The sequence below is a fragment of the Mesorhizobium sp. WSM4829 genome (genome assembly GCF_055811475.1).
In genome coordinates this window covers 1-54,867 of record NZ_JBVVQJ010000011.1, presented here as the reverse complement: position 1 = coordinate 54,867, position 54,867 = coordinate 1, and the positions used below count along the sequence as shown (strand labels likewise).

Below are 54,867 nucleotides of genomic sequence, written 5' to 3'. Positions count from 1 at the left end.
CGCCACGACCGGCGATGCAAAGACGGCCGCATGGTGGCGCAATCCGGGTGACGGCTCGCCAGACTGGGAGCTTCGGCATGTTGGAAAAGTTCCTGAAATGGTCTATCCCGACCGCGTCGCGGCCGCCGATCTTGATGGCGACGGACGTGCGGACATCGTCGTGACCGAGGAAAATGGCAAAGCCGACAGCGCTAAGGCGTATTGGTGGCACAACCCCGGCGACAGCTCCTCCGACTGGGAGCAACACGAAATCACCTCGCGCGGTTCCCTTAATAGCCTTTCAGTGTCCGATATGACTGGCGACGGCAGGCCGGATCTTATCATGGGCGAGCATCGCGGCGCACTTCGTCTCTCGAGCTGGCATAATCTGGGTGGGGGACGGTTCATCGAGCAGCTGGTCGGCGAAGGGATGGAAAGCCATCTGGGAGCAAGGACGGTCGACCTCGACGGTGACGGGGATCTCGACATTGTGTCGATCGCATGGGACGCATTCGAAGCGATCCATGTCTGGCGGAATGACGCGGTCGGCAAGAATGCTGATGGCGACCAAAAGGCCCGCTGACGAGTAGGGGTGAGCACCGGCCGGCGCCGCATGAACCGTAGCGAGCTCGGCCGGCTCCACCTGTTTGCACGGCTGCGCAGGCGCTCATGCCTCGACGCTCAAGTCCGGGAAAATACGATGCGCTGAATGAATTCAACCGCTCGACGTGCTAAACTAAACCATTCGACGTTGTCGCTAGCAGGTTCACCAAGCCAGTACGCAAGTCGGGCCGCTCATGCCTTTACGACGTTGTCGGTGCGTGACTGACTACGCGCACAAGCATTTCGGGTATCGAGCACCAGCTTTGCGTGCTTGGTGATGTTCTGCCAATCGATCGCATCGTGATCTGTCGAGATGACAACGGCATCATACGATGCCAAACTGCTAGCGCAGATATCCACAGAGGGGCGACCTGCCAGGTTGGCGTACTCTCTTGTTCCGGGTATTTCCGGTACGTAGGGGTCGTGGTAATCAACGACCGCCCCGCGTCGCTCCATGATCTCGATCAGCTTCAACGATGGGCTTTCTCGTGTGTCACCCACGTTTTTCTTGTAGGACATCCCGATCACCAAGATCCGCGAACCGCTCAGGCCGCGGCTCGCTCGCCGGTCCAAGGCCTCCACAAGGCGGTCCACCACATAATGCGGCATGTTCGTGTTGATTTCACCGGCAAGCTCAATGAAGCGTGTTGTTACTTCGTACTCTCTTGCCTTCCAGGTCAGGTAAAATGGGTCGATCGGGATGCAGTGCCCGCCGAGGCCGGGGCCTGGATAAAACGCCATATATCCGAACGGCTTGGTCTTGGCGGCTTCGATCACCTCCCAGACGTCGATGCCCATCCTGTCAAAAATCACCTTTAGCTCATTGACCAACGCAATGTTCACAGAGCGGAATATGTTCTCGGTCAACTTCACAGCCTCTGCCGTTGCGGTGGAGGCCACGGGAACGGTTTGCACAATGATCTGATCATACAGCTCCTTGGCAACTTGTAGGGACGATGGGTCGTCGGCGCCTATCACCTTTGCAACTTTGGCGGTGGTGTGTACGTCGTTGCCTGGGTCCACCCGTTCGGGCGAATAGGCGAGAAAAAAGTCCTTTCCTAGAGAAAGATTCGTCGCCTCGAGCAGCGGCTGCACGATCTCTCGCGTCGTTCCTGGCCAGGTCGTCGACTCCAGAACGACAAGTTGACCAGGGCGCAGCCGCTCCGCGATCGCACGTGCGCTGTTTTCGACGAACGAGAGGTTCGGCTCCCGGTTTTTAGTAAGCGGCGTTGGCACCGCTATCAAGATCGCGTCGGGTTCGCCTAGGTCGGCGAAATCGCTGGTGGCGCGAAACCGCTTGCTGTCGACAGCCGCTTTGATGGCAGCACCAGGCAAATGATCTATGCCTGTTTCTCCGCGGTTAAGAAGTGCAACCCGAGACGCGTCAATGTCGAACCCGATGACTTTGAACCCCGCGTCCAGCGAGATCATGGCGAGCGGCAGACCAACGTAGCCGAGGCCCATGATGCCAATGGTGTAGTCCCGCGTTCGGATGCGGTTAACCAGTTCCTGAAGGTCTGGAGCAGTCTGCATGAGATGCTGGCAACTTTCGCTTCAATGTCGACAATAAAGGATCGCCTCAATTACCGCGGGGAAGCAGTTCACAGCAATCAGCAAAATGTATGCGCTTAGCCAACCCCAGAGCTGAAAACAGCACGGATTGCACCATTGGGAGAACAGCCGAAATGCTTACCCCAAGCCACGTTGTCAAATAAACCTGGCGCTGCCACATTTAACTTTCAAGCGACGTCCGAAAGGATCTGGGAGCCACCTTCGCTCGCGAGATCGAAGATGTCGCGTTGGCGAAGGGACGCACCCTGCGTCAGTCGATTAAACTGTTCGGTTGAGGTGGGGAATATGACGCAATCGATCCTGGTTACTGGTGGAGCGGGCAATATCGGCAGCGCCCTCACTCGCGCGTTGGTCAAGCTACCTCAGACCCAGGTGGTCGTAGCTGACAACCTGTCGACCGGAAGTCGAGACAAGGTACAAATAGACGCGGGCAATCTGACCGTAGTAAAGGCGGATGCGAACGATTTCGACGACATCTCGTCGTTGTTCTACCGCTTCCATTTCACCCACGTCTTCCACTTCGCAGCCGTGGTCGGTGTGCAGCGGACTTTGGCAAATCCGTTGCTCGTGCTGCGCGACATCACCGGTATCGAGAACGTGCTGAGGCTATGCAAGAACACCGGCGCCGAGCGTGTCTACTTCGCTTCGTCATCGGAGGTATATGGCGAGCCTTTCGAGATTCCTCAAAACGAGAGCACCACGCCGCTTAACTCTCGTCTGCCGTATGCAGTGGTGAAGAATCTTGGAGAGGTCTATCTGCGCACTTTTCAGCGTGAGTTTGGACTGCCATTTACCATTTTTCGCTTCTTCAACACCTACGGACCACGTCAGAGCGAGGATTTCGTCCTGCCGCGATTTGTGCGTGCCGCCCAGCGCGGTGAGCCCCTGACGATTTACGGGGACGGTTCGCAGACCCGCACCTTCTGCTATGTCGACGACACGGTTGACGCTTGCATCGCGGTTCATCGAACGCGCGCGCACGAGAACGAAGTGATCAACGTGGGCAGCGACGTGGAAATGAGCATTCGACAGCTGGCCGAGTTTGTCATCGAAGTGCTGGGCTCGTCATCGAAGTTGGAATTCCGACCGCCCCTTGCGGAGGGCGACATGACGCGCCGCTGTCCTGACACGAACAAGATGAAAGCTATATTGAACCGTCCCCTGGTGCCGCTCGAAGAGGGCATTCGCCGCCTCGCCGACCACCTCTCCCGACCGGAAGACCGCCCTGCACTTAGAAGAGTCGCCTGAACGAGCTGACGGTGGGGAGTGACATGAAGCTCGTATACGTCGGTCAGCCGTACGATAGACTTTTTCCGCCTGTTCAAAACTCAATCGGTCTGATCGTCTACAATACGGCGCTGCGGCTCGGCGAGGGCCTGCAGATTACGCTCTATGGCAAGCATTATCGAGACGACACGGTGCCCGCGGACCTGCCGTTCGCGGTGCGGCGGGCTGCGGCGCGGCGTGACCGCGCGCTGCAGCGGATCATCCGCCAGTTTCCGCGCCTGGCGCGCTGGCTGCGGCTGGATCGGAAGGCCGATGACCACTCGCAATATCGTAACAAGGTTCGTCGCTACCTCGCCGTCGATCGACCAGATATCGTCCATTTGATGAATTACTGGGCATGGTGCCGGGAACTGAAGGCAGCCAGCTCATCCCATCGGCTCGTGCTTGAGATGCAGTGTGAGTGGCTGTCACAGCGTGACCGCCATCAGGTGGCCCGTCAGCTCAAGGTGGTGGATGCGGTGGTCGCCGTCAGCGACCACATCGCAAGCACCTTTCGTTCTGCATTCCCGGACTATCCTGGCGTCGTTGCCACCGTCGGCAATGGCGTGGACGTTTCTTACTTTCGGCCGAGCGAGCAGCGGGCTTCCGCATCCACCAGAACCCGACGTGCCATCTTGTTCGTTGGGCGGGTATCGCCAGAGAAGGGGCTTCACACACTGATCGAGGCCTTCAGTGAGGTTGCGGCCAGGTTTGCGGACGTCGACCTTCGGATCGCAGGGCCGCAATCGCCGCTTTCGGTAGACTTCCTGACCAGCCTCTCGTCGGATCCGCGGGTTACCGCATTGAACCGTTTCTACGATCACTGGGGCAATTGCAAATATCGGGAACACTTAGAGGAACTCATCGAGCGCCACGGGTTACGTGATCGAATTCACTTCGTGGGCAACGTGCCCCACAAGGACCTCGTAGCGACGTACCATGAGGCCGACATTGTGGTGAATCCGTCACTCAGCGAGAGCTTCGGAATATCGGTCGTGGAGGGCATGGCCTGCGGGATACCGGTGGTTGGAACGCGCGTGGGCGGGATGTGTGAATCCATTCTAGCTGGCAGCACCGGGATGCTGGTCGAAGTCGATGCTCCTGGCGAGCTCGCCCAGGCATTGATCACGATGCTGGAGGATACGGTCCGGGCAAGCGAAATGGGAAGCGAAGGGCGCAAGCGTGCCGTCGAGCTGTATTCGTGGGAGGCGCGCGCAGAACGGCTCAAGTCAGTCTATCAGAAACTGCGCCCAGGCACGCCGGTCCATGTTTCCACAAAGATCGTGAGCCATTGAGCCTTAGCGGTGGGCGGCGCTCGCCAAGTGCCTCGCAGCATGCAGGCCGATGTGATGAGCATGCGGCGACCCTCAGTGTAGCGCTCAACCCGGTATCGGTTTACGGCCAACCCGTGTCGGATTGAAATGGGCCCGTCGGGCCCGCCGTTCTCTTCCCTAACGGGCGTCAGGGGCACCCAGCCCAAAGGGCGGAGAGAGGCCGAGTGAACCTGTTCTACAATTCGCAACACATTGCTGGTGGCGAGGCGGTGGCCTCGGGATCGTTGCGCGACGCGGCGACCAGATTTTGCGCGACGCGTCCAGAAAAGCCGGCGTATGGGCTGGTCGGAGTTCGAGACCCTGACGGCGCGCGGGTCGCGAAGAGCCGGGTGCGGGAAAGCCGCACGCCCGGATCTGTGAGGCGAAAGCCGAATGGCTGAGCTACTCGACCTTGAGGGAAAGCCTATCGGCTAGGGGCGTCGTGCCGAGCTTCAGGAAAGTGTCGATGTGACTTCCGCCGCAGGAGCGGCAAACCTGCTCGGTTACAGAGGCTGCACCAGCAATCATCATTGGCCATGCCTCCCGGCTGTGTTTGTTCAAACCGCTACCGCTACCGCTACCGCTACCGCTAACTGCGGCGTGCGGCGCAGATCGGTATCCAGTTCGCCATCTTGGATCAGCTTCTGCACATGGGCGATGCGCTTGAACCGCTCGCCCTCGAAATCCCCGAGTGCAAGGCCTGCCGTGCGAAATGTGTGATAGAGCTGTTCGATACCGCGCCGCGCCGTCCATTGCGGCTTGAACCCGTGCAGGCGGCGACCGATATAGGTGCAGTCGACGCGGTAGCATCGTCTGTCTGGCCCGGCGTCAGGCGCGAACTTCACCCGGCTGTCGGGAACGATCGCTTGCACCAACTCCGCGATCTCCCGTATCTGATAATTTTCCGTGGTCAAGCCGACATTGAACGCCTCGTTGTGGACCAGCTCTCGCTCGGCTTCGAGTACCGCGATATAGGCCAGCGCAATGTCTTCCACATGGACGATCGGACGCCATGGCGAGCCGTCGCTCTTGAGGTAGACCAGGCCGGTCGTGTAGGCCCAGGCGGTCAGGTTGTTGACCACCAGATCGAAGCGGATGCGAGGCGACAGGCCGTAGGCGGTGGACGCACGCAGGAATGTCGGGCTGAACGATCGATCCGCCATCGGCGCGACCGCTCGCTCCACATTCGCCTTCGAGGCGCCGTAAGGCGTCACCGGGTTGAATGGAGCATCTTCAGTTAGAAAGCTGTCGCCGGCCGCGCCGTAATTGCTGCAAGAGGAGGCATACAGGAACCGCTGGACGCCGGCGGCCTTGGCGAGCTGCGCAAGCCTTACCGAAGCGCCGCAGTTGATTTCCTCGGTAAGCAGGGGTCGGTAGTCCCCCAACGGATCGTTTGACAGTCCGGCGAGATGGATGATCGCGTCGAAGCCGGCGACGTCGTCGATGTCGATGTCGCGGATGTCTTTCTCGATCGTCGGCACTTCGGCCAACGTCCCTACGAAAGTGCATGACCGGAAGATGTCGCTGTCTAGGCCGGTGACGTCATGGCCGCGTTCAAGCAGCATCGGAGTCAGGACGGAACCGATGTAGCCGAGGTGGCCTGTAACCAGAACTTTCATCGATCGATTCCCATGTTTTCCAGGGCGCTTGCCCGCTGTCCCACAATTTTTGAAGGAGATGCTTTTCACGGATGGTGTCCATGCATTGCCAGAAGGATTCGTGGCGATATGCCATCAGTTGGCCGTCAGTCGCGAGCCGCTGCATTGGCGCGTGTTCGAACATGACATCGTCGCCGTCGATATAGTCCTTTATGCCCGGCTCGAGCACGAAGAAGGCGCCATTGATCCACCCCTCTGAGGCCTGTGGCTTTTCCGTGAAGTCGACGACGCGATGGCCATCGAATTCGATGTGCCCGTAGCGTGCTGGCGGACGCACCGCCGTCATCGTTGCAAGCTTGCCATGCGATTTGTGGAAGGCGATCAGCCTATCAAGGTTGACGTCCGAAACGCCATCGCCCCAGGTGAGCATGAACGTCTCGTCGCCCATCCAGTCGATCAGGCGTTTTATGCGGCCGCCCGTCAGCGTATTCAGTCCCGTCTCCACAAGATCGACGGACCAGTCAGGCAGCGAGTTCGAGTGGCGCTTGACGCTTCCCGATGCGGCATTGACAGTCAAGCTGCCATCGAATGCGACATAGTCGCTGAACCAGCGTTTGATGTATTCGCCCTTGTATCCCAGCGCGACGGCGAATTCGCGGTGTCCATAGGCATAATAATGCATCATGATATGCCAAAGGATCGGCTTTGCTCCGATTTCGACCATTGGTTTCGGCCGGATCTCGGTTTCTTCCGCCAGCCGTGTTCCCAGTCCGCCAGCAAGAATTCCTACCTTCATTGTTTTCTCACCCCAATCGCCTACAGTGTTTTGCTACCATGCGCAGGTCGGGTTGAACCACACCGAAGAAGGGATGATCGGAACCATCGATGCATGACGTCAGGCATACGATTGGCGCTATGCTCGATAGAGCGATGTGTAACCAGTCTCATCCATTCGACGTAGCAGACTGGCAGGCATCGGCGGTCATCATCGCACCCCATCCCGATGATGAAACGCTGGGATGTGGAGGGGTCGCCAGCAAGAAGCTTAGCTCGGGCGCCGATGTCCAGTTTATTTTCGTCACCGACGGCTCGGCGTCGCATGCACATCGGGTTGAGGGCCAGGCCCTACGGATCATCCGTGAGGGCGAAGCGATCGAGGCGGTTTGCCGGTTGGGCGGATCTGCTGATCGGGTGAGATTCCTGCGTGTTCCCGACGGCATGGCTAAGCATCATGTCGGCAAGATCGCAGACGCGATCGCTGAGTTGCTTTTCGCTTGGCAACCACAGAGCGTGTTCGTCACCCATGCAAAAGAGCCGCCGGCGGACCATGTTGCCACCAATCTTGGCGCGCGAGGCGCGCTGCAACTGTATGGCCGGCGCGTGACCGTGTTCGAATATCCCGTCTGGTACTGGTATCAGTGGCCGTGGGTTCGTCTGCACGATCGAGTGCGTGGATTCAATCGCACCGCATTGCGGCAAACGGTCCGGACCCTTGCCGGCTTGCGCGGCGTTAAGATGTTCAACTCCCACGCTTTTATCGGCGACGTGATAGATGTAAAACGTCACGCGCTGGCAGCTCACCGGTCCCAGATGGAGCGGCCGGCGGGACTCGACGACTGGCCTATCCTGGCGGACGTAGGTGGGGGCGATTTGCTGAATCGGCTGCTGAGCGAGCACGAGATGTTCACGCGATACGAGCTTAATGCGTGAAGGTAGGCGGCCTGAAGCGTCTCGGGAGGAAGTCGGCAGGTGGCCATGACCTGTTCGGGTTCGACCCAAAGCTGCGGTGCGGCTTCGATCCCTCTGCGACTTTACTGGCGGCCCGTTTTGGATGCGCCGCCGTTCCATCCAAAGACCGAGCCTCGGGTCCGTTCTGGTATCGCCGGCCGGTCGATCCCTGGCAAGGTGAATGGGAACAGATACGGCTCGGCGAGGGAGTGGATGCGATCGCGGCAATCGATGTTGACGACTGACGCGCGGAAGTGATCGCCAGCGCGGCGCAGGCGAGACGCTGAACCTGGCGTGGCTTCAGGCGCAGCAGGCGTCAGCGCGCGGCTTTGAGGAACGTGCAATCGGCGAGGCCGGCAGCCACGAGCTCGGGGCTCAAGGGCCATGCACTGGCGCAGGTCGTCGAAGGCGGCCGGCCGAGCTTGCGGTCGCAAGCGGTGTCGGGGTCTTCTACTTTGCCATCCCCGACGACGCGGCGGCGGGGCCTTGGCCGCGAACCCGCATTTGCTCCGAGGCCTCCGACGAGGGAATCGCCTTTGCCGATATCGACGCGACGGCGTGCTCGACCTTGCGGCCCGCCAAGGAGATCGCATGGTGGGGCAATCCGGGGATGGCTCTGCCGACTGGCGGCGCCGCGACGTCGCCAATGTCCCCAACATGGTCTATCCGGACCGCGTGGCGGTCGCCGATCTGGACGGCGACGGACGAACCGACATCGTCGTGAGTGAAGAAAACGGGCAGACCGACCACGCAAAGGCCTATTGGTGGCGCAATCCCGGCGACCTCAAGCAAAACTGGGAGCAGCAGGAAATCACCTCGCGCGGCTCGCTCAACAGTCTTTCGGTGGCCGATATGAATGACGACGGCCGGCCGGACCTCGTCATGGCCGAGCACCGCGGCGCCCTGCGCCTTTCGCTCTGGCGCAATTTGGGCGGCGGGCGGTTCATCGAGCAGTTGGTCGACGAGGGCGTCGAGAGCCATCTCGGCGCCCGAACGGCGACCTCGACGGCGACGGCGATCGTGAGATCGTTTCGATCGGGTGGGGATGCTCCCCACGCGATCCATGTCTTGCGCAACGATGCCACCGTTCCATCGGACCGGGAGGCCGGGCAGGTACCCCCAAGATGAGATATGGCCCGACAATCGGAGTAGCGATCAGCCGGAGGGAGTAGGAGTCGGCCACCGTTGTCGGGCTCGATCCCGGGCGCGCAATCTGTCACCTTCGCGGCGAGCGGCACGGGCTGGGCCCGTCCCGAGGCGTCGCAGAATGGGTAAGAGCGCGTGACATTGACGGCAAGGTTCCTCAGCGTGTTCGGCGACGCGCGCGTCATAGCCAAGGGTGAGGGCGCCGGCCTCAAGCTCGTGGCGAAGCGCGCCGACCCCAACTTTGTTCGCGGCACCTACGAGCCGCCCATCCAACAGGCGATCGCGGCAAACCTGGCACCTGGGGACGTCTTTTTCGACATCGGCGCGAATATCGGTTTCTTCAGCCTCATCGCCGCGCGCCGCGTCGGGCCGCGCGGCCAAGTCTATGCGTTCGAACCTGTTCCCCGCAACGGCGCCGCTGTCGCAGAAAGTGCACGGCTCAGTGGATTCGACACGATACGGGTGTTCGCCGAAGCTGCGGGCGCCACATCCGGCCGTGGCCAGCTTCTGCTCGCCCATCACATCGGCGGCGCCGCGCTTGCCTCGGCGGGAGCACCGCCGGACATCAGTGGCCGCCTGGAAGTCAGCATAGTCGCTATCGACGATGCCATCGCCCAGCGAGGCCTCAGGCCGCCCTCCCTGGTCAAGATCGACGTGGAAGGCGCCGAAATCGACGTCCTGGGCGGTATGACGGAAACGCTGCGGAGGCATCGTCCGAAGGTGATTTATGAGGTCGACGATGCAACGCGCGAGGGGCTCGACCGCAAGGCCCGAAAGATCGCTGAACTCCTGACTGCTTCCGGCTACGCATTGAAGCCGCTGCCAGCCTCCTATGGCAATGGGGAATGGCGGGTCGAACACGTCTTGGCGCAGCCGGTGGGCGCTTAAGAACTGGATTTGCGGCGTCATGGCAGGGATTCCATGCAGGGAAGCAAGCCTGATCAACGGGAAAAGCGAGGCAGTGCGCGACTTCTGTCCGGGACTGCGACACGACATCGATGCCTTGAAGAATCTCGTACGACGACGTGAGGAGGGTCTTGTTGTTGCATCGTCATGACTGGGCAGAAACTGCTGAAGAGGCTGGGTCCGGAGTTGCCCGGCCGGAGGTTCTTGTCGCAGACGATTTTCAGGATGAACGCGCCCGCGGTACGGTAATTGGCACCTTGGCAGTCAAGGGAGGCGTCAGGCGAGGACGCGACATCGAACGCCAGATCGCGATCGATCACGGCGCACTTCGTTTCCAGCCGCTCGTCAGGCCAGGTTGGGGCCGGCAAGGGATCTCCTATGGTCCCTTTCAGCGAGAGGCTGGTCTGGTGCTATTGGTCTCGATCACCAACGGCCACAACACATCGCAGGGATCGCCATTGCCTGATGACCTCGCCAGGCGAGTCTACCGTTGGCTGCGAGGACCCGGCATTGATCCATGGCCCGGCCGTCTGGTTTCCCTGATACATGCGCCGCGAAAGAGGCTCACCCTTCGCCGTTTTTGGTGGTGGACGCTTAGCACCTCCAGAACCTACCGGGGACCGAACATCGACGAGAACCTGGCTGTCGGTTGGTTCCCCAGTGAGGCGCCGATTAATCCCGTGGAAGAGGGCTGCGGCTTTGTCGTTCATGCCGCCGAAGGCGAAAACGGCGAGCTGTGGGCTCGTGTAGGAAAGCAATGCCTGAGTGCGTTTCGGCGCCTAAAGAACGTTCATGTCTATTATGTCGTGGCGTTGCGAGAGCAGGGCGCTGTCTATTATGCGGCCGCCGACCAAAAAGCCCACGGTCTTGCCGCTTTTCCGATGATGCGTCCGATCGCGATCGATCCTTTCAACAAGGACGAAAAGCTGTTTGCGGGTGTTCATCAGTCGGCACTTGGCCAGATCGGGTTTCGGGTCGACACACGCGTCCAAGCGGTTCAAGTCGGGCGGATACCTGAATTTTCGACGCTGTTTGGCACCGCCCACGCTGCCGATGCACTCGTCGAAGGCTGGCCGGGGCAAATCGCTGCAATCGGGGGGCGGTGGCATTTTTCGCAGGACGCTGGCGATAACCTATCCGTCGTCGATCCTGGTCGCCCTTCAGGATTGATCCACGGACTGCTGGCAATTGGCGCCATCTCGGATGTGTGTGGTCTCGTCTGTCGGTTTCGGGACAACGACAATTTCTGGGTGCTGAAACTGTCGACGCTCGGATGGACCTTGGTGCGCAAGCAATCGGGCAAAGAGATTACGATCGCGACCGGTACGGAACACGCTTTGCGCAAGTGTTCTATCCATTCGGTCCAGATTCTTGACTGGAACGGTCAGCTGAGCTGCTTTCTTGACGGGGTTCGCCTCTTCGAATCGTCTGTCTATGCCGATTCAGTTGAAAACGCTACAGGAGTAGGTATATGGAAAAGCTTCGATAGCGAGCCGCGCTGGCATAATTTCGAGGCTCATCCTTGCGAAGTTCCCATCCCATTGATGGCGCCTCTGGAGGCGCCTTGGAACCAACTCGGAACAAGCCTGTCCTACGCCGACGGCTTTGCCGGTATTGCCGGCGAACTGGATCGCCGCACGTCGGAGTTGGGCGACGGACAATGGGTCAGAACACTGGGCGCCGGGGTCATCGACGTCGACGGGCTGGGCAGCGCCCGTGTGCGCGCGAGCGTGGACAGACCGAACCCGGGTCGAACATTCTATTCGCTGCCATGGGATCTACCGGGATTCGCCGATCTCGAGGTCACCATCGAGCCTCCTGGGGAGCGCCGAGGACAAGATCAGCGCAGCCGGGCAGGACTGGTCTTCTGGCAAGACAGCGACAACTACGTTTGTGTCACGACCTGGCTCGACGATGTCCACCAGGGTGCTTCGATTTCGGTGTTCATCAAGCGGCTCGGCTTTGAGGAACTTTATGACGCGGTTTGGACCAATGTGGCGGACAAGGTCGTTTGGGGAAAACGCTTTTGCATGCGCGTTGCTTTCGACGGAAATCGGTTTGCGATCCTGATCGACGACGAACTGGTGATGCAGCGAAGCCTCACCGACATCTATCCCGACGATGCTGCCCTTCAAATTTTGCGGGTCGGGCTTGCCGTCAACTGGGAATGGGAAGATGACACGGGCTCGATGTTCACGTCGTTCAAGGCCCGGCGCTGAGCGAAAGAAGGTTTTCGTTTTCCAAGCCGTGAACGGTGGGTGACGATTGCCTTGTCCCGGGTCGACTGGGCTATTTTTCCCATGCAGAGATCGGCGACGCGCGGCTCCCCGGCGTCCGACTTCATTGCTTGACTCAGGATCGGCGAAAAGGCGGACGTTGCGTTCGAACGTGCGGCCGGATCATTTTTTTCGTTAATCCGATTCTCCATGCAACTGAGAAATGTTTGCAGAAGGCTGATGTGAGAACGCCGGTGTCGCCGAAGCCAGACGAGGGGCACGGTTTGGCCCACCGCGGGCGCGGCATGTTCGTTTGACATGGATCCACCTTGGCGGAGACTTTCACGTTAACACCGCCGTAGCCGGCCAAAGCTGGTGCTTTCGTTCGCCTTCGAGGTTGCGCGGACGGGTCCGACCAAGATGTCAGGGTGTCGAAGCAGCCAACGTCAAGACCGCCAGGCGGCCGCCCTTTGACGCGACCGGCATGCCGCCCCCAATCGACGGCCTCCGGTTCGAGTCGTTCGATAGGCTCAGCGGACCTTGATCAGCGCAGAGCCATTGCGTCCACCTGCAGCATCAGCTCGAGGTAGATTTCAGCGATGGAGCGCCAGGAATAGCTGAGGGATTTTTTATGGCCTGCCTCGATCAAACGTTGGCGCAAATCCGGATATCGCTGGATGTCGAGTACCGCTCTGGCCCAATGTGCCAGATCATCCGGATCGGCATAGAGCGCTGCGTCCTGGCAGACCTCGGGGAGGCAAGGCGATGTCGAGGCCACGACCGGGCATCCGATCCTCATGGCTTCGACGGCAGGCAACCCGAAACCCTCGATCCTGGACGGAAAAAGAAAGCACAATGCACCCGACAGAGCTTTCTTGAAATCATCATCGCTGATCCGTCCGAGGAGCCGGAGATTGTCTGGCTTCGGCTGCGCAAACCGGGAAATCTGCGCTTCGTCGATTTCGCCCGCCATCCACAGGTCCAAGCCCAACGCGTCAAGCAGCGGAGCAAGCCGGACCAGCAATTCGGCGTTCTTGTATTTTTGATCGCGCCCCAGGCATAGCACATAGGGGCGGTCGGGCCGGATTTGCAGCTTCGATCGATCGGCATCCCATCGTTCCGCATGGTCGCTGCCGTTATATGTGACGGTGATCTTCTCCTGCGGTGCGATGCCGTATTTGATGAGATGCTGCCGCGAAAGCTGCGAGACGGTGGTTATATGTGCGGCCCGTCGGCCAAGCAGCGGAAGAATGAAGCGGTGGGCCCATCGGAAGCCGCGCCCATAACTCTCCGGCATCAGCCTGGTATGCAGGTCGTGGATGCATGCGATTTGCCGTGTCAGCGCCACCGGCGCCAGATTGCAGAAGCTGAGCAACCCGCCCTCAACGTAGCGTGGCAGTTGCATCTGCACCCAGAACTGCGGAAGGCGCGGTTTGTTGAATTCGGGGACGACCCGAATGCCAATCGCCTGCAGCGGGATTTGCTCTTGGCGCGGGACCGCCAGATCGAGTTCAAGTCCCCGCGCCAACGGATGGCCCTCGTCCAGGAGAGCGTCGAGCGCAAGGGTTACCTCGCGCGCATAGCGGGCAACGCCGTTTGGAGGCAGCGCGACGAAATCGCCATTTATGGTCCAGCGCCTGGTGCGGCCACCGCAGGGCCCCCCGTCCTCAGCGGGAACCGCCGGAAACGAGCTCTTGCCATACCCCTCGAATGGAAACGGATCGGCGCCGATTGTCCCGGCCGCCCTGGCGGCCACGGGCGCAGATCTTCCGAAATTTCGCTGTCCCATAAAGTGCACCATGTCGCGCGATCCACATTCAACCTAGCATCCGGGAGACAGTGCGAACCTCTGCACCTTCGAAGTATGAGCTTATCCCTTGGCGTTAATCCGAGGTCCGCACTGCCTCGCGCTGCTGACGGAGCAGAGCCATGCCGGCGACATTGAAATGAAATTGGTCGTGCCACCTGTCCGGCCGCGTGAGGCGTTCACCCTGGGAAGATTCGGGCACCAATTGTGGAAGGCCGTGAACCTGCGCGGCCGCTAAGCCCAAAGGAGAGGCATGCGATCCGAAGATGGGGTTGCTACACCTATCGAGGCAGGCGGTAGCGCCGGATTAGCCCCGCAGCCCCCCTTTTTAACAGGCTGTCTGCCCCCATCCCAAGGCTTACCGTCGCAGCGAAATCGCCCTTGTCGCCTCTAGCAGGATTGCGCATGAAGCTCGTCGTGATCATTGCAACCCTTGGCCGCGGCAGCCAACTTTGCCGATTGCTGTCGCATCTGCAGCGCCAGACGCAACCGCCTGACGAAGTTGTCGTTTCCGCGCCCGATGCCACGCATGTCGAGCTTCCTGAGACAAGTTGCTTCCCGGTTTCCCTTGTCTTCGGGAAGAAAGGGTCATGCGTGCAACGCAACAGCGCGCTCGACCACGCGAGCGGGCGTTTCGATGTCGTCACCTTCTTCGACGACGATTTCGTGCCGGCCGACGACTATCTCGAGCGCGTCAAGAGAGCTTTCGAAGAGCATGACGACTGGGCTGTTGTCATGGGCAGAGTGGTCCAGGACGGCGCCGTCAACGCCGGGTTGGATTGGCACGACGCCATGCTGGCTCTCCACCAGTCGGAGCAGGAGCCGCCGCCGCAGCCCGAGGTCGTCCATCATCTCGGCGCCTATGGTTGCAACATGTCCATTCGGGCCGCCAGGATCGGCAAGTTGCGCTTCGACGAGCGCCTGGTTCTCTATGGCTGGCAGGAGGACATAGATTTTTCCAGCCAATTGAGGTCGTGCGGCCGCGTCGTCGCGGTGAATACGATCCGCGGCGTCCATCTTGGTATCAAGACCGGGCGCGTGAGCGGCGAGCGGTTCGGATATTCGCAGATCGTCAATCCGGTTTATCTGATCAAGAAGGGAACCATGCCGGCTACATTCGCACTGCCGCTCATGGCGCGCAATGTCGCCGCCAACCTTTTGCGCAGCGTGCGCCCAGAGTCTTACATCGACCGCCGCGGAAGGCTGCGCGGCAACATCCTTGCCATGATTCATGTCCTGACGGGGCGTATCGAACCCGAATTTGTTCTTGAAATGGGCAGAATCCGCCATCCCGGAGATCCGCAAGTGGAATCCTCGTTATAGGCGTTGCTCGTTCCGGCAGTCGCGAAAAAGGCTGCAGGGGCGCCGCTCGGGCCACAGGACAATGCGCAAAGATGGTGCTCATGGCGAACTGCCAGCATCATGTTTCGACCGCTGTCCAGGACACCCCAACGACAATCTTGCGGCCAGTGATGTTCATTGAACTATTGAGGCTCGTTCGGAAACAGAACCTTGTGTCTGGAGCGGAACTCAGGTGAATGGATCAATTCCGCCACGATCCGTTCTCCACTCGCCTCGCCGCTGTCCAGTTTCGACACGTAATCAGAAAGCCCATGGCCGTCTGGCTCCCGTCCCAGCAATGTCCGATAGAGAATGGCGATATATTGCGCATTTCCAAGACCAACTGGCTGATTGTCGGTCCTGAATTCGACCGAAAGCAACAGCTTTGTCAGTATCGGAAATATGGATGGATCCTTCTTCATCGCGACGACCTCGCGCCACTGCTCGGCTGGAGACGGCATGCGATGCAAGATAACGCAGTAAGCATATGCAATCTGGTTGGCCGGGAGGGCAGACTTGTCGAACGCATCAAGCGAACAGGGCTGAAATGTGTCGGTCACGGGAACGCTGGGCACCGACACCTGGCCCGCAGGCGGCGGGCTCTCCCTCGCGACCGTCGACGAACTCGAGCTTGCATTGCCGTTCGCAATGGCCTTCTTTACGGCATCATATGCCGGCTTTCGCCCGCTCGGCGCCCATAGCCCATCGCCGCGCTTCTTCAGGTGCACGAGGCCCATAAAGGCCTCGTAGCTTGGCGCCCAGTACGGCTCGTCGAGCAGTTCGTAGATATGGGCTGCTTCCAATCCATATGGAGATTGATATCGGCGCAGCATAGTCATCGTCTGCACCAGACCGTCCGCCTGTTGATTTTCTCCCCCCTGGCTGCCCCCAGGGTAGTTGAATTCGGTCAGCCAGATTGGACGACCGAAAGTGGCCAGGAACTTGAATGCTTCCTCGGGGTCGCCCCCGTAAAGATGCCAGACCGATATATCCCATCTGATGCCGTCCTGCAGCATCCGGGTGAACGCTCCGCGGTGACCCCAGCCGGCCGTTCCCATTGCTTTTCTTATGGTCGGATCCACCGCGACGGTTGCATCCGACAGACCGCGCAGCACCGCGCTCACCTTAGACCAGCGTGGGCTGAAGTAATGGGATGTCTCGGTGCCGCCGGCAGGCCCCCAGGAGCAATTGTATTGTATTCCGCCTTCCCGCATCTCGCAGGGCATCAAGATGGCATAATTCTCCATCTCGTTGCCAAGCTCCCAAACGCGGATGTCGTCCTTGAAGCGGGATACCAGTGCCGACGCGAGATGGTAGGCCTGCGCATAGAGGTCATCGACGGTCCCATTGTCCAGGTCGAGGCCGGGCGTGATCACCGGCAGGATCTCGACTCCGCGCTCCTTGCCCGCCTTGACCAGTTCGGCAAGTTTGGTGGCGCTGTCGAGGCTGGAAATGTTGACGCGATACGACTTCATGCCGAGGTCGCGGACATAATCGATTTGCTGTTCGATCGATATCCCGGGATAGGCGGTAAAGGGATGGCCATTCACCCCCCAGAGCAGATCCGCTGCGCACGAAGCTGTCATGCCCAGCAGGCATGCCAGGGTTGTCCACAGACGTCTGGTCGCGGCGACGGCCCGTCCAACGGAACCTGGTTGCGATGGATTGGTCGGCCGCTGCATCAGCGCGAACTTGCTTGTTTTGCGCCAGACATCATGCGGCATCACTCCACTCGCTGAACTCGCCTGACATCCATCCGAGCACGACGATCGAGATCTGCCGCACTGCCCAACGCAGTCTATCAAAACCGCGCCACGCAGAACCTCACACATTTGGCGTAAACGCCCATGGATTGGCCTCGCCATTCGGATGAGAGCTGCCGGGAAGCCTCTGAAGCAAACGACCGGGTACGTCCCAAAGACCAGGATGACCCTGCTGTCCTGGTCGTCCAAAGTCGTGGAACTGAGGCATGGCGCTGGTGATCAAAAGCCCTGTGATGACACGACATTGGACAATCAACGGCCGCTTTCTCGCGCAGCCGACCACCGGAGTTCAGCGCTACGCACGCGAGATCGTTTCGGCGCTGGACGCCTTGATCGTTGGCCAGGCTGCCTTGACACGGGATCTGACGGTCGAGTTGCTGGTCCCGCCGGGGGCGCTTGACAATTTGCCCTTGGCAGCGATCCGTGTCCGGACTGTCGGCAGCTTTGGCGGGCATTTATGGGAACAGGCTGTGCTTCCGGCCTGTCTTCGCGGCGGGCTGCTTAGCCTCTGCAATACGGGCCCTGTGACGGTTCGTCGACAGGTGCTGTGCATTCACGACGTCAATACACGGGCATGCCCGCAGAGCTATTCAATTCCATTTCGGCTTCTCTACCGCACCTTGGTTCCTGCCTTGGGCCGGGCCGCGCATAAGATTACGACGGTGTCGAAATACTCTGCGGGTGAACTGGCGCGCTATGGCGTGTGCCCGGCGGCAAAGGTCGAAATTGTAGGCAATGGGAATGAACATGCGTTGCGATGGGCTCCTTGCCACTCGCAACAAACAATGGCAGTGGCCGGCCCCGGTACGATCGTCGTGCTTGGCAGTTCTATCCCGCACAAAAATGTCGGCTTGATCATCGGCATGCACGAGCGTCTTGCCGCGGCGGGGCTGCAGATTGTTGTCGTGGGCGCTACAACGTCCCGCGTTTTCGCCAGCAGCGGCGACCAGAAATCGCCGAACGTCATTTGGCTGGGAAGAAGGTCGGACGCGGAACTCGGCGCGCTTCTGCGCGATTGCCTATGCCTCGCGTTCCCCTCCTTGGTCGAGGGTTTCGGGCTGCCGCCCCTCGAGGCCATGACACTGGGATGTCCGGTGGTCATGTCGGACCGTGCCAGCCTGCCCGAAATCGGCGGCGATGCGGTCTTGTACGCATCACCTTGCGATGAGAATGCATGGTTCGATTGTTTCATGCGGCTGGTCCACGAAGAAGGCCTCAGAACCAACTTGATCGCACGCGGTCGCGCCAGGGCGGCGCGATTTCAGTGGGCCGCGTCGGCTCAGCGCTATCTGGAGCTGATGGCCAGCGTGGATGGATTTCCGTCACTACCACCGCTCATGGAAGTCGAATGCGACCCGAATGAGCGACTTGCGGCGGCCAGTATCATTTGAGATCGTCTCGAGCCCAACGGAAATTTGCCATTCAGGCGCACCACTCCCGTTCAACTCGCATGAGTAGATGGGATCGGGACCAGATGTTTCCGGTCAGGGTTGCGCCTATTGTTGCACTTGCGTAGAATGCAAGCATGTCAATCATCTTGAGGGCTTGCAAGCAATGCCATCCATCACAGTCCGCAACGTGCCCGACGAAGTGCACCGCGCCTTACGGGTGCGCGCAGCCATGCACGGGCGTAGCGCAGAAGCCGAAATCCGCGACATCCTGGAGAAGGCGGCGCGGCCCGAGGGCCGTGTCAAGCTCGGCTCGCTCCTGGCCGCCATCGGCCGCGAGGCCGGACTTGCGGATGAAGACGTGCGCGCAATACAGCAACTCCGCGACAAGACCCCAGCCGAGCCGATGAAGTTTGAATGATCCTCATCGACACAAACGTGATTTCCGAGCCGTGGAAGCTCGCGCCCGACCCGAGTGTCGTGGCGTGGATCGACGCGCAGGCTATCGAAACGCTCTATCTATCGGCCATCACTGTAGCCGAGTTGCGTTTCGGTATCGCAGCGCTGCCTGCCGGCAAGCGCCGCGAAACCTTGCACGAGCGCATGGAGCGGGGCGTGTTGCCGCTGTTCAGGGGGCGCGTGTTGCCCTTCGATCTTGACGCTTCGCAAGCCTATGCCGAACTGGCGGCGAACGCCAAAGCGGCCGGCAAGGCAATCGGCAAGGCTGATGGCTATATCGCCGCCACAGCCGCTGCACGGGGCTTCATGATCGCGACACGCGACACCAGCCCTTTCGAGGCTGCGGGGCTGAATGTCGTCAATCCCTGGGTTGGCCAAGCAACGAGCGAGATTTGACCTGGCGTCAGTAGCCGGTCGCATCGACGCAGGGCAGGGCAGTCTTTCGACAAACGGAACATGTCCCGTTCAGCCTGCCTGCGATGATAGGCTGGATGGCGGAGGCATATGAGGCGATGGCGAAAAGAAGTGCAGGCGTCCTGCCTTACCGCAGATCAGCCGGTGAACTGCAAGTGCTGCTTGTCCATCCTGGCGGGCCGTTCTGGCAAAGCCGCGATCTCGGCGCATGGTCGATTGCAAAGGGCGAGTATGGTGATGACGAACAGCCGGAAGCTGCGGCGCGTCGCGAATTTGTGGAGGAAACCGGCTGGGGGCTCTCGGGAGCGCTGCTTCCGCTGGGAGCGCTGCGCCAGCCCGGCGGCAAGCTTGTTACGGCCTTCGGCGTCGAAGACGATTTCGACGCCGGCACCTTGCGCAGCAACATGTTCGAGATGGAATGGCCGCCGCGCAGCGGCCGCATGCAGACTTTTCCTGAGATCGATCGCGCAGGGTGGTTCGGCCTCGAAATGGCCCGGGAAAAGTTGCTTGTCGGCCAGCGGCCTTTTCTCGACCGGCTTGTGGTGTCTGTCTAAGGGGCGACCCAATGGCCTCAACTGGTCGTGTTGACATGCGCCATAATCAGAAGACGAATTCGACGGATGTCAGCGGCCAGCAGCCGCGGGTCCATTCGATTGGTACGCCGTGGCGGTCCTCGTTGACAGCATTGATGCGGAATACTGGCGTTCCGGGCGTCAGCCGCAGGATTTCCGCTTCATCGGGGGATGCAAAGCCGCCACTGATGCGCGTCTCGGCCCGCCGGTAGTTGTCGATGCCATGCGCGCGGAAAACATCGGTCACCGACTGACGCACATCGTATCTCTGATCGAAGTCGGGGAAGAGATGCGCCGGAAAGAACTTGGTATTGACGTAAACCGGCTGCTTGTCCGACGTTCTGATCCGGCACAGCCGGATAATGGTGGTGTCAGGTGCGAGACGCAACCGTTCCGCCACGGCCGCTTCGGCCGGTTCCCGGACGATCAGCAGCGTATTGGTGCCGATTTCCTGGCCGTGGGCTTCGAAATTGTCGAGAAAGCGCTGTCCGTCGCGAACAGTGAATGTCGAGGGCAGGTTTCGCACGAAGATACCGACGCCCTTGCGGGCGGTGAGGTGGCCCTCATGCTGTAACTGCTGCAGCGCCCGGCGAAGCGTAATGCGGGTGACCGCGAGTTTCTGTGCCAGATGCGTTTCTCCGGGAAGCTGGCTGCCCGGTGCAAGACTGCCGCTCTCGATCAGATCGAAGATGTGATCGTAGATCTGCTGCCAGATCGGCGTATCGCTGCGTGGCCGAAAGACCAGCCCGTCAAAGGCCAGAAGGCGATTGCCATTGCGCTCGTGTGGTGTTGAAATTTTCGTGTCCAAGGTCATGAAACCTTATCCACCCGCGACCGCCGTGCAGACCGTCGGTCTGTGCGGGAGAGCCCGGAGCTATAGACAATTTGTCCATGGACCATGGTGGCCACCACACGCGGATGCTCTGGATCGCCAGCATCGACCAGGATCAGATCCGCCCGGCGGCCGGCAACAAGCGAGCCGCGATCGTCGAGGTCGGCCACCCGGGCCGGGTTTGCCGAAACCAGCTTCCAGATCGAGGGGAAGTCGCCGGCGTCTGGCGAAGACAGTCTGAAGGCCGCATGCAGAGGCGAAGGGTAGTGGTAATCGCTGGTCAGCACCGTGCAAAGTCCGGCTCTGACGGCCTCGGTGGCATTTAGCGCTCCATTATGGCTGCCGCCGCGCACGACGTTGGGCGCGCCGAGGATCACATCCTCGCCCATTTGCCGCGCGGCCTTGGCCGTTTCGAGCGTTAGCGGAAATTCCGAGGCCTTTGCGCCGAGGGCGCGAAAATATATGCGTTCCTCGGGAGACGCTTCGTCATGGGCAAGAAGCACATTGCCATTGGCCCGCGCAGTTGCGGCCAGCTTCCCGATCGCGATCTCAACCTCGGCGCGGCGGGACCAAATCTGGCCGAGCAACGTCATGTATTGCTCGCGGCTCAAGCCAGACCGCTCCGCCATCTGACCGATCTTGCGGGCAATCGTGCCGTTCAGCACCGACCCCGTGGTATGATCGTTGACGGCGATGATCGGCCGTGGCGAAAGCGAGAGCCATCGTACGACCTGCGCCATCTGATCAAGCGCGAAGGTCTCCCAGCGCAGATGCAGACGCGTATCGCAGCCAAGGCTATCGCGGAGATCGCAGACCGCGCCGATCAGCTGTTTGGCAGCGTCGAGCGAGCGAAGTCCAGGCTCCCACGACACCGTGACGCCGTGAAAGGCCGTGGTTACGCCATTGGCGACAAGCTGGCGGTCCGTATCTTTCAGCGCCAGCGCGGTGTCGAAGCGGACACCGGGCCGCGGCATGATCTGGCGCTCGAAGCCGTCGCCGTGAATATCGACGATCCCCGGAAGCACGAGCAGACCATCGGCATCGATTGTGGAGGCATGGGCCGCCCGCAGCTCTGACAGGGCGCCGCCGGTGACGCTCAGGTCCGCGGTTTCAAGTCCCCGTTCGGTAAGGATGCGACCACCCTGGATGTGCCAGTTCACTGTATCCCTCAAAAAGCAAAGTCTGCCGGTGGCGCCGGCGAAATGTCACGAGCACGTCATCTGCTGCGTATACGGATTAGCGGGTAACAGTTTCCTGTCTATACAGCAAAGGAAAAAACGATGATCCGCAGCATCGCAACCGCACTCGCCCTGACGCTTGCCTCCGCTCTTCCAGTGTTTGCGGAGCCGGTGAAATTCGCGGTAACCGACATGGAGGGACTGGAGGCTCTTCAGCAGGAATTCGGGGCTTTCCAGACCGCTCTTGAGGAGGCGACCGGCCTGGATGTCGAACTGTTTCCGGTCAGTTCGCGGACCACCGCCGTCGAGGCGATGAATTCCGGGCAGGTCGATCTTGTCCTGACCGGTCCTGCAGAATACGTCGTCATGAAGGAATTAAGCCAGCCGAAGATTGTTGTCGCCTGGCAGCGCCCCGACTATTTCGCTCAGATCGCCGTGCTGGCGAATGGACCGATCCGCTCGGTCGAAGACTTGAAGGGCAAGAAGGTCGCATTCGGCTCGGTCGGCTCGACCTCCCAGCACCTCGGCCCCGCGCAGGCGCTGGCCGATTTCAACCTGAAATATGCCACCGATTACGAACCAGTAATCATATCGCGCAACATCGCGGCTGAGGCTCTCATCCGCGGCGACATCGCCGCTATCGGCTTGAATTTCGGCTATCTGAACTCGGTCCGGGAAGCATTCCCCGGCGTTGCCTTCTCGGTCATCGCACGGGGCCGCGATCTGCCGAACGACATTCTTGTCGCCCGCAAGGACATTTCAGATGACGTGTTCGTCAAGATCCGCGATGCCTTTGCGAAGAATGGCAATGAGCTGATGAAAGCGATCTTGACCGGCGAGGACAACCAGAAATTCAAGGGCGGTCTCTTCCTGACTGATGTCAGGGACTCGGACTACGACTATGTCCGCTCGATGTACCGCACGATCGGAATCGAGACCCTCACCGACTTCGTAAACTGAGGCTTGCTCCTTTTTCATCGACTTGCTCCTTTCAGCGACAAGGCCGGCGGCTAACCGCCGGTCTGTTTCGCAGTTCGGTCTGGGCCAAGAGGTCACTATGACAGCCATCATTCGGGTGCACGATCTTGCGAAGAGCTATGCGAACGGAAAGGTCATTTTCTCCAGTATCGGCCTCACCATAGCATCGCGCGAACGGGTTGCCCTGATTGGCTCGAACGGTGCTGGAAAATCCACCCTGCTCAAATGCCTCATTGGTCTTCTACCGTCGAGCGGTGGCGAGGTCGTCACCCTCGGCGAGAGCTTCCGCTCGGCGCCGTCCGTCGCCCAGCTGCGGCGCATTCGCAGGCAGATCGGATTTGTCTTCCAGCACCACGGACTGGTCAGCCGCCAATCGGTTCTTACAAACGTTTTGCAGGGCAAGCTCGGGCTGCCCGGCGGCTGGCGCGGCTGGCACCATTCCATCGCAAAGCAACACTGGCGCGAGGAAGCAATGCAGGCCCTCGCCGAAGTGCGGCTTCTCGGCAAGGCGGGCGCCCGCGCCGACGCGCTTTCTGGAGGGCAGGCGCAGCGGGTGGCGATTGCCCGTGCGTTGATCCGGCGTCCGAAGCTTTTGATAGCAGACGAACCGGCGGCAAGTCTCGACCCGGCGGCTGGACATGATGTGATGCGCGTCTTCTCCGAGCTGACCCAGGAACAGGCGATCACTTTGGTCTACACCACGCACGACATGGAACATGCTCTCGACTACTCCGACCGCTTGATAGCGCTCAAGGCGGGCAAGGTCTTCTTCGACCGACCGACGGCGCAGGTGACCCGCGCTGATCTGAAAGACGTCTTCGATGCATGACCGCCTTTCGCCGAGCCGGATTCCATCGATCTCGCCCGTCACTTTCAGCTTTGCCGTCGCTTTGGCCGCTCTCGTGATCGTTTCCGCCGGGCAGGTCGCACCTTCGCCGGAACAACTGGCAGGCGGGGTGCCCCGAATGGTCCATCTCGTCGGCCGCATGATACCCCCAAATGTCGAGCCAGGGTTCCTCCTGAGGGTTTTCTGGCGCATGGTCGAAACGTTTCAGATAGCGCTCGTGGGGACAGCAATAGGTGTCGTCCTCAGCTTGCCGTTTGCCTGGCTCTCGGCCAAGGACATAACCCCGATCGGCCCGTTCCGGCATATCTCCAGGATGCTGGTCTCGTTGTTCAGGACTGTTCCAGATTTGGTCTGGGCACTACTTTTCGTGTCAGCCGTTGGTCTCGGGGCAGTTGCCGGCACCATGACCATCGTCGTCGATACGATCGGCTTTTGCGGGCGCTTCTTCGCCGAGGCGATGGAGGATGCCGACGAAAGACCTCAGGAAGCGCTGTTTGCAATCGGCGCCGGACGATTCTCTGTTCTGTGCGGGGCAGTACTGCCTGACGCCATGCCGTCCCTGATAAACACCACGCTCTTCGCGCTTGAAAAGGCAGTGCGCTCATCAGTTGTTCTCGGCCTCGTTGGAGCCGGTGGCATCGGCCAGGAGCTGAAGGTCGCGTTCGATCTTTTCCAATACAGGAATGCCTCGACCATCATTCTCGTGATCTTCGCCATCGTGGTGTTGATGGAGTTCGTGACGGATCGCCTACGCTCGAAGGTCCAGTAATTGCAGGCTAGGCATGTGCGCCGCAAATCGACAGAACGCAGCGATGGCCGAAGACGGCGGGCGATCACCTACGGCACGAAGATAAGGAACAGATAGGCGACAAACACGACGAGATGAACGAGCCCCGTCAGCATCGTTGTTCGGCCCGTCCCAAAGCTCACGATGCTGATGGCAAGCGCGAGGATGAGAAGCACGGTATCCCCCGGACCCAGACCAAGAGTCAGGCTTCGTCCGGTGAGCAGGCTCGCCGCACCGATCGCCGGGATTGTCAGGCCGATTGTGGCGCAGGCCGAGCCGAGGGCGACATTCAGCCCTCGCTGAAGCTCGTTATTGAGTGCTGCCCGAACCGCCGATACCGCCTCCGGCATAAGCACAAGCGCAGCGACGAAGAAGCCCACGATGGCGTCCGCCTGGGTAATATGAAGAAACTCGAGCCCATTCTCGATGCTGCCGGCCACCTGCTCGGTCAGAAGAACGATCCCTGCCAGTCCGACAAATAAGAGGAGCACATTGGTGGTCACTCTCCCACCCTCAGATACTTGCTTGTCATGTTCCGCGCTGGAGGTCAGGTCTTCGATAAAATCGCCCCGATGGCGCACCATCTGGGCAAAGACGAAGGCACCATAGAGGAGGATTGAAAGAATGCTCACGAAAGCGAGCTGCGAGGCGGAGAACGTACCGGGGCTTGTTGCAAGCGTGTAGTTTGGAAGGATCAGCGTAAGAACTGTCAGCGCCATAATTACGGCAAGCGAGGCGTTGGTGCCCTGTCGTTTGATGTCCTGATATCGATGCTTCAGCCCGCCCAAGGTGAGGCAGACCCCGACGACGCCAGCGCATACGATCATGACCGTCGAAAACACGGATTCGCGTGCCAGCGTCGGGTTGTTCTCGCCGTGCAGCATCATCGAAATGATGACCGATGCTTCGATGGCCGTCACCGAAAATGTCAACAGCAGCGTGCCATATGGTTCACCGAGCCGCAGTGCGACGGCTTCCGCATGATGCAAAACCACAAACACTGTCGCGAAGATGAAGATAGCGACGACGATCAACGCCAGGATCTTGATCGAGAGCGGCGAATGCTCGATCGACGCGGCGCCGAAATGAATGAGTGCGGCCAGGCCCAAGGAGCCGATTGGGAACAGATATTGGCCGATCGGTCGCCGATGAGCAGCCAAGACGGAATTCCCTTCATCGCCATCGACGGTCGCAGATCGGGTGTTGGAGAAATTGACCGAAGCCCACTGTATCAACCTTACTTGCGGCTGCCGGCCCGTTCAATGGCCGCGTGGCTGATCGACCTGGCTTAACCAGCTTGCCGAGCGATGCCGCGTATGCGGATCACAATTAAGCCTTGAGTTTTTGCGCTTGGGGCAATAGCTAGGTGCTACCAGGCCGGGCCCCTCTGGCAGTCCTTCAGGACTGCGATGTCGGACTGGAATTCCAATCCGGGTGGCCTGGCTTTGAGTTTTCTTCAGCTGTAGCGGCATTTCTCTTGTCATACGCGGTGTCCGCGTTGCTCTACGGTTATACTCGCAAGCCGCGTCACCCCTAGCTGAACGCAAGGGTGCCGTATGACAGATTTTTTCAGTCCCGAAGCAATGACCGCTCTCATGCAGGTCATCATGATCGACCTGGTGCTGGCCGGCGACAATGCCATCGTTATCGGCCTTGCCGCGGCCGGACTACCCAAAGAGCAGCGCAGAAACGCAATCGTCGTTGGCATAATCGCAGCGGCCGTTCTGCGCATCGGCTTTGCGGCCGCGACAACCCAGCTCCTGCAGATCGTCGGGCTGCTGTTCGCCGGCGGTCTTTTGCTGTTGTGGGTCTGCTGGAAGATGTGGCGCGAACTCCGGCAAAACCATGCGCAGGAAGCACAGGCGATCGAAGCGCTTTCGGAAAGCGACGTCGACTACGATGGCGTCGTAGCTGGCAAGGCTCCGCGCAAGACCCTGGCCCAGGCAACCTGGCAGATCATCATCGCCGACGTCTCCATGTCACTCGACAATGTTCTGGCGGTAGCCGGTGCTGCGCGCGAACATCCGAACGTGCTGATCTTCGGCCTTGTCCTCTCCGTAGCGCTGATGGGCATCGCTGCAAACCTCATTGCCAATCTGCTTCAGAAGCACCGTTGGATTGCCTATGTCGGCCTGGTGGTCATCCTCTACGTCGCTGGCGACATGATCTATCGCGGTGCGCTTGAACTTCTGCCTCATGTCGGGGGCGCTTGAGGCACAGAAAAAAGGGCCGGGACGACCTTCGTTCCGGCCGATTTCTGCTTATCGCTCCGCTACGATTTAGAGCGCACTCACCCGATCCGGCAGTGAAAAGAATCCTCGTGCTCAGATCCGTGTGAATCGTGGCTTGGCCCCACGCAAACGACCAAATCGGAAGGCATCCGACACGGCCGAGCGGATCATGAGCATCTCGCCTATGGTTTCGTGTGTCATGAGCCCGACCAGCCGGTCGGAACTGTCGACGACGGCTACAGCAGGCACATCTGCCTGCTGCATCAGCCGCAGGCTTTCCTCGAGACTTTTGCGGTAATGTATTTTCGGGATATCGTGCCGCATTGCGCTCGCGACCGGTGCGGCGGGTCCCTTTTCCTTCAATGTCCGGATCATGTCGTTGCGTGTAACCAATCCTTCAAGATGGCCTGCGGAGTCGACGACAGGGAATTCGTGCTGCGTCGTCGCGAGCAGCATCTCGATTGCCTGGTCGAGCGTCGCCGACCGTTCCAGCCGGGCGAACTCGGTGATCATCACATCCGCGACAAGGACGCTTGTGGCTACCTCCCGGATCTGTGCGTTTTGCGCTTCCGCTGCCGCGGCGAGATAGACGAAGATGCCGATGAAGATCAGCAGCGGATTGTAGAACAGCCCAACGAAACCGAAGACGAAGGCCAATCCTTGCCCGATCGTGGCTGCGATCTGGGTCGCGCGCGACCACGACAGGCGGGCGGCGAGTGCGGCGCGCAGGATACGGCCACCATCCATCGGGAAGGCTGGGATCATATTGAAGATGACCAGGAAGACGTTGACCCCGGCAAGCCTGGCGAGAAAACTCATACGCGGATCCTCGATCTCAGCCATCTGTTCGACGCCCGCCGACCCGCCGAGCAGGACGAAGATCAGCGCGGCGATCGCGACATTGACCAGCGGCCCCGCGACCGCGATCACGAACTCCTGCCCCGGCTCTTCGGGCATGCGTTCGAGTCTGGCGACGCCGCCGATCGGGAAAAGCGTAATGTCCGGCGTGTTGATGCCGAAATACCGCGCAGCGGCGATGTGGCCGAACTCATGCAGGACCACGCAGGCAAAAACCGCAATGATGAAGGCAACGCCTTGCCAGGCCGCTGGCGTGCCGCCGATCTGATAGTGCGTCAGCCAAATCCAGACGAGCAGAAGCAGGAAGGTAAAGTGAACGCGCACGGTGGTGCCGGCGATCGTCCCAAGATTCAGCGACCAACCCAAATCCGTCCACTCCGAGAGGCCCCGCCTTCGCAACAGGCTTTGGCAGGACGCTTGCAATCGTTCGAGAACATCAGGTGCTCAAGCTCATCGTCTGCGACCAAGGGCTGCCCGGCCGCAAGATGCCCGGCACAAGAAGAGCTTATCACGAAATTATACTCCGGTGAGCGTCCGCGCCTTCACGATGATTTCGCCCCGCCGCGCTTTTTTCGGCGCTGAAAGGTGCTTCGGTGCGTCATCCATGGATTTGCTCCTGAACCTTGCTCCGGCGGGGCGCCAGCGTCAGTGGGCAGTCTGCGAATGCTCGCCACCCGGCTTCGAGATGTCGCTTAAAGCCTCTCCCGCTTCTGCCGCTTCGGCTTTCGTCGCGAGATCGCTGAGCGAGACGATGCCGACGAGCCTCTTGTCTCGGTTCAGGACCGGGAGCCGACGCACCTGCAGGTCGCCCATGTTCTCAAGCACATGCTCTACGTCTTCATCATCGAAGCAATATTTGACCTCCGGGCTCATGACATCACGCACTTTCGTGTCAGGCCCCTTACCCTGTGCTACGCCGCGGATCGCGATATCCCGATCGGTGATCATCCCGACCAGCCGGTCGTGGTCGCCCACGGGCATCACTCCGGCGTCAAGCCTGCCCATGGTCTCAGCTACTTCGCGAATGGACTGTTCAGGGTTAGCGATCTCGACATTCCTCGTCATGCAATTGCCGACCTTCATGGCAATCTCCCTTCATCTTTGCGAAGCCCCGCCGCGATGACCAATGAACGAAGTTTTCGGCGGTAACGTTCCCTTGAAATGTGGATTGGATAGCACGCACAGGGTTTTCACCTGGCTGGGGTGGGCCTGGCAAAGCCCGCGTCGCGGGAATTCTTGACTTGAAGTCGAGCCCAATCATCGCGCGCCCGAGGCACTTGTCGCCGTTGGAACCCTGACGGGCGATACGACGTTCCAGGAGATCAGCAGCCAACGGAGAAGTCGAATGCAGCCCTTAGCCGTAAATTCCACCAGCCGTCCCGGCGCGCTGACGATTACCCCGTTCAATGGAACCGTGACGGTCAGGTTCTCCGACGCGATCATTGCCTCGACAGAGCGGGCAAAAGTGCTCCATGAAGAGGGGCAAGATCCGGTCTTCTATATCCCGTTCGAGGATATCTATTTCGACCTTCTGGAGAAGACCAACACCACAACCCACTCCCCGCTGAAGGGCACGGCCAGTTACTGGCGGGTCCACGCGGTCGGCGGAGCGGCCGACGACTTCATGTGGGCCTACGAGACGCCCGACACGCCGGCATTGGCCATCGCCCGCCATGGCGCCTTCGATCCCAGCAAGGCGCGGATCGATGCCGATCCTGCCGAGGACAAGCGACATACGCCTCACATCCCCGAATAGAGCCTCGCATGAAGGCCGCACATCGGCCGATCACGCCACAGGCGACAATCCTTTCGTCATCAGGAGAATTCTTCGTCGAGGATCCGCAGTCGGTCTTCATATTTCGATGTCGACGCGCCAATCTGCTGTGCCTGCCATAAATTGTCGGCAAGATCGGCGCGCTTGACCGGCAGCGCCAATGGGTTGGCTGCTGCTCTGCGCACGAAAGCGAGGTCGTCCTCGTCCGGCCTGCGTGTCATCGCATCGACTGCCGATACGATGGATGTTCCGAAACCAGCCGCCTCGAGCCGCTCGCGATCCCAATCGTCGCTTTTCTCAACAACGTCGTGGAGGTAGGCAACGGCCTTCTGGTCGAGCGTTTCGACGGCATCAACGACCCGGCGGCAATGCTCGATATAGGGCCGTCCGGTCTTGTCCGTCTGCCCCGCATGAGCTTGTTCGGCGATTTTTGCCGCGCGGTAAAGGAAGCTCACTGCCTCGATCCTTGCTGGCCTGTGTGATGCTGCAACCGGCCTTGTCCGGTCCACAACATGCCTCACCGAACGCGCGACGATTGCCTGAAGTTCCACAGAATGGGCAAGGCTCCGGCGACGAAACATCTCCAGCGCCGCGAGGGCAGCCTTACAGCTTGCTGCCGCCCTGGTCGCGGGACGCTCCATCGACAATGCCGGAACTGGGCAGAATTCCAAAATCCTGCGACTTGGCACCTTGTGCCGCTGTCAAAAATCCATCCGCGTGGAGACCGCGCCGCAGCAACTCCCTCACGGCCGCAGACCGGCTTGGCATGCGCCTTTCGAAGCGCCAGTTTTCCAAAGCAGCCAATTCCTCCGACGTTAGCATGATCTGCAGTCGTTCGGGTCTTTCCAGCTCGGCCATTTCTGCCCTCCAGCCGCTCAAAGTTAGTATTTGTCTAAGAAGTAGGAAAAGCCTCAGCGGTCGTCAAGACCTGTTGATTAGCCATTGGTGTGAACGGCTGACAGCTACGGCAAGGCGTCGATTATGCAGTCTTTGTCATATGCTAAATCATTGATTGTGTGGGTAATTTTACTAGTGCAGCTTGCTATTCGGATCGATAGGGCACATGCTAATCACGAGGGACAAACCGCTCCTGAAAAGGGGTTTTCCATGCGCTTCGGTTACTCGGCTCATTTGTGTCAAGACGTCAACCTCCAGGTTTGGGCAGCCGCCCGGGATAAGGGGATACTCAATGTCACTGCGGTGGCCGAGGCTGTGCGGCTGCGAAACCTCGCAGAAAACGTTGCGCTTGAAGACGTCGAATGCCTGGTGTTGCAAGCCGCCCAGTTCTACGGGGCGGCCATGGAATTCGACAGCCTGATCGTGTTTGAACCAGGTAACGTCGATCGGCATTCGCTTGGCTGCGATGCCCTGCCTGGAACAGGCGACGTCGATGTTCTGGAGGACAGGGCTGTTTCGCCTTATTTTCGCCCGCCGGACCAAACGCAATAGGTCTGGCCGAACACAGTCGGTCGCGGGGAGGGCTCAGCTTCACGAGCGCGGCGAAATTCCTTCAATCGGCCGCGATTTCGGCCAGTGATGTCTGGACGAAATCCAGCGGCGCCTCGAGCGTCCAGGTGATGCCTCGGGCGTGGAACTCCAGCCGCCCGCTGCCGCTGAGAGCCTGCGGCGCCACTCGCTCGAGCACGACCAGTCCGAAACCGCGCCCCCTGACAGCGTACAGGATTGGCCCGTCCAACTCACGCCAGACCAGTCGAAAGGTCTCAGCGCCGTCGCCCGCAGGGATCACGTGCCAATCGATCTCGACGCGTCCGCCGTTGCACGACAGCGCTCCATGTTTTGCCGAATTGGTGGCGAGTTCGTGAAAGGCTATGCCGAGATACTGGACGGCGTTCGGCTGCAGTACCACCAGTGGCCCGGCCATCGACACGCGGGACTGCGCTGCGAAGGCCTTGAGCTGTGCCTGGATGAGCTCGCCGACCGTCGCGCCGCGCCATTCGGCATTGACCAGGAGATCATGGGATTCCGAAAGCGCCAGGATGCGCTCTCGAACTTGCCCGAGGAAAGCCTCAGGTGTGCTCGTCAGCTTGCTTGTCTCGCGGATCATCGAGATGATGACCGAATACTGGTTCTTCACCCGATGGTTGACCTCGCGCATGAGCAGTCGGATGCGCCGTTCGTTCTCCTTGTGGGAACTGATGTCGCGCGCGATCTTGGAGGCGCCGACGACCCGCCCGATCCCGTCGCGGATCGGTGAGACGGTGAGCGAGACCGAAACGAGCGTGCCGTCCTTGCGCAGGCGCATCGTCTCATAGGAGGGGACGCGTTCGCCGGCGCGGATGCGACTGATGATCGAGACTTCCTCGTCGAGACGGTCAGGCGGAATGAGCATCGTCACCGGCCGGCCGATCGCCTCGGCAGGCGTGTAGCCGAACAGGCGTTCTGCAGCGTCGTTCCAGCTGGTAATGATGCCATTCATGTCCTTCGAGACGATGGCGTCCATCGACGACTCGACAATGGCGGCAAGACGCATGCGGGCTTCATCGCCCAGCGTCTGCGTGCGCAGGTCGAGCAGCGTGTTGATGGCCCCGACTACATTGCCCGCTTCGTCGCGAAGCAGGCGTGGGTGAGCCCTGAATGGGACCAGTTCGCCATCCGGCCGCTCCGCAATCGCCTGGTCCCAGGAGACATCCCGCCCTTCGCGCAGCGCCACGGCCATCGGACACTCGCCATGCGCCATATCCCGACCGTCCAGATGACGAAGCTTCCACGAGCCGCACCATAGGTCCCGACCGATAACAGGACGATGGCCCCAGAGCTCAGCTGCGGCTTCGTTGAAGAAGGTGATGTGTCCCTGCCCGTCGACGGTGTAGATGGCGACCGGCAGTGCCTGCATCAGATCGGCAGTGGGAATGCCCGGAACTCCGAGGCCGACATCGGCTTGTTCAACGAAGTTCACTTATGGCGCCATTCTCGTGGATTTCTGAGCGGCTATAATGCCCTTGAGCGGTTTCGGTTCCGTCCGGACAATCACGTGCGGTCCCCTTTGCCCGCAGTCGCGGCGACATTCCTGGGCAAGGCATCAGGCCGACACAGGATCATCGCCAAATTGTCCGCCTAATCGTGTACTAAATGCGCCCGAGAAGGACCAGGATAATAACGATCAGCAGCACGAGACCGAGGCCACCGCCACCATAATAGCCGGTGCCGTAGAACGGTCCACCACCCAAACCGCTGAACCCGCCAAGCAGGATAAGGATCAAAATGATGATGAGTATGGTTCCGAGGCTCATGGTGGTTCTCCCATTCGTGCGCTGCCGCGCCGTACAAGGGCACGTCCATGCGCCTGTTGATTACGGTATGAACTCCCAGAGGGGGCTTCCTGTTCCACCGGAAGTAGCATCGCTGTCGCTCGTCTCGCGGGAAAAGCCGGTAGGCTGACGAGACAGCCCGCCGGCCGGGAGCCCGCGGGCGACAGGCTTTCTCAGCCTCGGACCGTCTGGAGGAACGGCGATCACAGCAAAAATGCCTGACGCAGTCGGAAGTTGCGGCGGTAGGCCAAAGTAGGCCACAGCCACTCTACCGCCCTTTGTTTGCCGGCCGGGTGCCGCCGCCCTTCTTTTCGGGCTCATGAGTATGGTGGCTGTCGCGTTCGCCTCCGCCGCCTGAGATCTTGCTGCGGCTGCGCAGATCGGAATCGGCTGGCGGCTTTTCTATCACCAGCGGCTCCTTGGCGTTTTCGTGCGATGCGCCAGGACCGCCATGGCGAATACTGGCGCGAGTCTTTTTCGACGTGGACATGAAATCACCTAGCGGTCCTGCTGATAGCCTTGATGGGTCGTATTGACCTTCGTGTTGCCCTGCTGGCCCTGTTTGTCAGGATTTGGGGCGGAATGGCTGTGCTGCGTCTGGTCGACAGGAACCGACTTCTTGTCGCCCGGACCCTTTGGGCTCTGGTTCTCTGTCGGAACGGGTGGTGGTTTTGTGCTCATGACCGTCTCCTTTCACTAGCCAAAACAAGCAGGCCCCCGGGAAGGTTCCTGATCCGAACCGGGCGAGGGGCAAACTCCTGACATTGCCAATTCCGGCCTTGTCGGCGCGTCGCAGCGCAATAATCTTCTGTTAGGGCGTGGGCACTTCCACCTGTTGAAAGGAGCCGACCATGAAACACCAAACACTCGACCAACTGCAGACAGTTGCGAAAGTTGAGCCCTCGGCGACATACCCGACCATGACTCGGGCGCAGCGGATCGAGCGTTGGGCAGAGCTTCTCGAACAAAATCCACGGCGTTGCCTCGGAGCCCTTTCAGGCACCGAATATCTCAGTCCTGAAGCTCGTGACGTAGCGCGTGGCGCGGGGTCGCCGATCACCGTTGCCTATGAGGATCCGGTGCTGCGCGCCATGGGTCTGAAAGATGATACCTACGGTGAGGCAAAGCGCTTCTTCGAGCTAAGTGACTGGCAGTTGCACAACATCGTCTGTCACTGTCACGTTGGTGCTACGATGCAAGCGCGATGGGCTGCCGCCAGAGTCCGCCGGACGATTACCGGGAACAGACTTCTGGCCTGGCTGAGGGCAAGGTTTGTGCATTGAGGCCAGCCCAGAACGGTGACGACAAGTCTTGATCGTTCGAGTTAGCGGCTGGCCGCCAAAGCTGGTGGCATCGCCGGTGCCGCAGTGTTGATCGAGCCGACGCCTTGCATTCAGGGCGGCCGGACGAAGGCTCATGGCCGGGTCCCTTGTCGGAGGCAGGAAGCTCTCGATTCATGTGAACACGGCCCGCGCCCCTGATCCATGCCACCACCGATGCATCGTTGGCGGAATCTCGTCCCTGTGACATGCCCGCAATCGCGTCTGGGAACTTTTCTGGAGGCACATGGTTGGAATGTGCGGCTGAAAGAATCCGGGCCTGTGCCAAGGAGGTTCGCCATGAAGCTTCGCGAGTTGATGGACCAAGTGAAGGATCTGCCCCCGGATACCCTCGTCTGTGCCGCCGAGATTGACGAGGCCTTTGCGGCCAACATTGCCGGCATAGAAACGGTGGAAGGTGCCCGGATCGAAAGCCGGAAACCGGACGGCACCGAAGCTGTCGAACTCGCCAACGGGAACGACAGGGTTGTCGTAATCCGCTGGTGAACCGCTGGCTCATGCTGGAGCGGTCGCATGCTTGATCACTGAACGCTGGAGGAGTCGCAGGCCATGTTACCGGTATCGAACAAAAGACTTTGCGCCGGCCTGATCGCCGGAACTCTGATGCTCTCGGCCGGCGGCTTTGCTCCGCTCGCAGCTCAGGAAATCCCAAACGACTTCACGGCGATCGTGCGCGAGAAAATTCCGGCCGTGGTCGCAATAACGACCAAACAGATCATCCAGGACCAGGCGACGCTGGGCGACTTTCTTAGTCCTTTCGGCAGTCCCGGCCTCGGACCGGCGCAACCGCAGGTGCGAGAGGCCCTTGGTTCCGGCTTTGTGATCAGCCCCGAGGGGTACATCGTCACCAACAACCATGTCGTTGCCGATGCAAGCGAAATTCATGTCGTATTCTCCGACAAGCAGACGTTGCCTGCGCAGCTCGTCGGCCGCGATCCGGCAACCGACCTCGCGGTGCTGAAGATCGACCCGCGGTCCAATATGACAACGACCGCCTGGGGTGACTCCGATGCAGTACAACCCGGCGCATGGACGATCGCTATCGGCAGTCCGTTCGGGCTCGGCGGGACCGTCACCGTCGGCGTGCTTTCGGCCCGTTCGCGCGACATCAATGCCGGTCCTTACGACGATTTTCTCCAGACCGACGCCTCAATCAATCGCGGCAATTCCGGCGGCCCGCTGTTCAATGCTCGCGGCGAAGTGATCGGGGTCAATACGGCCATCGTATCTCCCACAGGTGGCAGCATAGGGATTGGCTTTGCGGTACCATCCCGCACCGCCCGGAACGTCGTCGACCAGTTGATCCGCACTGGCCGGATCGAGCGCGGTTTCATCGGGGTGCGTCTCCAGGAGATCACCCCGTCGATTGCCGAGGCGCTTGGAATACCCGGCAGCAAGGGAGCGCTGGTCGCCTCGGTCGAACCCGGCAGTCCGGCAGAGCAGGCCGGAATACAGGCGGGAGACGTGATCACACGCTTTAACGGCAAGGACATCCAGAGCGTCCATGATCTGACGCTCGCGGCTGCGAGCCAAAAGCCGGGAACAAAAACGACGCTGACACGGAACCGCGGAGGCAGCCAACAGGAAATAGCTCTGACCATCGGACAACGCAACGATGAGGAGCAACAGACCAGCGCCGTTCCGAAGTCGGAAACGGCCGACATGCGTCTTGGATTGTCGCTCAGCCCAATCCCGGATGAGGCACGCCAGCAGCTCGGACTCCAGCCGGATACTACGGGCGTGTTCGTCCAGGAAGTGGCTCCAAACAGCCTCGCCGCCGAAAACGGCTTTCAGCCTGGTGATGTGATCGTCTCGGCCAACAACCGGGATGTGACACAGCCGTCGGACATCGAAGAGGAGTGGGCGAGATCCCGCCAGCAGAACAAGCCGATATTGTTCCGCGTCAGCAGGCAAGGGCAATCTCTTTTCGTTGCCGTGGCCACGGCCAAATCTTGACGGGCCAACTCTTGACGAGCCAACTCTTGATGGAAACGCGTTAAGCTTGGCGAGCGGAAACTTGGCCGAATAGATCACACGCTTTCGCGAGAGGCGGCCTTTAGGGACGGGAACAACAGCCGACCAAGGCCGTTTCGTCCAATGAGTCATTCAACCTGTTGAAAGGAGGCTTCCGATGAGCGCCACCGGACTCGACGTATTCGACAAGACGCTGCAGACAACAAACATCTGGCTCGACGAGATCATGACCGAGATCGGACCGGATCGGCAGGTCGCATGGCATGTGCTTGGAGCGGTGCTCCACGCCTTGCGAGACCGCATGCAGCCGGATCTTGCCGCTCACCTCGGCTCGCAGCTGCCGATCCTCGTGCGCGGCGCCTATTACGACCAATATCAGCCCTCCACGACTCCCGAGAAGTTGCGGTCGCTCGACGAGTTCCTGGCCAAAATCAAGGCGGAGTTGGAATTCACCCGACCGGTCGATTCCAAGGATGCATTCAGGGTCGTATCCAAGGTGCTCGCTCACCACGTGGGAGAGGGGCAGATGATCAAGGTTTGGGAATCCTTGCCGGCAGAAATCAGGCGCGTCGCGGCAGCTCAGCAAGCGGCGTGAAATAGCGCCAGATACAGTTGGTCTCGTTTCTTGGGGAGATGGAAATGCCACTCACCCTTATCAGTCCTGCGTTCCCGGCGGGCGGGAAAATCCCTGAAAGGCATACCCGCGACGGCCAGAACGTCTCACCACCGCTAAAATGGTCCGGTATTCCCCACGGTACCAAGAGCCTTGTTCTCGTCGTGCAGGATCCCGACGCGCCGAGCGGGGTTTTCGGGCACTGGGCGGTGTTCAATATCCCGCCTGATGCCGGCGAGCTTGCCGAGGCGCAAGACGGCAAGCCAGGCCCGTCGGCACTCAGGCAAGGCACCAACGATTTCGGCAATGCCTATTACGATGGCCCGCAGCCACCGGTGGGACATGGCGTCCATCATTATCATTTCCGGCTGGCCGCGCTCGACGTGCCGAGCCTCAGTGTGCCGGGACAGGCGGGCGTGCAGCTCGTCTGGAAGGAAGCCCAGAAGCATGCGCTGGAGCAGACCGAGTTGGTCGGAACCTACGCACGGTAACACCGGGCTGTGCCGCCGCCTTTTCTACAGCGCGGCCGGGGGTAGCGGTTTTCGAGCCGGGCCATGGATGACCGAACCGTCGGCCGCAAAAATCGAGCCATGGCAGGGACAATCCCAGGTGTTGTCCGCATTGTTCCAGGTCACGATGCAGCCCTTGTGGGTGCATGTCGCCGAAACCGGGTGGAGCACCCCTTCAGCGTCTCGCCATGCCGCGATCTTTTCGTCACCCCTGACGATCACACCGCCCATGCCGGGCGCGATGTCGTCGAGGCTTGAGACAATCGATTGGCTGCGGCCATTCTGGTGAAAGTCCTCGGGATAAGACCGCGCCGGGTCGTAGAGCCTTTGCCATGGACTCGGCCGCGCGCAGATCAGATCCGCGATCATCATGCCTGCGGCCGTTCCGTTGGTGATGCCCCAGGCGTTGAATCCCGTGGCGATATGAAAACCGGAGGCTTTGTCCGGATCGGGTTCGCCGGCATACGGAACCCTGTCGGCGGTATCATAGTCCTCATTGCACCAGCGCCACGCAACGTCCCCAACGGGAAGGCTCATTCTCGCCCATTGTTCCAGCTCGACAAACCGTTTCGCCACATCGCCGTCCTGGCCCGTGTCGAACTTGGGGCCAAGTGCCACAAGCAGCGGGCCTTCGGCGTCGCGGCCGGTGCGGATGGAATGCGTCGGATCGTCGATGCCGATGAACATGCCGTCGACAGCAAGAGGGTCATCGGTCCGAAACGCCATGGCAGTGTGGCAGCGCGGCTGAGTCCGGTTCGCCATGCCGACGGGGCTCTTCACTGTCATATTGGTGGCGACGACCACATGCTCGGCGTGAACGGTGCCGCTGTCGGTAACGACGCGCCAGCGGCTTGCCTCGCCAATAGAGATCGCGCGGCTGTTTTCGAAAATCCGTCCGCCACGGGCCGTCACCGCTTGAGCCAGGCCAACCAGATACATCGCCGGATTGAACTGCGCCTGGTCGGAAAAACGCAGAGCGGCGGCCGTTTCGAAAGGCAGCGGCGCGCGCTCCAGAATATCGGCGTCCAGCCCAACCTGGCGCGCGGCCTCCGCCTCGGCCACGATCTCCGCGCGCCGGTTTGCATCGCAGCTGTAGGTATAGGCGTCCTTGGCCTCGAGATCGCAGGCGATGACATAGTCGTGAACCCATTCCCGGATCTGCACGGCGCCGGCGGAATTCGCATCGGCATAGGTCTGCGCCAGGTCCGGCCCAAAGGTGTCGATGAGATGGCGATAGATCAGCGCGTGCTGCGTCGTGATCTTGGCCGTCGAGCGGCCGGTCACCTGGCCGCCTGTCCGCAGGCCTTCGACGACGATCACCGATCGACCGGCCTCGCAAAGGCGAAGCGCCGTCGTGAGCCCGACAATCCCGGCGCCCACGACAACGGCATCGGCATGGATCGAGCCCTCGAGCGGAGGAAAGTTCGTAGCGGTGGCTGCCGCCACCCAACAGCTTCCCGGTTCTCCCGAAAGAATGGCCATTTTTCTCGCGTCCCATGCTTTCGATGCATCTCCATGACAACCCGCGCCGGCACGAAAACGTTCCGAGATCTAAGGTCTTCAATCGTGGTTTCCACAGGGAATCCTATCCATCAATGATGGAACTCCAGCAGATGATCGCGTCAGTCGAACGCTGCAACGCACGTGAATTGGTATAGGCTGAAGCCAATACTGTCAGGCCGGCGGCCGAAGACTGCGCCGTTAACGGCCTGTGGCGAAGGTCACCTGCGCGCCTCCGGCAAAGCCGGAAGAATGGTTCGAGCCACCCGCATCCAGTATTTTGGCGATAAAACAGTTCGTACCTTGTTTTTCCCCATTGCAATTGCCAACCATGGAAAGGGATTGATTCGGAGCTTGTCTATGCGTGGACTGCAAGTGGCCCTGGCTGCGGTGATCTTGGGCATTTCAGTCAGTTCTGGACTCGCCGATGACAATTCTCCCTTTATCTATTTTGCGACCCAGGATCCTTTCGCAGACGGTTTGCCGACCAAGAATGATATTTATGTCTTTGGTGGCGCCTTTGCGCACGGGGCCTTCGGCGACGCGATCAATGTTTTGGGTGCCGACTACACGGACAATTATATAATCGGGGCCGCATACGGTCGCGATTTCGTCGATATCGGCGCTGGCTTCGTTCTTGGTGGCGTCGCCGGCGCGGCCATAAGATTTGGCGAGGACGATGATACGACTGGCGAACTTTGGGCCGGAGCGCGACTGCGCCACCACGGCCTGGTCATTGGTGATTTGGCGATTGCGCCCGCACTGACTGCTGGGTTCAGTGCCGTTACCGGCCCTACCGAGATCGAGCGCGAACGCGAAATCGTCCACGATGGCGATGCATCATTCCTCGGCTTCGTTGGTGCGGAGCTTTCGTTCAGAGTGAGGCAGGCTCCCAACGTCGAACTCGTCTACCAACTCCACCATAGATCCGGCGCCGATGGTACGTTTGGAGATATGACAGATGGTTCCAACGCGAACGCTCTTGGCATCCGTTATCGCTTCTAACGCTCGCTGCTGTAGACCTTCTTACAGGCGCCTACGCACCCACCCAGTTGGCTCGCGCTGAGGACGGCGACACTCCCGTGAGGGTCGGCACGATGAACCACTGAAAATCTCAAGGCCGTGTCGCCCTATAGCGCCGGGTCACCCTCATTCTATATCCTTCAGCGTATCCAACGGCCCTTTCAATGCGGACCTGGGCTGGATCAACTCTGGCGCGATCAGGAAGGTCTGCGGTGCCGTCGGCGGTTCATCGATCAGCTCGAATGCCTTCGTGATCATCGCCTCAACATTCTGCCGCACCATGATTACGGGGAAGGGCAGGAAAGAGCCGAAGGGGTCATAGTCGTAGCAACCGACGACGAGTTCACTGAACATTTCCGCCGGCCGGCCGGCCATGAAACGCAGCAGACCTTCCATATTGATCGACGAATTGATGAACAGCGCGCGCGGCAGCTTGCCACGGCATTGGTAAAACGCCTCGAAGGCACGCAAAGTTATATCAGGCGAATACCCGGAGGACTGCACACCATCGTCAGGGTCGGCGCCCAGCAGCGCCTTCTTGGTCGCATGGAAAGCGGCGATGCGTTCGCGGCTGGCGTGGTCGTTGCGGCCGCCAAACAGAAACAGCTCGTCCGGCCGCAGAGGATCGTCGTTGCCGAAGTGGCGGATGATTGCTTCCGTCAGCATCCGCGCGCCCTGATAATTGTCGCTGATCACCGAATGCGCCTTCGCTCCCGGCAGGTCGATGTTGATATGCCTCAGCCCCGCCAGTTCGCAGACCTCGTGCACGCCATCGGGATCGGTGGCGCCGACGATGAAGAGCTGGTCGATTGAATAGGAGATCAGCGTCTCCGCGGTCCGCCGTTCCTCTTCGGGGTCGCGGCTGGCGCTAACCACGACCGGGCATTGGCCGCGGCTGCGCACATGCCCCTCAAACGTCTGCGCCATGGAGGAGAAGTAGCGATTGTCGTGGACGGGCAGCATCAGGCCGACCAGGCCCGATCGCGAGCGTCGCAAGCCTCGCGCTTGCAGATTGGTGGTGTATTGGTGGAGTTCGGCGAGGCCGAGAATTGTTTGCGCCGTACTTTCCTTGATGCGGCGCTTGCGCCAAGTGCCGTTCAGGACGGCACTCACGGTCGACGGCGAACTGCCCGACAGCACGGACAGGTCATAGATCGTCGCCTTCTTCTTGACCCGCTGATCCATCTGGCGCCTCCGGCGCGTCTATTTAGAGCAATATCCCGCTTGACGAGAGCTTCTCGATGCACAATAGTTTCTGCACCATCGATTGTGCAAGCGAAAACCGGTGGATGATCGATGGGGAAGTGCCCCGTCTCTTTCGGGGGAGGTTCTAACGGCCGCCGTCGTTCGACGGCTCGAGTGTGTTCCCACTAGGAACGTTATGGGAGGAGTACAGATGAAAAAGCTCTTGATCGCGGCGCTTGCCGTGACCCTTATGATTGGCGGATCATTCGCTGCGATGGCACAGCAGGCCGGCAAGGTCGGCGTCGTCGTCAAGATCGGCGGCATTCCGTGGTTCAACGCAATGGAGGCGGGTATCAAGGAGCGCGGCGAGAAGCTCGGGATCGACGCATTCATGGTCGGCCCGACCAGCGCTGATCCAGCACTGCAGGTTCGCGCCATCGAGGATCTGATCGCGCAGGGCGTCAAGGTCATCGGCGTCGTGCCGAATGATGCGAAAGTGCTTGAACCGGTCCTGCAGAAGGCCAAGGACGCCGGCATCATCGTCATCACACATGAATCGCCTGGCCAGAAGGGCGCCGACTGGGATTTCGAACTCGCGTCCGCCACCGGCTTCGGCGAGGCTCACGCCAAGCTCCTGGCGGAGAAGATGGGCGGCAAGGGTGAGTATGCAGTGTTCGTCGGCTCGTTGACGGTGCCGCTGCACAATGCCTGGGCCGATGCGGCAATCGAGTATCTGAAGAAGAATAATCCCGACATGAAACTCGTCGGCGAACGTTATGGCGTCGCCGAGGATGTAGACAAGAGCCGCAGCACTGCGCTTGACCTGATTTCCGCAAATCCCGGCCTGAAGGGCTTCCTCGCCTTCGGCAGCCAAGGCCCGATCGGCGCTGGCCGCGCAATCGAAGAGCGCCGGAAGGTGGGCGAAATTTTCGTGCTCGGACCATTCTCGCCAGGCCAGGGCCGGAAGCTCATCAAAAGCGACGCGATCTCCGGCGGCTTCATGTGGAATCCGAAGCAGGCGGGCGAGGTTTTCGTCACGCTGGCCGACCATCTCATGAAGGGCAAAGAGATCAAGGATGGCGATACGATCGAAGGGCTTGGGACAGTCAAGCCGGACTTCGAAAACCGTAACATCATCGTCGATCAACTCGTCCCCATCGACAAGGATACTGTCGACGATCTCGCGGCGATGGGCCTGTAAAGCCTCCCAGGGCTAATGGCAGTCGGGCCCGGCCTCGAACCGGCCCGGCTGCAGGATTGCAAACGCGATTGGATCCAGGTTTCGACTCGATGGCTGATCAGGCACTCGATGGCGCCGCACCACGGCCGCTGCTGTCGCTCCGCAACGTCAACATGACGTTCGGCGGCGTGAAGGCGCTGAAGAATGTCAGCTTTGAGGTGTTGCCGGGCGAGGTGCATTGTCTTGCCGGCGAGAACGGCTCCGGCAAGAGCACGCTGATCAAGGTCATTACAGGCGTGTACAAGCCCGAGGCGGGCGCCGAAATCGATTATGATGGCCAGAGCTACTCCCATATGTCGCCGGTTACGGCGCAGGCCAGCGGAATTCAGGTCATCTGGCAGGATCTCGCCCTGTTTCCCGAGATGACTGTCGCCGAGAATATCGCGTTCCAGACCGTCATCGGCCGCTGGCCGCGGCTGGTGAACTATGCCGAGATGCGTCGGGTCGCGATCAACGCCTTGCAACGTCTTGGTGTTACCTTCGATGTCGATCTGGCACTCCACCACTTTCCCATCGCACAGCGGCAGATCGTAGCAATCGCCCGCGCCCTCGTCGGTGAGGCAAAGCTCGTCTTCATGGACGAGCCGACGGCGTCGCTCACCCAATCCGAAACCGACTATCTGCTGGACGTTGTGCGCAATCTGTCGGCGTCGGGTGTCGCCGTTGTGTTCGTCAGTCATCGCCTGGCGGAGGTTGTTGAAATCTCCAGCCGCGTCACCGTGCTGCGCGACGGCGCCCTGGTTGGCGTCTATCCAACCAAAGGCCTGACCCAGTCGCGCATCACCGAGTTGATGACGGGCAAGACCTTCGACTATTCCGTCCTGCATCGGGATTTGAGCAGGAGCCCGGTCATGCTTGAGGTCAAGGGACTGTCGCGGCCCGGCGAATTCGACGACGTGTCCTTGACAGTCCGGCGCGGCGAGACGCTCGGCATCACCGGGTTGCTCGGGGCAGGGCGCACCGAATTGGCGCTGACATTGTTTGGCATGCGCAAGCCGAAATCGGGCTCTGTCGCCCTGGATGGCAAACCCATTCGCTTCGGTTCCAACCGTGACGCGATCGCCGCCGGCGTCGCCTATCTTTCGGAAGACCGGCTGTCGCTCGGTCTCATTCAGCCCCAGGCAATCGCCGACAACATGGTCATTGCCTCGCTGGACAAGATCCTTTCAGGCGGTTTCATTTCGAGCGATCGCAAGCGATCTCTGGTCAATCGCTGGATAAGGGACCTCGGCGTCAGGATCGGAAAGCAGGACGACGCGATCTCGACCCTGTCAGGGGGAAATCAGCAACGTGTCGCCATTGCAAAATGGCTGGCGACCGACCCGAAGCTGCTTATCCTCGACGCACCGACGGTCGGCGTCGATGTCGGCGCGCGCGCCGGCATTTTCGACATCGTTTCCAAGCTGGCGGACAGCGGCCTGGCCATTATCCTGATCTCGGACGAGGTGCCTGAAGTCTATTTCAACGCGGACCGCGTGCTGCACATGGCTCAGGGGCGCATTGTCGGCGAATTTACGCCGGGCGCTACGACCCTCCAGGCGATGGAGGAGGCGGTCTATGCGTAGGTTTGTCCGCTCCCACGCAACGGAACTGGCTTTGCTCGCCGTTATCGCAGTCATCTGCGTCTTCCTTTCGGTCGCGACAGACCGGTTCTTCACCCTCGGCAACGCGTTTGACCTTCTGAACACCAGCTCGGTCAACATCCTCTTCGCCGTTGGCCTGCTGGTCGTGCTGATCGCCGGCGGCATTGACATTTCCTTCGCGGTTGCTGCCTCCGTTGTGCAATATCTGACCGCGACCGTCCTCGGCTGGATCGGCGGCGGGAATTGGATTGTCGGCTTCATCATCGCTGGCGCATTGGGCGTCGCGTTGGGCTGCATCAACGCCTTCCTGATCCACGGGTTCAGGATCATCTCGATCGTCGCCACGATTTCGACTTTCAACATTTTCTTCGGCTTGCTGATGTTTTTCACAGGCGGCGTGTCGATCTACAACCTGCCGGACTGGCTCACCACCCGCGTCGTGCTGTTCGAGCGAGAGATGGCTGACGGGACCTGGGCGGAGATCACCCTGCCTGTGATCATTATGGCCATATGCGTGTTCGCTACCTGGGCGTTGATCACGCGCACCACCACTGGCCGCCAACTCTACGCATTTGGCGACAACCCGGAGGGCGCGCGCCGCTTCGGCATCAATATCGGTGCCATGCAATTTATCGCCTTCGGCTGGCTTGGCCTGATGGCGGGTATCGCCGGTCTCGTCCAGGCGCATTACGCGCAGGAGGTTGTGCCGAATGCCCTTTATGGGCGCGAACTCGACGTCCTGGCAGCGGTGGTCCTTGGCGGTGCGCGGCTTGGCGGCGGCAAGGGCAGCGTGCTCGGCTGCATTCTGGGCGTTCTGTTGGTCTCGATTACCCAGAACGGACTCAATTTGATGGGCGTGTCGCCTTTCGCGTTCAAGATGATCGTCGGCGCCATCATTCTTGCCGCAATCACGCTTTCGAATACCAGCATCGAACGCCTGCTGCCGTTCCTGAAAAGCCGACGGATGCCTTCATGACGGTTTTGATTGAACGCGTCCGCAATGCGCTCGGCCCCGAACTTGCAGGTCCGTTTGCCGCGTTCGTAGCTGTCATGATCGTGTTCGGTTTTGCCGCGCCGAACTTTCTTTCCCGCGCTACCTTTGGATCCGTCGCCTTCCAACTGCCGGAACTCGGCCTCCTCACACTCGCCATGCTGCTGCCGATCCTGACCGGCGGCCTGAACCTGGCCATCACCTTCACGGCCAACATGGCCGGCCTGACGCTGGCTTGGGTACTGCAAAGCCAGGGAGGCGTCGAAGCGGGCGTCGGCGCCTTTGTGCTTGGCTCGGTCCTTGCCATCGCGGTCGGCGCACTGAGCGGGCTGATCATGGGGCTCGTCATCGCCTACACCAAGGCTCACCCGATCCTGGTCTCGCTGTCGATGATGATCTTCCTGCGCGGTCTCGGCGAATTCCTGACGCGCGGCGGCGACGTGTCCGGCATTCCTGGCTTCCTGGCGCCGATCGGCTACGGTTCGATCATTGGCATCCCGGTGCCGTTGCTCATCTTCATCGCTTGCGTGCTGATCTGGCACGTCTTGCTGACGCGCATGAAGCTAGGCTTCAACACCTACATGATCGGCTCCAATATCGAGGCCACGCGCTATTCCGGTATCAATACGCGCAAAGTGCAGATTCTCGTCTACACATTGTCCGGCGCGATGTGCGCGGTCGCCGGCATCATCATGCTGGCGCGCTTCAATTCGGTGCGTGTCGGCCACGGCGAGTCTTACCTGCTGATCACCGTGCTTGCCTGCTTCCTTGGCGGGGTCAATCCGTTCGGCGGCTTCGGTCGGGTGATCCCGGTCTTCGTTGCGCTCGTCGTGCTCCAGCTTCTGTCCTCGGGACTCAATCTGATGGGCGCAAGCCAGCACCTTGCGACGGCAGTCTGGGGCATCCTGATGATCACGGTGATGATCCTGCGCTGGCTTGCCGGGCGCCTCAAATTCCTGAACACAAACAGAGGGTGAGTTAGATGCATGGTTTTGGGGTCCACACCTCGATGTGGACGATGAACTGGGACCGGGCCGGCGCAGAGAAGGCGATCGCGGCTTCCGTCAAATACGGGATGGACTTTATCGAGATCGCGCTTCTGAACGCGCCGGCGGTCGATGCCGCGCACACACGCGCCCTGCTCGAAAAGCACAATCTTCCTGCCGTTTGCTCGCTTGGCCTGCCGGAGAGCGCCTGGGCTTCGGTGCGGCCGGATGCCGCCATCGAACATCTCGAAGTGGCGATCGACAAGACTGCTGAAATGGGCGCGCTGGCGCTTTCCGGCGTGATTTTTGGCGGTATCGGCGAACGCACCGGCCTGCCACCGACCGAAAAGGAATACGACAATATCGCCCACGTGCTGACCGTCGCCGCCAAGCACGCCAAGAAGCGCGGCATCGAGCTCGGAATCGAGGCGGTGAACCGCTACGAGAACCATTTGATCAACACCGGCGCGCAGGCCGTCTGGATGGTCGAGAAAGTCGGGGCCGACAACATCTTTGTTCATCTCGACACCTACCACATGAACATCGAGGAGAAGGGGGCCGCCAACGGCATTCTGGCTGCCCGGGACCACCTGAAGTACATCCACTTGTCTGAGAGTGATCGCGGCACACCAGGCACCGGCAACTGCCCCTGGGACGAGATCTACGCGACGCTGGCGGCGATCGGCTTCAAGGGCGGACTGGCCATGGAAAGCTTCATCAACATGCCGCCGGAAGTCTCCTACGGTCTCTCGGTCTGGCGGCCGGTTGCGAAGGACGAGGCAGAAGTGATGGGCAATGGCTTGCCGTTCCTGCGCAACAAGGCTCGCCAATACGGTCTGATCTGAGACGATGGGTGACGGGCAGAAGGCGGACGGCGCAAGGATCGCCGTATTCGATGTCGGCAAGACCAACATAAAGCTCTCCGCAATGACGCTCGACGGCGTGCTCGTGGAGAGCCTCTCTGTCCACAACGAAGTGCGGCCTGGTCCACCTTGGCGGCAGCACGATCTCAACGGCATTAGCGACTGGCTGTTCGGCTCGCTCGCCAGTTTGTCCCGTCATCATCCGCTGGAAAAGGTGGTCGGCACCGGACATGGCTCCGCAGGGGTCTTGGTGAACGCAGATCCCGACGAGACTTGTGCCCTGCCGATGATTGACTACGAGCAGGATCTGCCGCCTGCAATTCGCGAAGGCTACGCGCCGCTTTCGGGCGATTTCTTCGATCGCGGCAGCGCGATCATGCTGAAGGCTGCCCACCAGGCGCGCCAGCTGTACTGGATGCAGCAGGTTGATCCGGAGCGCGTCGCTCAGGCTCGTTGGTATCTGGGCTTGCCTCAATATTGGGCCTGGCGGCTGTCAGGCGTGCCATCGGCCGAAACGACGATCCTCTCGGCGCAATCCCATCTGTGGAACAATGTGCGCAAGCAGTGGTCGCCCATTGTGGCGGGGCAGGGATGGCAGCGCCTCATGCCACCATTCCATCCGGCCTGGGAGAGGTTGGGGCCAATCCGGCAGGATCTGGCGCGCCGGCACGGCATACCGGAAGAGCTCTCTGTCCTGACAGGCGGCCACGACAGCAGCCTGAACCTCTACCGCTACCAGGCGGCAGGCATGCGCGACGCCTGCGTGATCTCTACCGGAACCTGGATCGTCGGAATGTGCGCGGCGACACCTCTCGATCAACTCGATGAAAATCGCGGAATGGTGCTGAACAGCGACGTGACAGGACGCCCGGTCGGCGGCGTTTTGACCATGGGCGGACGAGAGTTCAGTCATGTGGCAGGGCAGGGGCAAGAAGGAAATGCAGCCGACGCTGCGCTGGTCAGTTTGCTGATTGAGCGCGGCACCTTCGCATTGCCGTCGTTCGGCGACGATGACGGCCTGTTTCCAGGCAGTGCCGGGCGCGGCCGGTTTGAAGGGCCGCCTGCAGAACCCCCTGCAGAGCGCAAGGCGCTCGCGGTGCTCTACGCCGCGCTGCTGACGGTAGAATGTATCGATGCGCTGAACGAAAACGGGCTGGTTGCATTGGATGGCACCTTCCTGCGAGACCCGCTCTACGCCACACTGGTTGCCGCACTACGGCCAAACGCCGAAACGGTCTACAACCTCGACTCCTGTGGCACCGCCTCGGGTGCGGCGCTGCTTGGCGAACACGAAACGCGTGACACGCCGGCTCCGATCGCGCTCAGCCTGCCGACCACCTTTGCCGGTGATCGTGAGGCGCTCGCAGCCTATGCACAGCGGTGGCGCGAACTGGCGAAGCGAAACAACTTGCAACAGCGCAAGACCAGCAAAAGGAACGATCGATGACTGATGACAGCGCTTTGCGCCGCGAAATGGTGGATGTTTGCCGCCGGATGAACTCCAGCGGTATCAACCAGGGCAATGCCGGCAATTTGTCGGTGCGCTCTCGCGACGGTTTCCTGATCACGCCCTCGTCGCTGCCCTACGAAACGATGACGCCCGAAGACATCGTCGAGATGGGCTTTGACGGCACCTATGTCGGCCGACGGCCCTCCTCGGAGTGGCGCTTCCACCGTGACATTTTGAAAGAGCGGCAGGAGATCGACGTCGTGCTGCATTGCCACTCGCTCTACGCCACGACGCTGGCCTGCCATCACAAGACGATCCCGAGCTTCCATTATATGACAGGGGTGGCGGGCGGTACGACCATCCGCTGCGCGGAGTACGCAACCTTTGGCACGCAGGCTTTGTCCGACAATGCCTTGGTTGCACTCAAGGATCGCCTAGCCTGCCTGCTCGGTCAGCACGGCCAGATTTCGCTTGGCAAGACCATGGAAGCGGCGTTGTGGCTGGCGAACGAGGTCGAAACCCTGTCGCGCATGTATGTCCAGGCGCTCAGCCTTGGCGAGCCGCCGGTCCTTTCCGACGAGGAGATGGCGCGGGTGATCGAGCAGATGAGGAAGATGAGCTATGGCCAAGCGCCGGATCCGGAGGGAACGAACGATCTGGCGCGGCCGCGCGACGCTGCGGTCTAGCGCAGCTTCGGCAGATTTTAGTGGAAACAGGTCTTTTTTTCGCGCTGGGTGGAAGGTGAAGACTGAGATGTCCTCCTTCACGGCAAACGGTGAATCAAATCGTTCAGCAAAAGCAGCGTCGCGCCGGCGAAGACAGCCGCAGCCGCGTCGTCCAGCATGATGCCGAGTCCACCCCTTACCTTTTCATGCACGACGCCGATGGGCCAAGGCTTGGCGACGTCGAAGAACCGGAAAGCAAGGAAACCTGCTGCCCACCAGACCGGGTCGAGCGGCAGCATGGAAAGCGTTGCGGCGGTGCCGAAGGTCTCGTCAATGACGACGATCTGCGGATCCTCCGTCCTGGTATGGGCGACGACACGCGACGACGCCCATACTCCCACGGCGAAAAAGGCGAAATAGGCGAGCACGATCAGCCAAGGCGATGCAGGTATCAGGACCGCGGCAACGGCCACTCCTACGCCCGCGCCGGCGGTGCCCGGCCATACCGGAGATAATCCCGCGCCGGCAGAGGTCGCGAGCAGGTAAGCAAGCCTGGGCAGTAATTTACGCATGGCGTTTCGAACGGCTTCCCGGTGAATTGCGGATATGCGTTGTATCAGTCTTTCCGGTTACTTCCGCTAATGCGGTCGCGCAAAAGCATGCCCTCGGGCGTGAGCCGGTCAGGCCGCGACGCGCTATAGACCGCCAGTCGATTTTTGCGACAGCGGACACAACGGGCGTTGCGCTGACCACCTCGATCGGCGCCGACGGGCTGGAACGAACCCTCAATTTGCCGGTTAAACGTCGACATCATCGGAGGAGCCAAGTCATCATGATCGCCGGTCTCATGAAACGCCGTATCGACCCGCTATGGGAGCACGCCGCCTCTCCGCTGATCGGGATCGGCATGACCCCGAACCAGGTTACGTCAGGCGGGCTGGTGCTCGTCGCCCTGTCGTGCGCCGCCTATCTGTACCACCAGTCGAGCCTCGCCTTTGGCCTTTGCCTGGCATTTGCCTTCACCTTCGACGCGCTCGATGGGGCGGTTGCCCGTCGCAGACATATGAGCACCAAGGCGGGTGGCTATTTCGACGCCATGGCCGACCGTTATCAGGAACTTGCCGTGTTTGCGGCAATAGGCTGGGTCGCCGACCTGTGGGCGATCGCCATGATCGCGTTCGCCGGCGGACTCCTCACCAGCTACGCCAAGGCGCGGACGGCGATCGAAATCCCCATAGAAAACCACGCGTGGCCGGATTTCTTCGAACGGATGGAACGCCTGGTGTTCATTTGCGTGCTGTTGGTCGCCGACGGCTTGGCGACCGCCATGGGCGCCGCTTCGCCCTGGATTCTGACGGGCGGGTTCGCGCTGTACGCACTCGTGGCCAACGCGACAGCGCTGCAACGGATCAATCGCGCATTTGCGATGCTCAAACGAGCCGACGCGAAGCAGCCGTGAGACGGCGAAATCCCATAAGGATGAGGCGGCCCGGCGCTCCCTGCGTGCCGGATGTCAGCACCCTTCGTTAGACCGTTTCGAGCCGGCTGAACCGAACCGGGATGATTTTGCGGGTCTTCAGTTGTCCTGCCGAATCCTTGTCGATGACCGTCAGCAACTGCCCTTGTTCAGGGCCTACAGGCATAACCAGGCGGCCCCCCGGCTTGAGCTGTTCAAGCAAAGCCGGCGGCGCCCGCCCCGCCGCGACGCTGACCAGGATCTTGTCGAATGGAGCGTGCTCGGGCCAGCCGCGAGAGCCGTCCCCGACACGAATGCTGACATTGGATAGACCGAGGTCCTGCAGCAGAGCCTCGGCATGGCTTGCGAATTCCTCGATGATTTCGACGCTCCAAACGTGCCCGGCGAGTTCCGCGAGGATTGCGGTTTGGTAACCCAGGCCGGTGCCGATCTCGAGCACCGCCTCGTGCGGTTGGAGAGCAAGGAGATCGGTCATGAGCGCGACGATGAACGGCTGCGAGACGGTTTTGTCGAAGCCGATCGGCAGTGGCATGTCCTGGTAGGCATAAGGCGCGACCGAGCTTGGCACGAACAGATGGCGCGGCACCTGCTGCATCGCTGCCATCACCCGTTCATCGAGCGCCGTCTTGCCGAGCTCCTCGCTTGCAAGGTCGGTATGGATTGCAATCATCTCGACCATGTGCCTGCGCAGCACTGCGAGGTGCTCTTCGTTCATTGGCTTCATGACCGTCGGGCTTTCTTCAACCAGGCTTGCTGCCAGATACGCTTATATCCTGTTCGTCACAGCAACGCCCGTCATCGTTTCCAGTTGCGGGTGGCACACGGCGACCGGAGGCAATTTTGGCCTTGCGCCTGGTCGATATCGGCGGCGGCCCTGGAGATCCGATGACATGCCGCCATAACGGTATGTCCTGGATCGCGGTGATTGAAGGATGAACGGCTGAATCGCGTGCTGCGTGGGCAGCCGGCGATCTCGACTGGGGCGGTTCCTAAATATCCAGCTAAAGTCCGGAAGCCGCTACTTTATCGCTTCCGGGAGTGCTGAGTGGAACTCGCCGGGGCCTCTGCCTTGCCGCTGGGCCGCCGCGGTTGAATCCTCATCAGCTAAAGTAGTGAAATCTGATGGAACTACCGGCCCTGATGTGCCATTTTACCACGTCGTGAGAGAAGACGAAGGCAAATGAGCCAGCACAATGCCACTATGATAGGCGTCGTGGTGCCCATGTTCAATGCCGAGAGAACCATTCTCCCGACGCTGACCAGCATCTGCCAGCAGAGCCACCAGGCGCTGGACATTATCGTAGTGGATGATGGGTCGACGGACCGGTCCGCGTCAATCGTGGCCGCCTATGCCGAGCAAGATCGGCGTATAAGCCTTTTCAGGCAGCCGAACGCAGGTGTTGCGCACGCACGCAACAGCGGCGCCGCTGCCACCGATGCGGAGTTTCTAGCGTTCGTGGACGCGGATGATCTTTGGGCTCCATCCAAAATCGCTCTGCAACTGCGCGTTCTGCAGGAAGGAGGCTCGTCAGCTGGCCTGGCATATTGCTGGTTTGCGGAGATCGACGAGCACGGTCGGATATTTTCCTTCAAACAGCCCGATGCTGAGGGTCGCGTGCTGCAACGCATGTGCAGAAACAACTTTGTCGGTAACGGAAGTTCGATGCTTGTACGTCGCTCCGCATTCGAGCGGGCAGGACAGTTTGATCCTTCCCTGAGGGCGAGGAACGCACAAGGCTGCGAAGATTTTCTAATGTGCCTCAGAATAGCGGAGAATTACGAGTTTCGTGTCGTGCCACAACATCTAGTGGGTTACCGGAGGACGATCGGCAACATGTCGAGCGATGTCATGCAGATGTTTCGTTCGTATGAAATTGTCATAGCCGAGTTTCGCGAGAAATATCCGCAATTTGGGAGCGATCTCAATGCCCATCTGCTTGACACGATCAATGGGCTTGCCGTGAGAGCTTTGGTTCAAGGGCGGCTTTCCGCAGCCTGGTACCTGTCGAAGAAGCTCTTTGTCCTGGAGCCGCGCACGGCCATTTCACGTCTGCCTCACACGGTCGACGTCTTCTGCCGGGGGCTGGTTCCTCGCTGGATCAAGGTTCGAGTGAAACGGATGCGAAACGCCCAGCCTCGGCCTCTTTATGAAAAGATTTATCTGGAGAGGTGAGCGCGTCCCTGTTCGGGCGTGCCGAGCCGGAGCTGTTGAAGCTAGATGCTTGATGCCGGGCTTTGGCGGCGCACGCGGCAATCACGTCACTGCCCGGACCCTGAGCGGCCACCAGAACGATCTTGGCCGGACCCACATCTCCATAGGACACGTGCAACGTAAGCGCTGTTCCGGTGGCATCTTTCGCGCGTTGACGTGAGGGACGATGTTCGGAGCCTTTGAGGGCTTCGACACAAGACGATTTCAGAGCTTACGCTTAAATCCAGCGATCGCGCGCCCGCGCGCCGGTTCGAGGTGTTCACGGGCTCCGGTCGGCGGCGCGAATGGCTGCCGGAGGAGAAGGTGCGGATCGTGACGGGAAGCTACGAAGCCGGCGCGACCGTGAGCGCGGTGGCGCGGCGATACGCTTTGTCCCCGCAGCAGCTGTTCGCCTGGCGTCGGGCCGCTCGTCAGCCGTTGGCGGAAGCGCCGGCACCGGAATCGTTGTTTGTTCCGGCGGTGATTGCAGCGTCGAGGCCTGAACCGGCGGCAAGGCGGCGGCGGAAGCAGAAAGCCGCCCGAGACGCCGGTGTGATCGAGCTGGAGATCGACGGCATCACCATGCGCGTTGGCCGGGGTGCGGATGCGGAGACCGTGACCGCAGTGATCCGCGCGCTGAAGGCGACGTCGTGATCGGGCCGACGGGCGCGGTCAAGGTCATGGTGGCGACGAAGCCGGTCGACTTCCGCAAGGGTGCGGAGGGGCTGGCTGCGCTGGTGCACGAGACGATGGGCGCCGATCCGTTCAGCGGGGCCGTCTACGTCTTCCGGGCGAAGCGGACGGACCGGATCAAGCTGATCTTCTGGGATGGCACCGGCGTGTGCCTCTATGCAAAGCGTCTGGAGGACGGGGAGTTCCGCTGGCCGAAAGTGCAGGACGGCGTGATGCGGCTGACGGCCGCGCAGCTGTCGGCGCTGCTCGAAGGTCTCGACTGGCGGCGGGTCCATGAAGCCCGCCGGACGCGTGTTCCGGTTCAGGCGGGCTGAGCCGCGACCAAGTGAATCAGCCTGGATTCCGCTTTCGCGGGCTGTCGGCGAATATGGTCTGATCCGCTCATGGTGATGACGGCTGACCAGCTTCCCGACGATCCGGACGCGCTGAAGGCGATGGTCCTGGCGCGCGACGTCGAGAATGCCCGGCTGATCCAGATCATCAAGGAATTGCAGCGTCATCGCTTCGGCCGTCGCGCCGAAAAGCTTCCCGAAGATCAGTTGCTGCTGGGGCTCGAAGAGGCCGAACAGATCGAGGCGGCCGGCGGAAGCGGCCGAGAGGGCTTCTCCGGACCAGCGACAGGCAAAGACTGCCAAACGCCGGGCCAACCGGGGCTCGCTGCCGGCGCATCTGCCTCGCGTGGAGATGGTCGTCGACATCGAGGACCATGCCTGCCCGGGCTGCCGCAATGGCTTGCATCGGATCGGTGAGGACGTGAGCGAGCGGCTCGACATCGTTCCGGCGCAGCTGCGTGTGATCGTCGTGCGCCGGCCCAAATATGCCTGCCGCGCCTGTGAGGACGTGGTCGTTCAGGCTCCGGCACCCGCCCGGCTGATCGAGGGCGGTTTGCCGACCGAGGCGACGGTCGCTCAGGTGCTGGTGTCCAAATATGCTGACCACCTGCCGCTCTACTGACAAGCGCAGATCTATGCCCGGCAGGGCATCAATCTCGACCGGTCCACGCTCGCCGACTGGGTCGACCGCGCCGCCTGGCATCTGCGTCCGGTGCATGAACGCCTGCTTGGCAAACTGAAGGCTTCGCCGAGGCTGTTCGCCGACGAAACCACGGCGCCGGTGCTCGATCCGGGCCGCGGCAAGACGAAGACTGGGCAGCTGTGGGCCTATGCCCGCGATGACCGACCATGGCAGGGGAGCGACCCGCCGGGCGTCGCCTATGTCTATGCGCCGGACCGAAAGGCCGAGCGTCCGATCGCTCATCTCGCAGGCTTCACCGGAATCCTTCAGGTCGACGGCTATGGCGGCTATCGCGTGCTGGCCGAGAAAAGCGGCGTGACGCTCGCCTTCTGCTGGGCACACGTCCGCAGGCGCTTCTATGAACTGGCAGCCGCCGGTCCCGCACCGATCGCCAGCGAGGCGCTCCGGCGCATCGCCGAGCTCTACAGGATCGAGGATGACATCCGTGGCCGGTCGGCCGACGAGCGCCGCACAATTTCAGGAATATAGCCGCGCTACCGTCGCCGATCTCGAACCCTGGCTGCGCGAGAAGCTCGGTCTGATCAGCCAGAAGACCAAGCTCGCCGAGGCGATCCGCTACACCCTCTCGCGCTGGGAAGGCCTCACCCGCTTCCTCGACGACGGCCGCATCGAGATCGACTCCAATACAGTCGAGCGCTCCATCCGTCCGATCGCCATCTCGGGGTCATTCTGCCCATGTTGGGCAGGAGATCGAGGTCCATTACCGTTGGCACCCGTATTTCGG

56 protein-coding genes and 1 pseudogene (1 of these 57 only partly in view) are annotated in these 54,867 nt (G+C 60.7%); 37 read left to right on the top strand and 20 right to left on the bottom strand.

All coding sequences use genetic code 11. The features are described from left to right. Positions 1–562, top strand: partial view of an FG-GAP repeat domain-containing protein gene (locus AC0L17_RS13220; protein WP_473516144.1) — the 3' end only. It extends 1,718 nt beyond the left edge of the window; the window shows 562 of its 2,280 coding nt (coding positions 1,719–2,280); its start codon lies beyond the left edge, outside the window; it ends in the stop codon at positions 560–562. 212 nt (positions 563–774) lie between these two features. Here AC0L17_RS13220 and AC0L17_RS13215 read toward each other — a convergent pair whose 3' ends face one another. Further along, complete coding sequence (locus AC0L17_RS13215) at positions 775–2,115, bottom strand: nucleotide sugar dehydrogenase (RefSeq protein ID WP_473516143.1); 1,341 nt, start codon at positions 2,113–2,115, stop codon at positions 775–777. A 324-nt stretch (positions 2,116–2,439) separates the two neighbouring features. On the opposite strand from AC0L17_RS13215, the gene AC0L17_RS13210 reads away from it, so the two are divergent. Then, on the top strand, positions 2,440–3,402 hold the full coding sequence (locus AC0L17_RS13210) for an NAD-dependent epimerase/dehydratase family protein (protein ID WP_027153593.1): 963 nt from the start codon (positions 2,440–2,442) through the stop codon (positions 3,400–3,402). A 23-nt stretch (positions 3,403–3,425) separates the two neighbouring features. Next, a complete protein-coding gene (locus AC0L17_RS13205; RefSeq protein WP_473516142.1) occupies positions 3,426–4,715 on the top strand; it encodes a glycosyltransferase family 4 protein in 1,290 nt (429 codons plus the stop codon). A 575-nt stretch (positions 4,716–5,290) separates the two neighbouring features. Here the strand turns inward: AC0L17_RS13205 and AC0L17_RS13200 are convergent. Continuing rightward, a complete protein-coding gene (locus AC0L17_RS13200; protein ID WP_473516141.1) occupies positions 5,291–6,352 on the bottom strand; it encodes an NAD-dependent epimerase/dehydratase family protein in 1,062 nt (353 codons plus the stop codon). Continuing rightward, a complete protein-coding gene (gene rfbF / locus AC0L17_RS13195; protein ID WP_036262410.1) occupies positions 6,288–7,127 on the bottom strand; it encodes a glucose-1-phosphate cytidylyltransferase in 840 nt (279 codons plus the stop codon). Before rfbF ends, AC0L17_RS13200 begins: the two co-directional genes overlap by 65 nt. An 89-nt stretch (positions 7,128–7,216) precedes the next feature. Here rfbF and AC0L17_RS13190 point away from each other — a divergent pair, with 89 nt between their 5' ends. The 4 genes from AC0L17_RS13190 to AC0L17_RS13175 all read left to right on the top strand — a co-directional run bounded on the left by AC0L17_RS13190 (position 7,217) and on the right by AC0L17_RS13175 (position 12,330). Continuing rightward, the gene (locus tag AC0L17_RS13190) at positions 7,217–8,041 is read left to right on the top strand and encodes a PIG-L deacetylase family protein (RefSeq protein WP_473509553.1); all 825 of its coding nucleotides are present in this window, start codon (positions 7,217–7,219) and stop codon (positions 8,039–8,041) included. Between the two features lie 609 nt (positions 8,042–8,650). Continuing rightward, positions 8,651–9,187: an FG-GAP repeat domain-containing protein gene (locus AC0L17_RS13185; protein WP_473516140.1), complete on the top strand. Its 537-nt coding sequence runs from the start codon at positions 8,651–8,653 to the stop codon at positions 9,185–9,187. A gap of 180 nt (positions 9,188–9,367) precedes the next feature. Then, complete coding sequence (locus AC0L17_RS13180; RefSeq protein WP_473516139.1) at positions 9,368–10,093, top strand: FkbM family methyltransferase; 726 nt, start codon at positions 9,368–9,370, stop codon at positions 10,091–10,093. A gap of 152 nt (positions 10,094–10,245) precedes the next feature. Then, the gene (locus AC0L17_RS13175; protein ID WP_473516138.1) at positions 10,246–12,330 is read left to right on the top strand and encodes an oxidoreductase; all 2,085 of its coding nucleotides are present in this window, start codon (positions 10,246–10,248) and stop codon (positions 12,328–12,330) included. A 541-nt stretch (positions 12,331–12,871) separates the two neighbouring features. Here AC0L17_RS13175 and AC0L17_RS13170 read toward each other — a convergent pair. Then, positions 12,872–14,083 carry a glycosyltransferase family 4 protein gene (locus AC0L17_RS13170; protein WP_473516137.1) on the bottom strand — a complete coding sequence of 404 codons (1,212 nt, stop codon included), beginning with the start codon at positions 14,081–14,083 and terminating at the stop codon, positions 12,872–12,874. A gap of 456 nt (positions 14,084–14,539) precedes the next feature. On the opposite strand from AC0L17_RS13170, the gene AC0L17_RS13165 reads away from it, so the two are divergent. Beyond that, positions 14,540–15,457 (top strand): glycosyltransferase family 2 protein, encoded by a 918-nt coding sequence (locus AC0L17_RS13165; protein WP_473516136.1) that lies wholly within the window; start codon positions 14,540–14,542, stop codon positions 15,455–15,457. A gap of 161 nt (positions 15,458–15,618) precedes the next feature. On the opposite strand, the gene AC0L17_RS13160 is transcribed toward AC0L17_RS13165, so the two are convergent. Next, on the bottom strand, positions 15,619–17,199 hold the full coding sequence (locus tag AC0L17_RS13160; protein ID WP_473516135.1) for a DUF4214 domain-containing protein: 1,581 nt from the start codon (positions 17,197–17,199) through the stop codon (positions 15,619–15,621). Between the two features lie 272 nt (positions 17,200–17,471). Here AC0L17_RS13160 and AC0L17_RS13155 point away from each other — a divergent pair, with 272 nt between their 5' ends. From AC0L17_RS13155 to AC0L17_RS13140, 4 genes are all read left to right on the top strand, one after another. Then, positions 17,472–18,629, top strand: coding sequence for a glycosyltransferase family 4 protein (locus tag AC0L17_RS13155; protein WP_473516217.1), 1,158 nt, complete (start codon positions 17,472–17,474; stop codon positions 18,627–18,629). 163 nt (positions 18,630–18,792) lie between these two features. After that, positions 18,793–19,047, top strand: a complete 255-nt coding sequence (locus tag AC0L17_RS13150) for a FitA-like ribbon-helix-helix domain-containing protein (protein ID WP_091590043.1) — start codon at positions 18,793–18,795, stop codon at positions 19,045–19,047. Next, entirely contained in the window at positions 19,044–19,481 is a 438-nt protein-coding gene (locus AC0L17_RS13145; protein ID WP_473516134.1) for a PIN domain-containing protein, read from the top strand. The genes AC0L17_RS13150 and AC0L17_RS13145 overlap by 4 nt, the downstream gene beginning before the upstream one ends. A gap of 116 nt (positions 19,482–19,597) precedes the next feature. Continuing rightward, the gene (locus AC0L17_RS13140; RefSeq protein ID WP_473516216.1) at positions 19,598–20,053 is read left to right on the top strand and encodes an NUDIX hydrolase; all 456 of its coding nucleotides are present in this window, start codon (positions 19,598–19,600) and stop codon (positions 20,051–20,053) included. Positions 20,054–20,099: 46 nt separating this feature from the next. On the opposite strand, the gene phnF is transcribed toward AC0L17_RS13140, so the two are convergent. Next, positions 20,100–20,885, bottom strand: coding sequence for a phosphonate metabolism transcriptional regulator PhnF (gene phnF / locus AC0L17_RS13135; protein ID WP_473516133.1), 786 nt, complete (start codon positions 20,883–20,885; stop codon positions 20,100–20,102). Beyond that, entirely contained in the window at positions 20,882–22,063 is a 1,182-nt protein-coding gene (locus AC0L17_RS13130) for an alpha-D-ribose 1-methylphosphonate 5-triphosphate diphosphatase (RefSeq protein WP_473516132.1), read from the bottom strand. The genes phnF and AC0L17_RS13130 overlap by 4 nt, the downstream gene beginning before the upstream one ends. Positions 22,064–22,183: 120 nt before the next feature. Here AC0L17_RS13130 and AC0L17_RS13125 point away from each other — a divergent pair, with 120 nt between their 5' ends. The 3 genes from AC0L17_RS13125 (at position 22,184) to phnE (ending at position 24,675) form a co-directional block, all read left to right on the top strand. Next, positions 22,184–23,041, top strand: coding sequence for a PhnD/SsuA/transferrin family substrate-binding protein (locus AC0L17_RS13125; RefSeq protein WP_473516131.1), 858 nt, complete (start codon positions 22,184–22,186; stop codon positions 23,039–23,041). Between the two features lie 97 nt (positions 23,042–23,138). Next, on the top strand, positions 23,139–23,888 hold the full coding sequence (locus tag AC0L17_RS13120) for a phosphonate ABC transporter ATP-binding protein (RefSeq protein WP_473516130.1): 750 nt from the start codon (positions 23,139–23,141) through the stop codon (positions 23,886–23,888). Then, entirely contained in the window at positions 23,881–24,675 is a 795-nt protein-coding gene (gene phnE / locus AC0L17_RS13115) for a phosphonate ABC transporter, permease protein PhnE (protein WP_091590052.1), read from the top strand. The genes AC0L17_RS13120 and phnE overlap by 8 nt, the downstream gene beginning before the upstream one ends. A gap of 68 nt (positions 24,676–24,743) precedes the next feature. Here phnE and AC0L17_RS13110 read toward each other — a convergent pair whose 3' ends face one another. Beyond that, positions 24,744–25,853, bottom strand: coding sequence for a calcium:cation antiporter (locus AC0L17_RS13110; protein WP_473516129.1), 1,110 nt, complete (start codon positions 25,851–25,853; stop codon positions 24,744–24,746). A gap of 396 nt (positions 25,854–26,249) precedes the next feature. On the opposite strand from AC0L17_RS13110, the gene AC0L17_RS13105 reads away from it, so the two are divergent. Further along, complete coding sequence (locus AC0L17_RS13105; protein WP_023799561.1) at positions 26,250–26,906, top strand: TerC family protein; 657 nt, start codon at positions 26,250–26,252, stop codon at positions 26,904–26,906. A gap of 111 nt (positions 26,907–27,017) precedes the next feature. Here the strand turns inward: AC0L17_RS13105 and AC0L17_RS13100 are convergent, their stop codons facing one another. Both AC0L17_RS13100 and AC0L17_RS13095 read right to left on the bottom strand, forming a co-directional pair. Continuing rightward, positions 27,018–28,148 carry a site-2 protease family protein gene (locus AC0L17_RS13100; protein WP_473516128.1) on the bottom strand — a complete coding sequence of 377 codons (1,131 nt, stop codon included), beginning with the start codon at positions 28,146–28,148 and terminating at the stop codon, positions 27,018–27,020. 279 nt (positions 28,149–28,427) lie between these two features. Next, a complete protein-coding gene (locus tag AC0L17_RS13095) occupies positions 28,428–28,865 on the bottom strand; it encodes a CBS domain-containing protein (RefSeq protein ID WP_473516127.1) in 438 nt (145 codons plus the stop codon). Positions 28,866–29,127: 262 nt separating this feature from the next. Between AC0L17_RS13095 and AC0L17_RS13090 the strand changes: the two genes are divergently transcribed. After that, the gene (locus AC0L17_RS13090) at positions 29,128–29,538 is read left to right on the top strand and encodes a DUF427 domain-containing protein (RefSeq protein ID WP_023799558.1); all 411 of its coding nucleotides are present in this window, start codon (positions 29,128–29,130) and stop codon (positions 29,536–29,538) included. A gap of 59 nt (positions 29,539–29,597) precedes the next feature. Here AC0L17_RS13090 and AC0L17_RS13085 read toward each other — a convergent pair whose 3' ends face one another. Next, positions 29,598–30,011: an HD domain-containing protein gene (locus tag AC0L17_RS13085; protein WP_473516126.1), complete on the bottom strand. Its 414-nt coding sequence runs from the start codon at positions 30,009–30,011 to the stop codon at positions 29,598–29,600. Positions 30,012–30,159: 148 nt separating this feature from the next. Next, positions 30,160–30,414 (bottom strand): hypothetical protein, encoded by a 255-nt coding sequence (locus AC0L17_RS13080; RefSeq protein ID WP_023799556.1) that lies wholly within the window; start codon positions 30,412–30,414, stop codon positions 30,160–30,162. A 123-nt stretch (positions 30,415–30,537) separates the two neighbouring features. On the opposite strand from AC0L17_RS13080, the gene AC0L17_RS13075 reads away from it, so the two are divergent. Then, positions 30,538–31,005 carry a hypothetical protein gene (locus AC0L17_RS13075; RefSeq protein ID WP_473516125.1) on the top strand — a complete coding sequence of 156 codons (468 nt, stop codon included), beginning with the start codon at positions 30,538–30,540 and terminating at the stop codon, positions 31,003–31,005. A gap of 61 nt (positions 31,006–31,066) precedes the next feature. On the opposite strand, the gene AC0L17_RS13070 is transcribed toward AC0L17_RS13075, so the two are convergent. The 4 genes from AC0L17_RS13070 to AC0L17_RS13055 all read right to left on the bottom strand — a co-directional run bounded on the left by AC0L17_RS13070 (position 31,067) and on the right by AC0L17_RS13055 (position 33,506). After that, positions 31,067–32,473 (bottom strand): PAS domain S-box protein, encoded by a 1,407-nt coding sequence (locus AC0L17_RS13070; RefSeq protein ID WP_473516124.1) that lies wholly within the window; start codon positions 32,471–32,473, stop codon positions 31,067–31,069. 169 nt (positions 32,474–32,642) lie between these two features. After that, the gene (locus tag AC0L17_RS13065; protein ID WP_023799553.1) at positions 32,643–32,807 is read right to left on the bottom strand and encodes a DUF3309 family protein; all 165 of its coding nucleotides are present in this window, start codon (positions 32,805–32,807) and stop codon (positions 32,643–32,645) included. 286 nt (positions 32,808–33,093) lie between these two features. Next, the gene (locus AC0L17_RS13060; protein ID WP_473509609.1) at positions 33,094–33,315 is read right to left on the bottom strand and encodes a hypothetical protein; all 222 of its coding nucleotides are present in this window, start codon (positions 33,313–33,315) and stop codon (positions 33,094–33,096) included. 8 nt (positions 33,316–33,323) lie between these two features. After that, positions 33,324–33,506, bottom strand: coding sequence for a hypothetical protein (locus AC0L17_RS13055; RefSeq protein ID WP_128172175.1), 183 nt, complete (start codon positions 33,504–33,506; stop codon positions 33,324–33,326). A 170-nt stretch (positions 33,507–33,676) separates the two neighbouring features. On the opposite strand from AC0L17_RS13055, the gene AC0L17_RS13050 reads away from it, so the two are divergent. From AC0L17_RS13050 to AC0L17_RS13030, 5 genes are all read left to right on the top strand, one after another. After that, positions 33,677–34,108, top strand: a complete 432-nt coding sequence (locus AC0L17_RS13050; protein ID WP_023799551.1) for a hypothetical protein — start codon at positions 33,677–33,679, stop codon at positions 34,106–34,108. A 336-nt stretch (positions 34,109–34,444) separates the two neighbouring features. Next, positions 34,445–34,651 (top strand): hypothetical protein, encoded by a 207-nt coding sequence (locus tag AC0L17_RS13045; RefSeq protein ID WP_023799550.1) that lies wholly within the window; start codon positions 34,445–34,447, stop codon positions 34,649–34,651. A 63-nt stretch (positions 34,652–34,714) separates the two neighbouring features. Next, positions 34,715–36,121, top strand: coding sequence for a Do family serine endopeptidase (locus AC0L17_RS13040; RefSeq protein WP_473516123.1), 1,407 nt, complete (start codon positions 34,715–34,717; stop codon positions 36,119–36,121). Positions 36,122–36,296: 175 nt separating this feature from the next. Then, positions 36,297–36,734 carry a DUF2267 domain-containing protein gene (locus AC0L17_RS13035; protein ID WP_091590070.1) on the top strand — a complete coding sequence of 146 codons (438 nt, stop codon included), beginning with the start codon at positions 36,297–36,299 and terminating at the stop codon, positions 36,732–36,734. 44 nt (positions 36,735–36,778) lie between these two features. Beyond that, positions 36,779–37,243 carry a YbhB/YbcL family Raf kinase inhibitor-like protein gene (locus tag AC0L17_RS13030; RefSeq protein ID WP_473516122.1) on the top strand — a complete coding sequence of 155 codons (465 nt, stop codon included), beginning with the start codon at positions 36,779–36,781 and terminating at the stop codon, positions 37,241–37,243. A 24-nt stretch (positions 37,244–37,267) separates the two neighbouring features. Here the strand turns inward: AC0L17_RS13030 and AC0L17_RS13025 are convergent, their stop codons facing one another. Further along, positions 37,268–38,743: an FAD-dependent oxidoreductase gene (locus AC0L17_RS13025; RefSeq protein WP_473516121.1), complete on the bottom strand. Its 1,476-nt coding sequence runs from the start codon at positions 38,741–38,743 to the stop codon at positions 37,268–37,270. A gap of 270 nt (positions 38,744–39,013) precedes the next feature. On the opposite strand from AC0L17_RS13025, the gene AC0L17_RS13020 reads away from it, so the two are divergent. Continuing rightward, on the top strand, positions 39,014–39,766 hold the full coding sequence (locus AC0L17_RS13020) for a hypothetical protein (protein WP_473516120.1): 753 nt from the start codon (positions 39,014–39,016) through the stop codon (positions 39,764–39,766). Between the two features lie 144 nt (positions 39,767–39,910). Here AC0L17_RS13020 and AC0L17_RS13015 read toward each other — a convergent pair whose 3' ends face one another. Further along, positions 39,911–40,969 (bottom strand): LacI family DNA-binding transcriptional regulator, encoded by a 1,059-nt coding sequence (locus tag AC0L17_RS13015; protein ID WP_473516119.1) that lies wholly within the window; start codon positions 40,967–40,969, stop codon positions 39,911–39,913. Between the two features lie 211 nt (positions 40,970–41,180). Between AC0L17_RS13015 and AC0L17_RS13010 the strand changes: the two genes are divergently transcribed. The 7 genes from AC0L17_RS13010 to AC0L17_RS12980 all read left to right on the top strand — a co-directional run bounded on the left by AC0L17_RS13010 (position 41,181) and on the right by AC0L17_RS12980 (position 48,768). Next, the gene (locus tag AC0L17_RS13010; protein ID WP_473516118.1) at positions 41,181–42,170 is read left to right on the top strand and encodes a substrate-binding domain-containing protein; all 990 of its coding nucleotides are present in this window, start codon (positions 41,181–41,183) and stop codon (positions 42,168–42,170) included. Between the two features lie 89 nt (positions 42,171–42,259). Then, entirely contained in the window at positions 42,260–43,774 is a 1,515-nt protein-coding gene (locus tag AC0L17_RS13005) for a sugar ABC transporter ATP-binding protein (RefSeq protein WP_473516117.1), read from the top strand. Further along, the gene (locus AC0L17_RS13000) at positions 43,767–44,768 is read left to right on the top strand and encodes an ABC transporter permease (protein ID WP_473516116.1); all 1,002 of its coding nucleotides are present in this window, start codon (positions 43,767–43,769) and stop codon (positions 44,766–44,768) included. The genes AC0L17_RS13005 and AC0L17_RS13000 overlap by 8 nt, the downstream gene beginning before the upstream one ends. After that, positions 44,765–45,760, top strand: coding sequence for an ABC transporter permease (locus AC0L17_RS12995; RefSeq protein ID WP_473516115.1), 996 nt, complete (start codon positions 44,765–44,767; stop codon positions 45,758–45,760). Before AC0L17_RS13000 ends, AC0L17_RS12995 begins: the two co-directional genes overlap by 4 nt. 5 nt (positions 45,761–45,765) lie before the next feature. Further along, positions 45,766–46,614 (top strand): sugar phosphate isomerase/epimerase family protein, encoded by an 849-nt coding sequence (locus AC0L17_RS12990; protein ID WP_473516114.1) that lies wholly within the window; start codon positions 45,766–45,768, stop codon positions 46,612–46,614. A gap of 4 nt (positions 46,615–46,618) precedes the next feature. Beyond that, positions 46,619–48,079, top strand: a complete 1,461-nt coding sequence (locus AC0L17_RS12985; protein WP_473516113.1) for an FGGY family carbohydrate kinase — start codon at positions 46,619–46,621, stop codon at positions 48,077–48,079. Beyond that, positions 48,076–48,768: a class II aldolase/adducin family protein gene (locus tag AC0L17_RS12980; RefSeq protein WP_473516112.1), complete on the top strand. Its 693-nt coding sequence runs from the start codon at positions 48,076–48,078 to the stop codon at positions 48,766–48,768. Before AC0L17_RS12985 ends, AC0L17_RS12980 begins: the two co-directional genes overlap by 4 nt. A gap of 77 nt (positions 48,769–48,845) precedes the next feature. On the opposite strand, the gene AC0L17_RS12975 is transcribed toward AC0L17_RS12980, so the two are convergent. Next, entirely contained in the window at positions 48,846–49,319 is a 474-nt protein-coding gene (locus tag AC0L17_RS12975; protein WP_473516111.1) for a phosphatidylglycerophosphatase A family protein, read from the bottom strand. A 260-nt stretch (positions 49,320–49,579) separates the two neighbouring features. On the opposite strand from AC0L17_RS12975, the gene AC0L17_RS12970 reads away from it, so the two are divergent. Next, positions 49,580–50,206, top strand: a complete 627-nt coding sequence (locus tag AC0L17_RS12970; RefSeq protein WP_473516110.1) for a CDP-alcohol phosphatidyltransferase family protein — start codon at positions 49,580–49,582, stop codon at positions 50,204–50,206. A gap of 67 nt (positions 50,207–50,273) precedes the next feature. On the opposite strand, the gene AC0L17_RS12965 is transcribed toward AC0L17_RS12970, so the two are convergent. Further along, positions 50,274–50,948, bottom strand: a complete 675-nt coding sequence (locus AC0L17_RS12965; protein ID WP_473516109.1) for a protein-L-isoaspartate(D-aspartate) O-methyltransferase — start codon at positions 50,946–50,948, stop codon at positions 50,274–50,276. A gap of 456 nt (positions 50,949–51,404) precedes the next feature. Here AC0L17_RS12965 and AC0L17_RS12960 point away from each other — a divergent pair, with 456 nt between their 5' ends. The 5 genes and pseudogenes from AC0L17_RS12960 to tnpC all read left to right on the top strand — a co-directional run. Continuing rightward, positions 51,405–52,397: a glycosyltransferase family 2 protein gene (locus AC0L17_RS12960; protein ID WP_473516108.1), complete on the top strand. Its 993-nt coding sequence runs from the start codon at positions 51,405–51,407 to the stop codon at positions 52,395–52,397. A gap of 294 nt (positions 52,398–52,691) precedes the next feature. After that, positions 52,692–53,069: an IS66-like element accessory protein TnpA gene (gene tnpA, locus AC0L17_RS12955; RefSeq protein ID WP_473516107.1), complete on the top strand. Its 378-nt coding sequence runs from the start codon at positions 52,692–52,694 to the stop codon at positions 53,067–53,069. Further along, positions 53,066–53,422 carry an IS66 family insertion sequence element accessory protein TnpB gene (gene tnpB / locus AC0L17_RS12950; protein WP_473516106.1) on the top strand — a complete coding sequence of 119 codons (357 nt, stop codon included), beginning with the start codon at positions 53,066–53,068 and terminating at the stop codon, positions 53,420–53,422. Before tnpA ends, tnpB begins: the two co-directional genes overlap by 4 nt. Positions 53,423–53,491: 69 nt before the next feature. Further along, positions 53,492–53,857 carry a transposase domain-containing protein gene (locus tag AC0L17_RS12945; RefSeq protein ID WP_473516215.1) on the top strand — a complete coding sequence of 122 codons (366 nt, stop codon included), beginning with the start codon at positions 53,492–53,494 and terminating at the stop codon, positions 53,855–53,857. Next, positions 53,748–54,804, top strand: a pseudogene (gene tnpC, locus AC0L17_RS12940) (IS66 family transposase); the annotation flags it as partial. The gene AC0L17_RS12945 and the pseudogene tnpC, both read left to right, overlap by 110 nt. Positions 54,805–54,867: the final 63 nt, after the last annotated feature.

What these genes read in the sequence shown, in the direction of transcription:
- AC0L17_RS13210 (WP_027153593.1), top strand. Translation starts at nt 2,440, where the DNA reads ATGACGCAATCGATCCTGGTTACTGGTGGAGCGGGCAATATCGGCAGC.
- AC0L17_RS13165 (WP_473516136.1), top strand. Translation starts at nt 14,540, where the DNA reads ATGAAGCTCGTCGTGATCATTGCAACCCTTGGCCGCGGCAGCCAACTT.
- AC0L17_RS13145 (WP_473516134.1), top strand. Translation starts at nt 19,044, where the DNA reads ATGATCCTCATCGACACAAACGTGATTTCCGAGCCGTGGAAGCTCGCG.
- AC0L17_RS13120 (WP_473516130.1), top strand. Translation starts at nt 23,139, where the DNA reads ATGACAGCCATCATTCGGGTGCACGATCTTGCGAAGAGCTATGCGAAC.
- AC0L17_RS12980 (WP_473516112.1), top strand. Translation starts at nt 48,076, where the DNA reads ATGACTGATGACAGCGCTTTGCGCCGCGAAATGGTGGATGTTTGCCGC.
- AC0L17_RS13185 (WP_473516140.1), top strand. Translation starts at nt 8,651, where the DNA reads ATGGTGGGGCAATCCGGGGATGGCTCTGCCGACTGGCGGCGCCGCGAC.
- AC0L17_RS13060 (WP_473509609.1), bottom strand. Translation starts at nt 33,315, where the DNA reads ATGTCCACGTCGAAAAAGACTCGCGCCAGTATTCGCCATGGCGGTCCT.
- AC0L17_RS12985 (WP_473516113.1), top strand. Translation starts at nt 46,619, where the DNA reads ATGGGTGACGGGCAGAAGGCGGACGGCGCAAGGATCGCCGTATTCGAT.
- AC0L17_RS13030 (WP_473516122.1), top strand. Translation starts at nt 36,779, where the DNA reads ATGCCACTCACCCTTATCAGTCCTGCGTTCCCGGCGGGCGGGAAAATC.
- AC0L17_RS13020 (WP_473516120.1), top strand. Translation starts at nt 39,014, where the DNA reads ATGGTTCGAGCCACCCGCATCCAGTATTTTGGCGATAAAACAGTTCGT.
- AC0L17_RS13125 (WP_473516131.1), top strand. Translation starts at nt 22,184, where the DNA reads ATGATCCGCAGCATCGCAACCGCACTCGCCCTGACGCTTGCCTCCGCT.
- AC0L17_RS12945 (WP_473516215.1), top strand. Translation starts at nt 53,492, where the DNA reads ATGGTGATGACGGCTGACCAGCTTCCCGACGATCCGGACGCGCTGAAG.
- AC0L17_RS13140 (WP_473516216.1), top strand. Translation starts at nt 19,598, where the DNA reads ATGGCGAAAAGAAGTGCAGGCGTCCTGCCTTACCGCAGATCAGCCGGT.
- AC0L17_RS13065 (WP_023799553.1), bottom strand. Translation starts at nt 32,807, where the DNA reads ATGAGCCTCGGAACCATACTCATCATCATTTTGATCCTTATCCTGCTT.
- AC0L17_RS13040 (WP_473516123.1), top strand. Translation starts at nt 34,715, where the DNA reads ATGTTACCGGTATCGAACAAAAGACTTTGCGCCGGCCTGATCGCCGGA.
- AC0L17_RS13050 (WP_023799551.1), top strand. Translation starts at nt 33,677, where the DNA reads ATGAAACACCAAACACTCGACCAACTGCAGACAGTTGCGAAAGTTGAG.
- AC0L17_RS12975 (WP_473516111.1), bottom strand. Translation starts at nt 49,319, where the DNA reads ATGCGTAAATTACTGCCCAGGCTTGCTTACCTGCTCGCGACCTCTGCC.
- AC0L17_RS13055 (WP_128172175.1), bottom strand. Translation starts at nt 33,506, where the DNA reads ATGAGCACAAAACCACCACCCGTTCCGACAGAGAACCAGAGCCCAAAG.
- AC0L17_RS13090 (WP_023799558.1), top strand. Translation starts at nt 29,128, where the DNA reads ATGCAGCCCTTAGCCGTAAATTCCACCAGCCGTCCCGGCGCGCTGACG.
- AC0L17_RS13045 (WP_023799550.1), top strand. Translation starts at nt 34,445, where the DNA reads ATGAAGCTTCGCGAGTTGATGGACCAAGTGAAGGATCTGCCCCCGGAT.
- AC0L17_RS12960 (WP_473516108.1), top strand. Translation starts at nt 51,405, where the DNA reads ATGAGCCAGCACAATGCCACTATGATAGGCGTCGTGGTGCCCATGTTC.
- AC0L17_RS13080 (WP_023799556.1), bottom strand. Translation starts at nt 30,414, where the DNA reads ATGGCCGAGCTGGAAAGACCCGAACGACTGCAGATCATGCTAACGTCG.
- AC0L17_RS13215 (WP_473516143.1), bottom strand. Translation starts at nt 2,115, where the DNA reads ATGCAGACTGCTCCAGACCTTCAGGAACTGGTTAACCGCATCCGAACG.
- phnE (WP_091590052.1), top strand. Translation starts at nt 23,881, where the DNA reads ATGCATGACCGCCTTTCGCCGAGCCGGATTCCATCGATCTCGCCCGTC.
- rfbF (WP_036262410.1), bottom strand. Translation starts at nt 7,127, where the DNA reads ATGAAGGTAGGAATTCTTGCTGGCGGACTGGGAACACGGCTGGCGGAA.
- phnF (WP_473516133.1), bottom strand. Translation starts at nt 20,885, where the DNA reads ATGACCTTGGACACGAAAATTTCAACACCACACGAGCGCAATGGCAAT.
- AC0L17_RS13005 (WP_473516117.1), top strand. Translation starts at nt 42,260, where the DNA reads ATGGCTGATCAGGCACTCGATGGCGCCGCACCACGGCCGCTGCTGTCG.
- AC0L17_RS13200 (WP_473516141.1), bottom strand. Translation starts at nt 6,352, where the DNA reads ATGAAAGTTCTGGTTACAGGCCACCTCGGCTACATCGGTTCCGTCCTG.
- AC0L17_RS12990 (WP_473516114.1), top strand. Translation starts at nt 45,766, where the DNA reads ATGCATGGTTTTGGGGTCCACACCTCGATGTGGACGATGAACTGGGAC.
- AC0L17_RS13025 (WP_473516121.1), bottom strand. Translation starts at nt 38,743, where the DNA reads ATGGCCATTCTTTCGGGAGAACCGGGAAGCTGTTGGGTGGCGGCAGCC.
- AC0L17_RS13015 (WP_473516119.1), bottom strand. Translation starts at nt 40,969, where the DNA reads ATGGATCAGCGGGTCAAGAAGAAGGCGACGATCTATGACCTGTCCGTG.
- AC0L17_RS13035 (WP_091590070.1), top strand. Translation starts at nt 36,297, where the DNA reads ATGAGCGCCACCGGACTCGACGTATTCGACAAGACGCTGCAGACAACA.
- AC0L17_RS13095 (WP_473516127.1), bottom strand. Translation starts at nt 28,865, where the DNA reads ATGAAGGTCGGCAATTGCATGACGAGGAATGTCGAGATCGCTAACCCT.
- AC0L17_RS13155 (WP_473516217.1), top strand. Translation starts at nt 17,472, where the DNA reads ATGACACGACATTGGACAATCAACGGCCGCTTTCTCGCGCAGCCGACC.
- AC0L17_RS12995 (WP_473516115.1), top strand. Translation starts at nt 44,765, where the DNA reads ATGACGGTTTTGATTGAACGCGTCCGCAATGCGCTCGGCCCCGAACTT.
- AC0L17_RS13000 (WP_473516116.1), top strand. Translation starts at nt 43,767, where the DNA reads ATGCGTAGGTTTGTCCGCTCCCACGCAACGGAACTGGCTTTGCTCGCC.
- AC0L17_RS12965 (WP_473516109.1), bottom strand. Translation starts at nt 50,948, where the DNA reads ATGAAGCCAATGAACGAAGAGCACCTCGCAGTGCTGCGCAGGCACATG.
- AC0L17_RS13190 (WP_473509553.1), top strand. Translation starts at nt 7,217, where the DNA reads ATGCATGACGTCAGGCATACGATTGGCGCTATGCTCGATAGAGCGATG.
- AC0L17_RS13010 (WP_473516118.1), top strand. Translation starts at nt 41,181, where the DNA reads ATGAAAAAGCTCTTGATCGCGGCGCTTGCCGTGACCCTTATGATTGGC.
- AC0L17_RS13075 (WP_473516125.1), top strand. Translation starts at nt 30,538, where the DNA reads ATGCAGTCTTTGTCATATGCTAAATCATTGATTGTGTGGGTAATTTTA.
- AC0L17_RS13150 (WP_091590043.1), top strand. Translation starts at nt 18,793, where the DNA reads ATGCCATCCATCACAGTCCGCAACGTGCCCGACGAAGTGCACCGCGCC.
- AC0L17_RS12970 (WP_473516110.1), top strand. Translation starts at nt 49,580, where the DNA reads ATGATCGCCGGTCTCATGAAACGCCGTATCGACCCGCTATGGGAGCAC.
- AC0L17_RS13205 (WP_473516142.1), top strand. Translation starts at nt 3,426, where the DNA reads ATGAAGCTCGTATACGTCGGTCAGCCGTACGATAGACTTTTTCCGCCT.
- AC0L17_RS13160 (WP_473516135.1), bottom strand. Translation starts at nt 17,199, where the DNA reads ATGCCGCATGATGTCTGGCGCAAAACAAGCAAGTTCGCGCTGATGCAG.
- AC0L17_RS13105 (WP_023799561.1), top strand. Translation starts at nt 26,250, where the DNA reads ATGACAGATTTTTTCAGTCCCGAAGCAATGACCGCTCTCATGCAGGTC.